Here is a 57,671-nt window from a genome sequence, read left to right as displayed (position 1 = left end):
CTTAGTGTTAGCGGCAGCGGTAACGAATCGTTTTTACAGCCAACATCTCCGCTGTACATTATTGATGGGGTACCGCTGGATGCCGATAAGGCAGCTGAGTTTGGTTTTCAAACCCAGGGCCCCGGGGTTAGTCCGTTGTCCTTGATTCCGGTGGAAGATATCCAGAGTATCCAGATCATGAAAGATGCCCAGGCAACCTCTCTTTATGGTTCAAGAGGCGCCTATGGTGTAATTATTATTACCACCAAACGCGGCAATTCAAAGGTGCCAAGGGTGCGTTATACCACTAACTTTTTTGTTAATGCGCCGCCAAAACTGCGCGAAACATTAGGAGGTAACGATGAGCGCCGCGCAAAAATTCAGCAAATATTATCAAATGCAACAACTGTTGATGAGTTAAGAAAAATAGGATTGACAGGCTTTTTGGCCGATAGTTTGAACGCTTATTGGAATAATTCAACCAACTGGCAGTCTATATTTTACGCAACTACCTATAACCAAAGCCATAACCTGGCTTTAGATGGCGGCGATCAGAAATTCAACTACAAAGCAAACGTTGGCTACTACTCAGAAAAAGGGGTAATAAAAAACACCGGATTTGACAGGTATAACCTAAACATGAACATGGAGTTTAAACCAAACGACAAGTTTAGGTTTTTCGGTTCCTTATTCGGTTCGGTAGGCAGCCAAGCTAAAGGCGATGGCCTGGGGCTGTTGCAACAAGGTGTTGCGTCAAATGGCCAGGCATCAACTTTATTGCCGCCGCCATCATTCTACCTGTCGTCAGATGGTGTTACATCGGCGTTGAAAACACTGAACAGCAACAGCTCAAGAAATATAAGGGCCAACGTAGACGGCCGGTACGAGTTTATTCCCGGGCTTGCTTTATCATCCAGCATCAGTTATGATTATACCTCTGATGCCGAATCGACATTTACGCCGGCTGCGGCCAATTCGCAATTTGCACAGGTATATGATTTTGAGGGCCGAAACTACACCTTGTACAACCGTAACGCCATTACTTATGCTAAAACATTGGGCAGCAACCATAATATATTTGTTAACTTATTTAATGAAATATATAAGCAGGGCGGCCAAAGTGGCATCATCAGGCAAGAGCGCACGCCTAATGATCAGCTCCAGGGGCCGGTAGGTTACGATTCATATTACTCGCGTGGGGGGGGGGTACTTTCCAATTACAAAAATGCCACCATTGCGTCATTTGCCGGTGCGGTGAGTTATGATTTTCAGCGCAAATACGTGGTTGAGCTTTCATACCGGTTAGATGGCACGTCATCAAACGGGTTAGAGAATCCCTACTCCAAAAACCCATCAGTGGGCTTAAAATGGAATTACAGTAAAGAAAACTGGTTTAAAGATCTGCCATGGCTTACTTATGGAGGTATAAGGTTAACCTGGGGCCAAAATATTGTGCCTACAGGCAGCTTGCAAAGTATTTACGGTATCTATAACCTGAATGGCAACTTTAACAACAATCCAACCATTGGTATAAATTATGATTTTGTACCCAATCCTACATTAAAACCAACTACTACCACACAATACAATTTAGGATTTGATATCGGGTTGTTTCAAAGCCGGGTTGATTTAAATTTTGATACCTATTATAAAAAGGTTGATAATTTATTGTTCGACAGGTTTTTATCAAACACCACCGGTTTTAACCGCCGGGTGAGCAATGATGTAGCAATTGCCGATTATGGTTATGAGTTAACGCTTACAGTAAGGCCGGTAATTTCAAAAGACTTTAACTGGAGTATCTCGATGAATGGTGCCATCAACCGCGATATTTTACTAAAGCTCCCTGCCGAGTATAATGGTCAGTACATTAAGTTTGATAACAGCCCTTATTTACAGCACATTGTTTTCAGGGTAGGCCAAAACACGCTGTCGAACTATTTGCACATCAACCAGGGTGTATATGCAACTGATGCCGATGTACCGGTAAACCCCGCAACCGGGAAAAAATATTCGTCGAACGGGGTGCCGTTTAAAGCAGGCGACCCTATTTTTAAAGATGTTAACGGCGATTATATATTGGACGACAGAGATTATGAAATAACCGGCAATTCGCAGCCTTTGGTAACCGGTGGTATATCTACAAACATCATCTACAAAAACTTTGGCCTTAACATTTACGCAACATTTACCGCCAAAAGAACTGTTCTGAATAATGCATTGGCCGATCGTTTGGCCATATCCCGCAATCCTTATGATTTATTGGCTGTTGTGCCATTAAGTAATATGGATATCTGGAGGAAGCCGGGCGACCATACGGTTTACCCAAATCCTTACTCGTTTTCTACCTATAACCAGATACAGCCTTTAAGGCCCGATCAAACATTATGGGCAGAGGATGGATCGTATTTTAAAATAAATAACGTAACGCTGTCGTACTCGTTTGATCGCAAGCTTATCCGCAAAATTGGTTTTAACAACCTAAGGGTATATTTCTCAACCAATAACCTTACTACGTTTTCGAGCTATAAGGGGCCAAACCCCGAGAACGTAACAACGCTGGGGCGGGATATTTCCAGCGGATACCCAGTGCCGCGTACCTATAATATTGGTTTAAACTTAGAACTCAACACAAGTAAATAAAACTTAGAATCATGAAAAAAAGTATTTTATACATTTTAGTAATTACAGGAAGTTTCTGTTTACCTGCCTGTAAAAAGTTTTTAAACATTCAACCTATTGATAAGTTAACGGGTAACAACTTTTACCGCTCAAAAGAGGATGTTGTTGCCAATATATATGATCTTTCGCGGCTGTTTTTTGGGAAGATCAACGAAACTCATTTCATAGGCGCTACCGGCGAATACCGCTCTGGCGAGGTAATGCACGAAGCACAATCAGATCTGGGCCCGGCCCGCGAGTATGTTGAAGTATTGGGCAGAAACGATTTGCTGGGCCTTATCAACGGCAACCCGCCATGGAACTTTTACAATTTTTATAAGATTACCAACTGGACGGGTTATTACCAGGTTGTGCAGGGCGCCAATATCCTGATATCGAAACTGGATGAAGGCATACCCGGAGTATCCGCCGCCGAGAAAAATCAATTTAAAGGCGAAGCGGCTTTTATACGGTCGCTGGCTTATTTCTTTATGGTTCGGCTTTATGGCGATGTGCCTTATTATACCGATGCTTTTCATTCAACTTCGTTACCCCGTGAAAACATGGTTTCGGTTTTAAATAAATGTATTGCCGACCTGAAAACATATAAAGACAACATGCCCTGGACTTATTCGGACCCTGCCCTAAAAGGAGTACGGGCAAGCAGGGGCAGCATCATAGCGCTGATGATGAATATGAATATGTGGAACGCCGGTTTTGATAAGACCAATGCCAATAAGTATTACCAGGAAACTGTTGATCTGGGCCAGGAGCTTATTAAAAGCAACGCATACAGGTTATTGCCAATTGCAGAATGGGCCACGGTTATTAAAGGACGATCGGACGAAAGCCTGTTTGAATTTTATCGCAGCGTTAACTATGGCGATGCAAACTCAAACATAGCACCCATCGGAGATATGTTTTTGCATTATCCCTATAAGCGACCGGAGTATACACACAGGATAAGCTTTGCTTATTTCCGCGGAGAATATATGCAAAAACTATATCCCGGAACTGCAGATAAACGGGCTACCATATGGTTTAATGAAGACATATATGCCGATAATGGAAAATTTATGATGTTAAAATTCGCTCAGAACGCATTTGCAACCGGCGAAGAAGATAGTAACCCCGATAATACTTTTATGATTTTTAGGTACGCCGGCGAAATTTTGCTATGTGCCGAAGCAATGGCCGAACTGGGCCAGGATAATGAAGCTATAGCGCTGGTTAACAAGGTCAGAGACAGGGCCGAAGCTTCGCAATATTCAGGTTCAGGCGGCCAGGACCTGAAGGACTTTATCTTTTTAGAAAGATCACGCGAACTGATGGGCGAAGGTCATCATTATTTCGACCTGGTACGCACCCGCAGGATACTTAGCAGCGAGTGGTCATACAATGTATTAACCTTAGATAAATTTAACAGGGGCGCCTGGACATGGCCTATCAGCAGCGATGCATTAACCAATAATCCTTTCATGACACTAAATGCCTATTGGGTAAACGGTGGTAATTAAAACATAGTTAAAAGAATAATGATAACAATTATGAGAAATATAATTATTGTTTGTGCTGGTTTATTATTGGTACTTACCGGGTGTAAACGGGATGAATACTACAGGGATGGTGGGAAAGCTAATGCAGATTATCCCGGAGACATGCTTCAATATTTACAGGCAAAGGCTGTTCCGTTTGATACCATAGCGCAAATTGTGAAGTTGGCAGGGCTTGAGAATACTTTTCACCAAACTGATTTTACCTTTTTTGCCCCTGATGACGATGTTATAAAAAGAACCATCGGCAATGCAAAAACTTCGGGCTCATTAAACCAGTTTCTGTTTGATGTAGGGCGCGACACCGTAAAAAGGTTAGCAGATATCGATTCGTTAATATGGCGTAAATACCTGCAGCGCTACATGTTTAAAGGTATCAACAGGCTTAAAGATTACCCGCAGATTGACCTGGATCTTCAAAATCAATATCCCGGCGCATTGTATTATTCATACAGTGGCGATGTATGCAACATCGGGGTTATTTACGGCGATGCAAACAAGGTAAGATATATAGGGCCGCGCAGCCTCATCATTAGCTATGTGCTTGATATAAACAATGCCGAAAACGCGGTTTTCCGAACATATATATCGTCATCAGATATTAAACCAAAAAATGGAGTAGTGCACACGTTACAGTATAACGGAGCATACTTTGGATTCGATAGAAACGATTTCTTCACTGATGTTTATAATACAGGGCTTCATTCATCCAACTAAAATATTTGCGTTGATGTTTGATCAATAACTAATTGACATATGAAAAAAATCAGATACATAATAATATTTGCCATGGCAGCCTTAGTTATACAAAGCTGCAAAAAAACTAAGGATACCTTTGAAGCTCCTTATGGTGATGGCAAGCCGCCATTGGGCGTTTCTCTTAGCCGCGATGCGTTACCAAGCCCTACATCAGGTGCGGTAGGGTCCGAAATTACCTTTAAAGCAACCGGGTTGCTGCCTTATAAGGATAAACTGAAATTTATGTTTAATGGCGAGGAAGGGCAAATTACCGAGGTTACTGCGGCAGGCATTAAAGTAAAAGTTCCGCCGTTTGGTAGCAGCGGTATTACTTCTATTGCTATAGATGATCAGCTGGTGTTAGGGCCGCTATTTAAGGTTAACGGACTTATCAATGTCGATCCTTCCTTCCGGGCTACTTTGGGTGCAAACAACTTCGTGAGCCAGATATTCCCATTGGCCGATGGCAGAAACCTGGTAATAGGCCGGTTTACCAATTACGATAACAAGGGTATCATTACGCCGCTTAACCGGATTGTAAGAACATCATCCGATGGCGAGTTTGACCGTACCTTCAGGACTGGTAAAGCAGCTAACGGTGCCTTAGCCAGGGTTATGCAGATAAACTCGAAGTTTATTATTGCGGGCGGCTTTAGCGGCTACAGCCAACGCACAGATAATATTAGCAACATAACCAGTTTGGGAGTTGACGGTAGCGTTGATACAATAGGTATAAAAGTGTACCGCAGGCCTACCCAAAAAGATACCTCAAGGGACACCACCAAGTATTTTCCAAAATTTAATGGCGGTACAAACGAGTTTATAAACAGGGTGTACAACCATCAAAATAAAATACTGGCAACCGGAAACTTCAGGTACTATGTACACCGCACCTATAAAAAGCCTAACCACGATTTTACAAAAGATACGGTTATTGTAGATAGCACCGAGATAAGGCAGGTGCTGCGCTTTAACCTGGATGGCTCATTAGATAAAACGTTTCGTTTTAATATTGCCGCTAATAAAGGCCTGCCGGCAGCAAACGGCCCTATAGATTCATATATGCACACAGATGCCGCACTGGCAGAGAAGCTTGTGGTTTTTGGAAGCTTTACCACGTTTGACCAAACCCCGGCAGGGCGCCTTGTAAGGTTAAATGCCGATGGTGGTATCGATAACACATTTAAGGCGGGTTTAGGGGCCGATAACAGTATCTCATCATTAACCTATAACACTGTTACAAAAAAATACCTCATTACAGGGGTGTTCAGAACTTATAATGGTAAGCCTGTAATAAGTATGGCATTACTAAACCAGGACGGCAGCCTTGATGATTCATTTGCGCCAAAAATATTTGAGGGCGGCTACCCGGCCTTTGCAAGGCAGCTTGATGACGGCTTAATAGTAGTTAGCGGCGGGTTTAAAAAATACAACAAGGTAACACGCAACGGATTTATGGTACTTGACTCCAAAGGCGACCTTGCCGGTAATTATAACACTACCGGTCCGTTTTCGGGTGGCCTGTCAGATATAATTGAAACAAAATCGGCCGATGGAAAGAGGGCGCTATACCTGATAGGCGGGTTCGACAGGTTTGATAACCAGCCGGTAAATAACATTATACGGGTAACCATTGAATAAATTAAAAAAGAAATTATAACTATAAAAAGATGGGGCAGAAGAAAAAATACCAGGGAATAGTGTTTGGAATAATGTGTTCCATACTGGCCATTGCGGTAATATCCTGTAATAAAGATTTTTTAAAGGCGTTGCCTGACAAAAATTATAGCGATACCACCAGCGTATCATACGGCCAACGCAAAGTATTGTATTTGATTGTTGATGGGGCAAGAGGCACATCTGTAAACAGCGCTAATGTGCCAAATATTAAAGCCTTACTGCCAAATTCCATTTACAGCTGGGTAGCATTAAGCGATCCTGATTCAACCAGGGATGTTAGTAACTGGGCCAACATGTTAACCGGGGTAAAAAAAGAAAAGCACCTGGTTTTAAACGATAATTTAACCGGAGCAAATTTGGCAAACTACCCGGTGGTGCTTCAAAGAATAAAGGACGAAAAACCTACCGCCAAAATGGTAGCCTTTTCATCTTCGGCAATTTTTAAAAATAATTTTACCACAGGTACCGCTGTAAGCGAGCTGTTTGATACAGATGAGCAAATTAAAACGGCTGTTGTAAACAATATCAATACCGATACTGCAAGCTTGATTTTGGGGCATTTTAATGATATAGACGAGGCCGGCGCCAAATACGGTTATGATAACTCGGCACCCCAATATAAAGCCGCTATTGAAAAGTTTGATGGCTATGTAGGTGCTATAATGGATGCATTAAAAAAACGGAAGAATTATCAGAACGAGGAGTGGCTGGTAGTTATAGCATCAAGCGGCGGTGGTAAGTTTGCCATACCGGCAAATCAAAACGACAACACGGTTTTTAGCAATACAGCCGCCAATACTTTTACTATCTATTATAGTTCAAGGTACAAGCAACGCGTAATAGGAAAACCATTTACCGGAAACCGTTATTTAGGTAAAACGGTGAGGTTGTACGGCGAATCGGTAAGGGCAGAAATTGATACGGCAGATGTGTTTAATCTTGGCGATACTACCAAATTTACAATTGAGCTTAAGGTTAAAAAAAACGAGGATAAGTTTTTTTGGCCAAGCATATTGGGTAAAAGACACGAGTGGTCAAGCGGGCACCCAAGTGTAGGCTGGGTTATTTACCTGGAAGATGCCTACTGGTATTTTGAAATGAGGGGCACAAAAGATGGCGATTACAGGCAATGCAGGGGAGCTGATTTGCAGAAAGGGAGATGGCATAACCTATCTGTCAAATGCGAGATCCGTGCCGGCAAACGCTTTATCAGAACTTATACCGATGGTAATTTTAATAACGAAATGGAAATTACAGGATCGGGAAGCCTTGATAACAATAACCCATTGAAGTTGGGTTTTTTAAACGGCAACGGGCATGGCACACCAGATGTATATGTAAGCGATATCAGGTTTTTTAAAGTGGATGTACCGGATGCGGTAATTGGTAATTACGCCTGCGAAACGTCTATTTCAGAAGCGCACCCTTATTACAGTTTTCTTGCAGCCTACTGGCCGGGAACCGACGGGCAGGGCGATAAACTGAAAGATGTTGGCCCGCAGGCCCGTGATTTTCAGTTAAAGGGAGATTATAAGTGGGAAGATTTTAACGATCTGATATGCCCTCCGCCGGCCGAAGCACTTGCAGTATTTGTGCCGCAAACAACAGATATACCGGCACAAATAATAAACTGGTTCAGGATTCCTAACAGGCAAAGCTGGGGCCTTGATGGCAGAGTTTGGCTAGATCAGTAAGATTAATACACAATAAATTAATTGATGATGAAAAATTATATATACAGCATACTGCTTGGGATAACCCTTGTAACTGTTTCTTGTAAGCATAATAACCTTGACGACGTAGGTTTACTTAAAAATAATGCCGTAAGTATTTCTGGCGATGGTGTTGTTGTTGCGGCAGTAACAAAGGATAACGAAACGGTAAAAGTCCCGTTTAAAATATCGCTGTCTGCGGCTGCAACTAAAGCGTTCCAGGTAGGTATCACTCTTAATAGTGATACTATTAATCAATTAATAGCCAATGGTACTTTAAAAAATACAGTAGTACTACCTAACGGAGCTATTGATTATCCAAGTGTGATTAATGTATCCTACGGTGCAGAAACCGCAACAGGAGTTGCAACAGTAAGGCTTACAACACTTGAGGCTAATTATGGTAAAGACGTAGCTTTTGCTTTTAAACTTACCGACCCCGGAAAAGGCAATGTGATTAAAGCGTCCAAATCGAATATTATGGTTGTGCTTAATACCAAACAGCTGATAGCCGAAAAAGATATCCATTACCTGTCAATTGTAAATGGCGGCACTATAATGAGCGTTGATTACAAAAAAAATTACACCACCTCTCCTGCCGGCATTACAATACCATTAATTGTCAACCTGTCTGGTCAGGCAGGTACTGCATTTAACGTGCACGTAAAGCTAAATACGGATACCATTAATAAGCTTGTGAGCAGCAAAGTATTACCGGCTAATACCATCAACTTAAGCCCGGCCAATTTTACAATAGATACCTTAATCCGGGTAAACTCCAATTCAAATACGGCCCAAATACGTTTACAGATAGGATGGCCGGTTTTTGATGCCAATATTGTTGCAAACAAAAAATTTGCATTTGCAATAAGTTTAAGTGCACCAACAAGGCATATTTTACACCCAACAAGCAGCAAAATAATTGTTTTGGTAGAGCCTACGGTTAATCTCGACAACAATTCATACATAACAGGTAATGGCACCGGCCTGAAAGCCGAATATTTTTCAAACAACCAGCAACTTGATTTTGACGGCAGGGCGCCATCGCTGGTAAGGATAGACGAAACGATTGATTTTGGAGGCGATTGGTTACCCTCAAACATTGTCAGCAACGATAACTATTCATCAAGATGGACCGGCGAGTTTTTGGCCCCGGTTCGCGGCGAGTATATATTTTATCAAACACGCTGGGATGATGGTGCCAGGTTGTTTATCGATGGCAAAGCTATTATCGACGATTTTACCACCCAATGGGATCTTCCAAGCAGATTTGCCAAGATAACCCTCGAACGCGGAAAGCGATATAAGATAGAAGCAGACCATCGTGAAAATGTTGGCGGTCAACAGGCGAGGCTTGAATATGAAGTACCATCGGCAGGCATCAACGGAAGGCGGATTGTACCCAAAAGCCAATTATTTCCGGCGCAGTAATCATTTATAACGATTAATAAAAAAAGGCAAATGAAAAAGTTATTTAGCATAATATCAGCACTTATACTCATTGTAATGATGTCGGTAGGATGTAAAAAGGATAAACCGGCAGATACTACCGTAATTGACGAACCTGTGCCATTAACAAGTTTTACGGCGGCGAAGGCAGATAGCGTTGATTTTTTGAAATATCAGTTTACCAACACGTCAACCAATTATAAAGAGTTATTGTGGCAGTTTGGCGATGACAGTACTTCTGTCGAAAAGTCGCCAATACACAAATATGCATTTGAGGGCATATACCACGTAGTACTAACATCCAGAAACTCGCAGGGGCTTTCATCGAGCCGGGAAATAATATTGAATGTAGCCGATCCTAATTTTGACAGAACAAAGGTTGGCGAGAGCTATTTTGCCACTATTGGCGGTACTTTAACTGTTTCGCGCGATAACGGCGGCGGCCCCAATGCAAACGAGGGGTCTTTAAAAGTGGTTGACGGTGATCCGAATTCAAAGTTTTTTCAATCGGGTTTTTCCGGCGACCTGGTGATGAAGTATGAGCTTAAAACTCCTGCCCTTGCAGGAGCGTACACTTTGATAAGCGGTAATGATTCGCCCGATCGGGATCCCAAAACATGGATATTACAGGGCTCCGAAGATGGGATAAAGTGGATAAACTTACATTCGCGCACAGGGGAGTTGTTTTCTGGCCGCGCCCAGCGTAAATTATATCATTTCAATAACAATGTACCCTACAAATTTTACAGGTTAAGCATCAAGGCAAATAACGGCAGCCGCGATTTTCAGATGGCCGAATGGACAGTAAATAAAAAGCAACCCTAAGCCACAATGTTTATAGGCACGTTTTTATGGAAGCTGAAATCATAATTGCATTAGGCTGAATAAAGTAAAGGTTGCGGTTGAAAAACGCAGAATGTTTTGAGTGGCAACGCATTAAAAGGATCATTCTGGTTACGGTTTTTAATTTTTCAGGTATCGGCGTTATGGTAAATGCAATTTTGCCACGGGGTAAAATTGCATTTGTCATAACGCCTAAATCCCGTACCTGGCTTTGAAAAACACTTTTGGCTTGCATCAGGCTCCGGCGCTGTTAACAATTTATTTACCCGAAATGAGTTCCTGGAGCCACTTCTATTGCCCAATCATAACCGTTAATTGTTAAGCATTTATAATCGCCCGGGATACACATCTTACTTGGCGCAGCGGTTAATTATTCATTTATACACGATAATAAATTTACAAACACCTACCATCGAATGAGGACCGAAATCAATAAAATAAAAATACTTGGCTTTATAGGATGCCTTTTTGCCTGCATATCGCTCAAAGCACAGGACCGAAAGGCGCCATCTTATCCATTGATTACACATAACACTTATTTTAGCATTTGGTCAAATACCGATAAATTAAACGAGTCATCTACAACACATTGGACGGGTGCAGAGCAGTCACTTTTAGGGCTGATAAGTGTGGATGGAGATATTTTTCGTTTTATGGACGTGGAAAGCCCCAATTATATAACCGTGCTGCCTGCATCAGATGAAAAGACATACCAGGTACAATATACAGAAACTAAGCCCCGGGATGATTGGAATTTACCTGATTATGCAGCTTCGGATTGGAAAACAGGCGTGGCGCCAATTGGCGATGATATTAAAAACGTAAAAACCATTTGGCGCTCAAACGAAATATGGGTAAGAAGGTCGTTCAAGGTTTCTAATCTGGCGGCAATTAATGAACTTTTTTTAAAGATAAACCACGATGATAATATTCAGGTTTTTCTTAACGGGAAAAAGGTATACGCTAAACAAGGCTGGACAAGCAATTTTCAATACATCGCCCTAAATGATAAAAATGTACTTAAAGAAGGCGATAACACTATAGCTATACACTTAATGAATACTGCCGGTGGCAGGTATCTTGATTTTGGATTGGTTGACAGGCAAAAAGATAATACAGCTAAAATACAGGTAGCCAGGCAAAAAAATGTTGATGTAAATGCTACCCAAACCATTTATGATTTTACCTGCGGCAAAATAGACCTGAAATTAACCTTTACCTCGCCACTATTGATGAACGACCTGCAATTGTTTGCCAGGCCTGTATCTTATATTACCTACCAGGTAAAAGCCAATGATGGTAAAATGCACCAGGTTAAGGTTTCATTAAGCGCATCATCTAATATTGCCGTTTTTAACCCGTCCCAGGAAGTAAGCACCCAAAAATATGCTACCAGTAAATTATCGATTTTAAAGGTAGGTACTATTGAACAACCGGTTTTGAAAAAAGCAAGTGACGATATGCGGATTGATTGGGGGTATTTTTATGTTGCTGCCCCCCAAATAAGCAATGCTATTCAATTTATTACGCCAGGAAAAGATGCTGCCGGTGCTTTTATAAAAGGTAATTATCAATCAACGGCTAAACAGGGCAAAATGCTGGCATTAAATACCATTATACCTTTCGGCGCAGTTGGCAATGCCCCGGTCGAAAAATTTCTTGAGTTGGGTTATGATGAGATTTATTCCATTCAATACTTTAAAAATAATTTAAGGCCATGGTGGAACTCTTCGGGAAAAGCAACCATTGAAGGAGAGTTGACTGATGCAGCTTTGCAGTACAAAAAGGTGATGGATAAATGCGATGATCTTAACAAATCAATTTACGCCGATGCTGTAAAATCTGGCGGGGTGGAATATGCACACTTGTGTATGTTAAGCTATCGGCAAAGTATCGCGGCACATGCACTGGTTAAAAGCCCGCAGGGCGACATCTTATGGTTGTCTAAAGAAAACAATAGCGGCGGTTTTATCAATACTGTTGATGTAACGTACCCATCTGCACCGTTATATTTAATTTATAATCCGGAATTGTTACAGGGGATGCTAAACGGCATTTTTTATTTTAGTGAAAGCGGAAAATATCCTCATCCATGGGCTGCGCATGACTTAGGAACTTATCCGTTAGCAAACGGCCAAACTTATGGCGAACCGATGCCAATTGAGGAATCTGGCAATATGCTTATTTTAACAGCCGCAATTGCAAAAGCACAGGGTAATGCAACCTATGCAAAGCTGCATTGGAAAACCCTTAGCACCTGGGTTGATTATTTGGCAAAAGAAGGATTGGATCCGAAAATGCAGTTATGTACCGATGATTTTGCAGGCCATTTGGCCAGAAACGCTAATTTATCGGTAAAAGCCATTGTGAGTATTGCCTGTTATGCACAGCTGGCAGAAACGCTGGGTTATACCGAAACTGCCGGGAAGTACAGGGCCATAGCCGTAAGCATGGTGCCTAAATGGATGGAAATGGCCGACGCCGGCGATCATTATGCATTAACTTTTGATAACAAAAGTACATGGAGCCAAAAATATAATTTGGTTTGGGATAAAGTTTTAAACCTAAACTTGTTCCCGCAAAAGGTATACGATACCGAAATTAATTACTATTTAACCAAGCAAAACAAATACGGTATTCCGTTGGATAGTAGGAAATCGTATACTAAAAATGACTGGATTTTGTGGACTGCAACCTTTGCACCAAACCAGCACGACTTCCAGGCATTGATTCATCCGGTTTATAAACATGCAATTGAAACAGAATCAAGAGTGCCTTTAAACGATTTTTATGACTCAAATACAGGCATACGCGATAATTTTAAAGCCCGCAGTGTAGTTGGTGGTTTTTATATGAAAATGCTGGCTGATAAACTAAAATGATTAACGATAACGCGATATTTAACATATGAAAAGACCTATCAAAATGTTTGCAATTAAAGCAGTAAGCTTGTTATTGTTTTATTCGTTTAGCACGCCATCTATAGGGCAGGTCAAATGGCCGGCTAATCAGCTGCTTCCGTCTTTTCCGGCACCTGCAAAGGTCCAGGATTTTATTACGCTACGCGAAAACTCACCTTACTCGTCGGCCGAAATGTACCTGTTTACCTCATTAAAGGGTATCGTAAACAGGACTAAGCCGCGTATATTTTCCTATGAGGGTGACGCTTTCGCCGAAGGGCCGCATACCTGGCTGCAGTCTTTAGGGTTGAGCTGGTCTGAACCGGCAGACAAATGGGACCTGATTACTAAATACAGGAGCGAAATTTCAGGCGTTATTGTTTATGATCCCGCGCAGGAACATACAATAAACCTGGCCACAGTACTTGCAAAAAGTAAAGGCGCACTGATTGCTTCGCCGTTGTTGCTGGCCAAGTTAACGGCTGCTCCTTATAATTTGCCGGTGTTGCTTGATTTGCAGGGGAAATTTAGCAGCAAGCTGGAAGTTTATCAATCGTTATATGACACCTATTGGCCACATCTTGATCATCGTTTGTTAATAGGACTAAACCCTAATGCGCATAAAGCAGCCCTTCGCGAATATGCGGTAGCATTGGGCTCTGCAGTAATTTGGCTCGATCCTGAGGTAGCAGGTGAAAGTGAATTGCTAAACAAATTTCTGTCATCAATGTCTCCCGGGGCAATCTTTATGGGCTGGTGGCCACAGGAAGGGCCGGGGGTGCAAAGGGCATCAAAGTATGGTATTGCAACTGTTGCAAGTGATTGGTGCGCTAACCTAACGGTACACAGTGGTACTTCCAGAAATGTAAAAATAAAACCAATCCCTCCCCGGCCAGCGCTTAAAAACAAAATTTATGTTGCATTCATATTGAGCGACGGAGACAATTTACAATTTACCGAGCATTTGATGCGCAAGCTTTGGAATAATCCAGACAGGGGTGCTGTTCCAATGGGATGGACAGTGTCGCCTGCTATGCTGGATGCAATGCCCGGTGCACTCAACTATTATTGGCAAAGTTCCACCAGCAATGACAACCTGATTTCGGGGCCATCAGGCTATGGTTACACTTACCCTAATACGTGGACAGACGAAAACTTGTTAAAACAGTTTGTTGCTAAAACGGAGGATTATAACGCCCGTGCCGGTTTAAGGGTAATCACCATTTGGAATACGATTACCGGTGGTATCAACCCTAATGTCGGGAATGTCTATGCCGGTCAGGCAAAATCATTGCTTGGCGTAACTGCCCAGAATACGGGAGGCGGGCTTACTATTTATAACGACAGCCTACCGGGAATGGCGCTTACCTGTAACTACTGTACAAATGAACAGGCCATGAAAGATCATATAGCCAGGGCTTCCGCCGGTTGGGACAAAACCTCGCCACGTTTCATGATCATACAGGCGCAGCCTTGGCAGGGAGTAACGCCAACAAGTTTCAAAAATGTGGCGAATTCACTTAATGAAGATTATGTAGTAGTTCGCCCTGATCACCTTTTTCAGCTTATTCGCGAAGAAAAGGGTATTCCAATTAACGCAAAGTAGAAATTGATTAGCGATGTGCCGCCGTTGAATAAAAATAGGTAATCACATAATCAAAAAAAAGTGTCGTTAATTGGACGGGGTGGTATAAAGGCATTTAAACGCGACCATCGCTGCTCAGTGGAGCTGAATGGCTGGTATAACTTTAATAGCAAACGTTACAAAATGTGGTTACCAAACGCGTCCCATTAATACAATGATCAAATTATTTATTATTGGCTTTCTGCGCGATATGAAGGAAGGCAAATCAGTTGAATTTTTCAATCTTACGGAAAGTTGTGGCGTCTCTCGATGAAAGTTAAATTTTTTCTAATGCCTAATAGGACTGATCCACTATTCTGCTTGATCCGCGATTTGCACGCACCTCGAAAGGATAAGAAAATTAGGGGCAACAAAAAACCTCTTAGATTATCTCTAAGAGGTTTTATTTAAGTGGGAGTTACTGGGTTCGAACCAGTGACCCTCTGCTTGTAAGGCAGATGCTCTGAACCAGCTGAGCTAAACTCCCTTTTTGTTTTGGTTAACCTTTCGGCCAACCCCCTTGCGTTTGGGTCTGCAAATATAGAACCTTTGATCTATTCTTCAAAAAATATTTTACAATTTATTTTAAGAAGCTATAAAATAGGGTGTTGTGTTTTCGGGGTCTGTTAATTCGACTTTGCATCGCTATAAGTTGCCCCCGGTCGGGGGTCCTCGGGGAATATTTCCATCCCGGGATCTTCAACGTATTCGGCATACCATTGTATGGCATCTACCAGGTCGAGTGCGTCGTCGGCAGCTATATTTATGGTTTCAAACGCATATAGTTTACCGTTTGCATAGCCGTATAACTGAATTTCATTGTCATCGGGACTAAAAGTTTCTTCATCAAGGCAAAATACCCTCACCTTCAAACGGGTATCCCGCGAATGAATAATATCCCGGCAAGGATTCTTAGGGTCGGTTGCCAATAAATAAACGTTATGGTCCATAAAAGGGTTAACAATGATTAAGGTTTATGGTTTCTGCAATGTTCATTTATATTAAATGGCATGCGTTATCGTATGGTGTAAAAAGAGATTTATCAGCTTATATGCCAGTGTATTGAGCAAAATGTCTACATATTTAGGGGAAGTATTTCTACAAAGCGTGAAAGTTGTAAAACAAAAAGGGGCAATTTAAGTGTTTTAAGCCCTTTTTATATTTGGCATCGGATTTGAATTCAGTATTGTACCCTTCTCAAAGGGTTGTTTTTCATAGGTAGATGTAGGGCTAAAAAAACTGCGAGAGTTTTTTTAGCCTTTTTTAATTAACCACTTTTTATCCAATTAACACAGCGCATAAATATCCCCGATTGCCGCTGCATTATCTGATTCGATTTATTTACAGCAATTTAACCAATAGTAAAATACTCTAATTCAGAGTAGATTATTATCAACATTTTACAATCCACTGAGTTTCTATAAGCGTATGTCCTCTTATAAAACGGATTGTAAACTTATCGAATCATTTTAAACATTTACTTTTATGAAAACAGAATCACAAGAAAGCATATCAGGAGCAAATATCGCCCGGCGGTCGTTCCTGCGTTATGCGGGCGTGGGTATTGCAGCTGCAGGCTTACTGGCTACCGCTTCATGTACCAAAGACCATCCTATTATCACAACCAACAAAGGAATTGACATTGGCGCTACGGGAGATTTAGCTATCCTGAACTATGCTTACGCGCTTGAACAATTGGAAGCAGCCTTTTACACCCAGGTGGTTTTAACACCGTATTCGGGCATTCCTGCAAACGAACTGGCCTTGCTGACTTCAATACGCGACCATGAAATTTTACATCGCGAGTTTTTTAAAGCAGCCCTTGGCGCAAATGCTATCCCAGCTTTAACGGTTGATTTTAGCAGCATCAATTTTAAAGACAGGGCAGCAACACTTGGCGCTGCAAAAGCTTTTGAAGATACAGGTGTAACCGCTTACGACGGAGCCGGCTACTTAATTGGCGGCGGCGCTTACCTTACACTTGCCGGCAAAATTGTATCTGTAGAGGCAAGGCACGCTGCATTGATAAGCAATTTACTGGTACGCGGCTCATTTGCGGCTTCAGACCAGGTTGATGCCAATGGGCTAAACAAATCGGCATCAATTGCCGAAGTATTGAAAATTGCCAATACTTACCTCAAAACAAAAGTGAGTGCATCAAATTACAATTACGTAGCAGCTTAATCCCACAAACGCCATGAATTTATTCAATATAGTAGAAGAAATAGAAAAAATAGATCCGGATTTTAGTGATAAGGTAAACCCTCGTCGCGCCGCGATCAAAAACATAACCAGCTTTGGTTCAAAAGTAGCTATGGCTGCGGTGCCTTTTGCTTTTGGCACCATGATTAAAAGGGCAGTAGCTCAAACAGCAGTACCATCAGTTGTCGACATTTTGAACTACGCGTTAACGCTGGAATACCTGGAGTCTGGCTTTTATAATGCAGGTGTTGCCGCGCCTGGGTTGATTCCGGCTGCAGACCTGGCTTATATTAAAGACATCCAGGATGATGAAAATAATCACGTAACGTTTTTAACAAATGTCATCAAATCGGTAGGTGGTACTCCAGCAACTGCTCCTGCTGTAGATTTTACGGCCGGTAACGGATCGGGCAATGGCCCGTTTAAGGGCTTGTTTACCGCTGGTAACTATACCTCGCTTTTTCTGAAAGTAGCACTTGCTTTTGAGGATACTGGTGTTCGCGCTTACAAAGGCCAGGCCGAAAATATATTGGGTAATAAATCAAAAGTAACAGCCGATTTGTACAAAACAGTTTTAACCTCTGCATTGTCTATCCATGCTGTTGAAGCACGTCACGCGTCAGCCATACGTTCTCTTTTAGGTGTTACGCCGTGGATTACCAGCACAGCATCAAAGGGGAACGATACCGGGGTTTCGTTGGTTGATGGTAATTATGATGGCGAACAAAATGTTACCCAGGGTGGTGTTGATGTAACTTCATTAAAAAACGCTTCGGGTGGTAGTACCTCTGTAGCGGTTGCAACCGCATCGTTTGATGAGCCATTAAGCATGAGCCAGGTGCTGGCGCTGTTGGTGGGCTCGTTTATTGTAAAATAAAGTTGATAAATAAGGGTGGTAAAAAGCCGGGCAGTTTTCGTACTTGTCCGGCTTTTTTATGCGTGTTTATTTATTGAGGCCTTGTACCCCAAATTTAATCAGTTCATCGGGCTTTATAAAGCCAACTGTACCATAAACGGCCTTGCCTTTTGAGTTGAGTATAATAAGAGTTGGATAGGCACGCAAACCCCAGGCAGCAGCAAGTTGCGGGCCATCACCTTTTTCCATATCAATGGCAACGTTTATAAAGTTACTGTTGAAGAATTCGGCCACCTTACCATTTTTAAAAGTGGTTGCCTTTAACATTTTGCAGGGCCCGCACCAACTGGCGTAGGCATCAACAAAAATATATTTGTTTTTGGCACCGGCCTGTTTAATAGCCTCGCTGAGCGAGTTTTCGATAAAATTTATCTGGCCTCCGGTTTTCACATCCTGTGCATTGGCACGCCCGGCCCCTAAAAAAGCAAGCACGAGTATTGATATGATAAAACGAGGCAGATTGTATACGTGTTTCATAATGTTAACTAATTATAGCGCCAATAAAAATAGCACATATAAACTTTAAAAAGATGTTTATATGTGCTATTAAAAAATGGTTAAAGCCGGTGTTTAATTGGTAGGCTTTCTCTCGCGTTGTTGTTGCTCACGCTGTTGCTGCTGCTGTTGACGTTGTTGAGCAGCCTGTTGCTGGCGTTGTTGTTGCGCCTGCTGTTGCTGCGCCTGCTGTTGTTGTTGGCGCTGTTGAGCAGCCTGTTGCTGGCGTTGCTGCTGCTGGGCCTGTTGTTGCTGCTGGCGCTGTTGCTCTGCCTGTTGCTGACGTTGTTGCTGCTGCGCCTGTTGTTGCTGTTGGCGCTGCTGCTCTGCCTGCTGCTGGCGTTGCTGCTGCTGGGCCTGTTGTTGCTGCTGGCGCTGTTGCTCTGCCTGCTGCTGATGTTGTTGCTGCTGCGCCTGCTGTTGCTGCTGGCGCTGCTGCTCTGCCTGCTGCTGACGTTGTTGCTGCTGGGCCTGCTGTTGCTGCTGGCGCTGTTGCTCTGCCTGCTGCTGACGTTGTTGCTGTTGCGCCTGTTGTTGCTGCTGGCGCTGCTGGCGCTGCTGCTCTGCCTGCTGTTGTTGTTGGCGCTGTTGAACAGCCTGCTGCTGGCCTTGCTGCTGCTGCTCTGCCTGCTGTTGTTTTGCCTGTTGGGCAGCCTGGTTTTGTTGCTCGCCGCGTTGTTGCCTTGCCTGCCCGGCCGCTTGCTGTTGTTTAGCTTGTTGATCTCGCTGAGCGGCCTGGTTTTGTAGCTGATCCCGTTGTTGCTTAGCTTGCTCGGCTTGTTGTTGTTTAGCCTGCTGATCTCGCTGAGTGGCCTGGTTTTGTTGCTGACCGCGTTGTTGCTTAGCTTGCTCAGCTTGTTGTTTAACCCGCTGATCACGTTGTTGAGCGGCCTGGTTTTGTTGTTGACCGCGTTGTTGCCTCGCCTGTTCAGCAGCCTGTTGTTGTTTCACCTGCTGGTCGTTTGGTCTTGTGTTTGGCTGCGCAGGCCTGTTATTGGGTTGTTGCCCCGGCGTTGCAACAGCACGGTTGTTATTTACCCTTACAAACTTATTATCATTGCTTTTGGCTACCTGGGCCAATCTTGCAGCGTTGTTGCGGTTTACCGTAGCATTGCCGCCCGCACGGTTGGCTATACCCTGGTCAGGGTTGGCTTTGCGGTATTCGGCTGCATTTACAACCCTCGCCGGCCTGGCGTCAGGTGCTTTTTTTATCTGCGGCCTGTAAATATTAACGGTATTGTTTACAATCCGGCCGCCACCATTCGGCCGGCTATCGTTACCCACTCTGTATACCGGCACATTGTTATTGTGGGTAACACGTCTTATTTCGGTAACCCTTGGGCCGGTTACATAGGTGCGGTTGTTATATACGTAGGTATTGTTAATAACCGTAGTCTGGTTTATAATATTTACCACCCGGGCGTGAGGGGCATAATAATTGTAAATATTGGGGCTGTTAATATAGTTTTGCGGCGCGCACACCCAATAAGAATCGGGTACGCGGTAGCTGCTGCCAAATGATATACTTATGCTGATACCCGGAGTTAGCGGTGCCCAGCCGTAATAGCCGCCGCCCCTGCGCCAGCTTACCCATGCCGGTGCCCATTCGTGGCCCGGAATCCATTCCCAGCCATAATAATCATCATAGCGCCAGCGCCCGTAGTGAAACGTTGCCCAGCCCCATGGATAATCAGATACCCATGTATTTCCATAATCGGTAACCACCCAGTGCCCGCGTGTTGCATAGGGTCTAAAACCGTCTTCGGCATCAGGTACCCATACGTTGCCATATTGCGGGTCATCAACCCAGGTTCCGTAGGGGTCAAGGTTGTCGTAAAATTCCTGGTCAGATACATAGCCCCCCTCCTGGGCCTTGCTTATATTTGGTGCGGCAAGCATTATCAAAAATGCTATTAAGCTTATACCGCATATTTTATTGATATATTTCATTTTCATCAGGTTTTTGATAGTCAATTTATAATTGATGCACATATGTATGACAATGCAGAATATAAAACGTTTAAATTAAAAATTGTTTTAAGCAGTTTACATTGTTTGGCATAGCCACCAGCAGCAAACAACTTTTTATCAACACTTTGCAAACGCTCTCTTAAAAAATAAATAGTTTTACCTTTTATTATCATTATGCTACAGCTATGAGTACAGTAAACATTCCACGACTTGATCTTAACGATTATATAAACGGCACGGCTGCCGACCGCAAGCAATTTTCGGACAGTATTGGTGCGGCCTTTAATCAAACAGGCTTTGTTACCATTACCAACCATGGCCTGAGCAAGCAATTGATAGATGAGCTTTATACCCAGGTTAAAGCCCTTTTTGCGCTACCCGATGATGTAAAACAAAAATATGAGATACCCGGACTGGCAGGCCAGCGCGGCTATACCGGCAAAGGTAAAGAAACCGCTAAAGGCTTTAAAACTCCCGATTTAAAGGAGTTTTGGCAGATAGGCCAAACCGTAACAGACGGCGACCCCATTAAAGATATTTACCCGGACAACGTAGCGGTTGACGAGCTGCCCTCATTTAACGTTACTACCCTGGAGGTATATAAAAAGCTGGAAGATGCCGGCAAACACCTGCTGCAGGCTATTGCGGTGTATTTAAACCTGCCCGAAAATTATTTTGACGATAAAGTACACAACGGCAACTCGATATTGCGTACCCTGCATTATTTCCCGATAACTGACCCCGATTCTGTTCCTGACGACGCGGTACGCGCCGGGGCTCATGAAGATATTAACCTGATTACGCTTTTAATAGGCGCCAGTGCCGATGGCCTTGAACTGCTTACCCGCGAAGGTGCCTGGTTCCCGGTTAAGGCTCATGGCGAGGATTTGGTGGTAAACGTAGGCGATATGCTGCAGCGCCTAACCAATAACAAATTAAAATCGACCACGCATAGGGTAGTAAACCCGCCGCGCGAACTGATGAAGTATTCCCGGTTTTCGGTACCCTTTTTCCTGCACCCAAAATCGGGTATGGATTTAACCAGCCTGGAATCATGTATTGACGCCGATCACCCCAAACTATATACCGATATCACCGCCGGCGAATACCTGGACGAGCGATTGAGAGAGATTGGTTTGAAGATGTAAAATATCAGGGCCCTTTCCGGCTTGGAGGGGGCTTATAATTAAAAGATGAAAGAGCCTAACCTTCCCATAGAAATCAAAATAAACAAAACCAAGTTGTTATTTGGTATTTTGGGATCACTTGCCTTTGTCTTGGGATCAATATGGATTTATTCTATTGCCGATACTCAAACAGATTGGCCCCCTTTCGTTTTGAAGGTAGTTTCAATAATGGGTTTGCTGTTTTTTGGATTAGCTATAATAATGGGCCTTAAAAAGTTGATTGATAAATACCCAGGGCTAATAATTAACGATCATGGCATCCTTAATGCTTCAGGTTTCGGCAAGCCGCAATTCATCCCATGGGAAAACGTGACCAGCGTTAGGTCGATTGAAACTGAGCACAGCAAACTGATACAAGTGTTCATAAACAATGCCGAAGAAGTGATAAGTAAACAAAGCCGGTGGAAACAAAAGTTGATGCGAATGAGCCAGAGCCGATATGGAACACCCATTTCCATCAACTGCGTAATTCTAAAAATTGATCCAGGTAGCCTGTTGCTGTTATTGATAAAAAGGCAATCTGCAGTAAATGCTTTTACTTCGCCAGCATAGCCTTTCCGCCAATATTCCCTTCAATGCCCTGCCTTCTTTTATACAAAACAAAAACACCGGTTGCCAACAGGCCAATTGCGCCTTCAATAAAAACGGCTTGCCTTGGGCCAAGTTCATTGGCCAGCCAGCCTACCATCAGGCTGCCCACGGGTATCATTCCCTGGTAGGCCATTACATAGTAGCTGATGGCCCTGGCACGCATGGCTGGTATAGCGTGTGTTTGGATATAAGTATTAATGGCCGATGTTTGTGCCATCATCCCCAAGCCGGTAAAACTCATAAATATTAGCGCAAAGGGCAATTTGCCTGCATAGGCCACCATAAGCACGCTTGCGCCAAAAATAAGGCCGGCTACTATAATTATCCTGACCAGGTTTTTATCTGTTTTTAAATTGGCCAGGTAAACAGCGCTGATAACCGACCCAATGCCCGCGGCGCTCTCAAACCAGCTAAACGTTTTAGCATCGCCGTTAAAAATGTCTTTAGCAAAAATAGGCATCAGGGTATTAAACGGTATCACAAACAGGCTGCTTACGGTAAGCATCAATATCAGGCTGCTCAGGTCGCGGTCGCCGGATACGTATTTGAACCCATCCTGCAGCTCCTGCCAGATGCCTTTTTGTGGTTTGCCAATAACAGCAGTGTTCAGTTTCATCATAAACAAACAGGCCAGCACAGGTATGTAGCTTAAAAAGTTGCCGAAGAAACAAACATCTTCGCCAAAGGTGCTTAAAATGATACCTGCCACGGCCGGCCCTGCTATACGGGCAAAGTTGGTCATGGTGGAGTTAAGGGCGATGGCGTTGGGCAGGTCGGCCTTATTGTCAACCATCTCCACCATGATAGACTGGCGGCAAGTAACATCAAAGGCATTAATAACACCCTGCACCAGGCTTAGGCCGATGATAGCCGGGATATTATAAAACTTAAACAATATTAAAAACGCCAGTGCGCCCGCCTGCAACATGGATACTACCTGCGTAATAACCAATATGCGGTAACGGTTATGCCTATCTACAATACTGCCTGCATAAGGCGCCAGGATCAATGAAGGGATAAGGCTTACAAAACTAACTATACCAAGCAATAGTGCCGACCCGGTGAGCCTGTAAACCAGCCAGCTAACAGCTGTTTTTTGCATCCAGGTACCAATGAGGGATACAGATTGACCGTAAAAAAACAGCTTGAAATTACGGTATTTTAAGGAGCGGAAAATGTTCATTTATTCAATTATAAAACAAAGCAAATTCAGGGGAGATCTTAATGTAAGACTATTGAAATTGTTTCTGATGCAAATATCAGCCTTAATGATATATTTGTAAAATAGATTGTTTTAATAGATTTGATAGATAAAAACGATTGATTATGGAAATAAGACAATTGCAGTATTTTGTTAAAGCGGCCGAGACAATGAACTTCACCGAAGCCGCTGCCGCGGTATTTATCACCCAAAGCACGCTATCGCAACAAATAAAGCAGCTGGAAGATGAGTTGGGTATGCTGCTGTTTGACAGGATTGGCCGCCATGTACGCATTACCGAAGCCGGGCACATATTTTTAACTCATGCCCGCAAAATATTAAACGAGGTACAAAACGGCAAGCAGGCCATTACCGAGCTCAATAACGCCGCCACCGGCGAACTTAACCTGGGCGTTTCGTACGCGTTTACATCGTTACTGTTGCCGGCGCTGGCCCCATTCTCCAATAAATATCCCGGTATCAAAATATTTATTACCTACGGCAGCCCCGAAGAGCTGGAAAAAAAGCTGCGGCTGGCCGAGCTGGATATGATCCTGGCGTTCCACAATCAATCCGACGATGAAGACCTGGAGATGCAGGTGCTTTTTAGCAGCAGTATTGTGATGGTGGTTGCCAAAAACAACCCGCTGGCTAAGCTGGAACAAATAAGCCTGGAAGAACTTGCCCGGCAGGAACTGATATTACCCGGCAAAGGCTTTAGCTCGCGCGACTTTATCAACGCCCTGTTTTATAAAAACAAGATAGTACCTAATATCAGGATCGAGCTGAACGATGTGCACTCGCTGTTATCGCTGATACAGGACGGCCACTGGGCAACCGTACTTAACGAAAAAGCTTTAATAGGCTGGCATAAAGTGGCCGCAGTGCCCATTATCGCCAAAGGCATCAAAAGACAATCATACATCCTGTGGCAAAAAGGCGTTTACCGCAAAAAAGCCGCCATCCTGTTTATTGAGCAACTGGTGGAGGTTATGGGGAATGAGGAGTAATTATACATCGATTGATGTTAACCATGTTAAATGTAAATTATTCATTATCAAAAAATTACAAATTAAATTCCTGAAATGTGTTAAGTTATGTTAACCCAATTTAAATGCGGTTGCCCTCATCTTAAGCCCCTGCCTGCCCCCAATTATCAATTATTTTTAGTATAATTGATAAAACAAGCCTAACGCCCCGATGACACAGCTCGCCACGAAGAATCCGCGTTTTACCATAATTTATGGTCTTATATTAACAGCTGTTTTATTCCTGTGCTTTTCGGTAGGGTCAAAAGTTTTTTCAATTTTAGCCGGCCCTGGCCTGTCGTTAGATACCAGGTTTATTATATCACGCTTATTTTTTTGGCTGTGTTTTGTAATTATCCTGGTATACGTTAGCAAAGCCGAGCGGCAACGGCTCCTGTTATGGGACGATGAACCCTATTCGGTCGGTTATTACATACTATCGGTAATTGTAATACTACTAATCATCGTATTTGGATCGGGTATTATAGGCCTCACGCTGAAACGGCTCGACCTGTTAAAATTTAGCCCGACTATTACATTAATGCGAAACATGAGCACCCCGGTAAAGTTGTTGGGCATTATTACCGCGGGCGTTTTAGAAGAATTGATATTCCGGGGCTATATGATACCCCGGTTAAAACTGTTTTTTAAAAGCGGCCACTGGCCGGTAATAATATCGTCGGTAATATTTGCATTAGGGCATTGGGGGTATGGCACTGCAATAAATGTATTGGTGCCCTTATTTATAGGCTTGGTTTTTGGCTATCACTATTACAGATACCGCAATATCAACATTCTTATAATATGCCATTTGCTGATAGATTTGAACGCCATGTTTACGCCCGATCTTATCAAACATTAACATAGGCGCTAAACAATCCTTAGCTCGCCTTAAGAAATTCGTGAAATTCGAAAAAATCCGTGCCAATTCGTGTGACTAAAATCCGCGCCAATAAGTGCGCCTATTTTTTCATCTCTTCCCTTATCGCCCGCAAAAATTCATTTACATGCTGCGATCCTATGATGTATACCATGCCATCTCTATCGGTTAAATGGACCGCATCGTTGCCGGCGGCGTAAAAGCGAATGGTGCCTTTGGTGTGCAGGTTGTATACCGGGTTATTAAACAGGTAGCGGCTGTATGAGCCCTTTTCGGCTTTTACAATGCTGTTAAGGTCAATTTTTACCACACGGGCTGTCCATAAACCGGCCAGCCGGATGCTTTTATTCTCAACGGTTGTGCTGTAATGGAGTAAAAACCCCATGATAATGGAGATGATAATAATGGCGAAACCAACCAGCACCAGCAGGTTGCCGTTATGTTCGCTTTCGTCGGTAAAAAAGTATGCGGCAAAGCAAAACATGGCCAAAACAAGGCGTATGGTAATGGGGATAAACTCCCTGCCCAGGTATTGCTTTTCTACAAATACAGTTTTCTCGTTCATGATAGTTTGTACAATTCGAAGATAGTAACTTTTTTAGTGTTATTGTTTACTTTATACCTTTCATCCAAGCGGTAACCACCCACCCAAATAATGTCGCCATTGCCGTTTACCAACAGGGGGACTTCCTGCTTTTGATGTAGTGATAGTTTCTGGTTAATGAAATAATCGCTCAGCTTTTTACGGCCTTTCATCCCCATCGGGAAAAAATAATCACCCTCGTGCCAGTTACGTATCGTAAGCGGGAAGATAAGCAAGGCAGCATCAACCGATGTAGCCATAGCATTATCCTTTACAATCAGCGGGCTGTCGTCATGCAATAAATTTAGCTTGTATGCGTCAAAATGAACTTCATGATCATTTATGCCGATAATTGCCTCCTCCGGCCCATCGGCTTTCTTTTGCTTTATGATGAGCCGGTCGCGGTCAAGCACCAGCAAATATCCTGCTGATTCAAATACCCGGCCTGAGTGCTTATCCAAAACCGACAGCACATCATCAACGGTAGTTTCGTTAAATCCGTATTGCTGTAATAACTTAAACAGCAGTAAACGGGCGGGGTTTAATTTTTTAACGTCGGCGATCAGTAAAAATGTTTCATCGACGCCTTGTCGTAGGATAGTTTCTTTTAGCTCTGCCACCTGGTTTTCCAATAGCAGCTCCAGATCGCGAAAATGTTTCAGGTTATTTTCAAACGTTTTTTCGAGCGATGGGTTAAGTTCTTTTAACCGGGGTATCACCTCGATCCTGATTTTGTTACGGGCATATTTTGCTGATGCGTTTGAGCTGTCTTCAACAAAATCAAGCTTATCATCGCTTACTGTTTTATTTATTTCATCGCGGGTTAAAAACAACAGCGGGCGTGCCAGCATGCCGTTTTTGGGCAGTATGCCATGCAGGCCGGCAATGCCGGTGCCGCGGGTAAGGTTTAACAATATAGTTTCGATAGTATCGTTTTGGTGATGTGCCAACGCAATGGACTGGTAATCATGCTGCCGGCTTAAGGTATCAAACCATTGGTAGCGCAAATCGCGGGCAGCCATCTGGATAGATATTTTGTTAGCCGTTGCATAGGCCGTGGTATCAAAATTGATGGTATGAAATGGTACCCTTAATTTTAGTGCCAGGTTATTGCAAAACTCCTGGTCGCGCAGGGCTTCATCGCCACGTAACTGGAAATTACAATGGGCTATGCCGAAATTTATGCCGGCGGCCTTTAACAGGTGGCTCATTAAAACAGAATCGGTGCCACCGCTTACAGCAGCCAAAACCTTAGTGCCGGGCGCAAACAAGGCATTTTGTTCAATAAAATTAACAAACCGGGCAACTGGTAGCATTCATCAAAATTATTAATTTAATAACCCCAACAAAAAACTAATTTTGCCCCAGTGAGAAAATACGTTTTAAGCTTTTTGTTATTGATGATGGCGGCTACCGTTATGGGCCAAAAAAAATCAATTGTAAACCTGATACAATCAGAAAGCAGCACATTTGGAAAAATAAATGGCCGGGATGTTATCAGGGTTTATAAAGGGGTTTTTAAACAGGATTATTCCATCTTAAAATCAGATAGCGCCTATTTTTATCCGCAGGACAATGCCTTTGATGCCTTTAATAATGTTAACATAAACCAAGGCGATACCCTGAATATCTTTTCAGATAAGCTGAACTACAACGGCAATACCAAAATGGCTATCCTGACCGACAATGTTAAAATGGTTGACAAGGACGCTACACTTACTACCAATTACCTGACCTATAACACGGCAACCCGCATTGGCACTTATACCAATGGCGGTAAGCTGATTAATAAGGATAATGTACTTACCAGTAAAAACGGTTATTACTTTGCGCTCTCGCGCGATTCGTACTTCAGGTATGATGTGGTTTTAACTACGGTTGATGCCGTTATTAAAACCGATACCATGAAATATAATACGGGCACCCGTACAGCTTTTTTTTACGGGCCAACCAATATTTACGGTAAAAAAGATAAAGATACTTTGTACACCGAAAACGGCTTGTATAATACTGTTACCGAGCAAGCCTTTTTCGGTAAAAAAAACCATTATAAACAGGGCACCAAATCATTAAAAGGCGATAGCTTGTTTTATGATAAGCTAAAAGGATATGGCCGCGCGGTTAAAAACATCACCTTTACCGATAGGGAACAAAAAATAACCATGAAGGGCGATTTGGCTACCTATTTTAAGGCCGATGAACGTACCATTGTTACCCAAAATGCTTACATGGTTTTGGTTACCGAACAAAAGGACACCACCAAAACAGACTCGGTGCCGCCGCCGGCACCTGTTGCCAAAAGCAAAGGCAGGGTGATGAAGGCCCCGCCAAACACCATGAAAATAACCAACATGGAAAACCTGGCCGGCAGTATTAAACCCAATGGCCTGGTTTCAAAAAAGGATTCGGCCCGGTTAGATTCCGCCGTACGCAAAATGGCGGTGCCCAATAAAACAGTTACGCCAGGCCAGATAAAAAACATTGGCAACCTAATAAACACGGCATCCCAAATAAAACCAAACCTCACAAAAAAAGATTCGGTTAAAATAGATTCGGCGATAAAGAAAGCCTCTGCACAGGTCAAAAATATCAACCCGGGCGATGCCCAAAAACAGCTGAACAACCTGGCGCAGGTAGCTGCTGCCATTAAACCAGGCGGTAAAGCCGTAAAGGGCTTACCGTTGCCTAAAGACACCGCAAAAGCTGGTAAGGTGAAGGTAGATTCGGTTTTCATGACTGCCGATACGCTGGAAACAAAAATATTTACCTATAAAGACCTGAAGCTGTACCAGGAAAAACAACGCCTGGCTTATTCCTACGTTCGGGATACATCGGCTGCTGCCCGTAAACAGATCATTGAAAATAAAAAAAATGATAAGAAACTGGTTGCCCGCCGGCTATCCATTCCGCGCGATACTACCTATCGTCACAGCGACTTCTTCGGCCACCCTAAAATAAAGGTCGATTCGGCACAGATAAAAAAAGATAAGCTATCGGCTATCCGCAAGGCGAGGCAGGACAGCGTGCGCAGGGAGGAATTGAAGCGGGATCCGGTATTTGCCCAGCGCGAAATTAATTTGAAAGATACAGCCCGGGTGAGGATGGTTATAGCTCACCACCACGCCAAATTGTTTAAATCGGATTTACAGGGCAAGGCCGATTCGATTTTTTATAGCAATGCCGATTCAACCATTCGTTGTTATGTACAGCCTATGTTTTGGACGCAAGGTTCGCAGCTGTCTGGTGATACCATTTACGTGCAGATGCGAAACAAAAAGATGGATAATATGGAACTGTTCCCTTCGGCATTTGTGGTAAACCTGGAGAAAGACGATTCGTTACATTTTAACCAGATGGGCGGCAAAAAAATGCGTGGTTTCTTTAAAAATGATAAGCTGGACAGGCTATATACGGTGGGCAATGCCGAGAGCATTTACTTTAAGCGGGATAGCGCCACCAACGTGGTTGAGGGCATTGAGCGATCATTAAGCAGCCGGATGGTGATTTCATTCAAAAACAGCAAGCTTACTAATATTCGCCTGCTTACCAAGCCCGAGAACAAGTACCTGCCGCTAAAAAAGGTGGTTGATGATGATAAGATACTGAAAGGTTTTATCTGGAAACCGAAGGACAGGCCGGTATCTAAGGAATCCATCATTCCATCTCGCCGTAAAACAGCGGCGAAGGCGGCCGGAAGCAAGGCAAATACAAAAGGCAAGCCGACTAATGTAAAAGGAGCGGCACCGGTTAAAGGCGCGCCTGCAGATAGCTTAAAAAAGCAATTGACAACGGGGAAGGATAGCTTGCTAAAGACGGATACTTCCGGGGTAAAAGGCATTAATGCAGCTAAGGATTCGGTTAAAATTCCGGCGGTAAATAAACCTGCTGTGCCGCTGAAGACGGGTAAGGATTCGGTTAAAAGTGCTGTTAAGAAGCCGGTAGCAAATTAGTGGGATAACAATATTGTTATGCCGGACGACGAAATTCAAAGCGAAATAACACGCCAGGAAAGCCCTACTAAGTTTTTTAAAACTTTGTAAGGCTGGGATTTTCATACCCATGACATATTTTTTCGGGGTGCGTGTGCCCGTCACCCTGAGCCTGTCGAAGGGCCCTTGCCCGCTGTGATTCGCCAAGCTCACCATGGCAGTCCTTTTTACGATGTCATTCCCTCTTCAGAATTTCACGAAATTTTACCACTCAGCATAATAGTCTTTTATTTTAACCTATACTTTGCCAGTTTCTGCCGCATGTATCCCCTCCTGCGCTTATCTGCCTCGGCCAGTGTTGCGGCATCGGCATAGCGGCCTTGTGTTTTGGCAATACCAATGCGTTGCGAACCGTAAATGCCCGAGTGCCCGCTAAAAAAATAGGCTGTAAAACAAGCCACCGCAAAAAACACTGCATATTGGCTGCCAAAAAGCTCAATCCCCATAAAAGTACAGGCCAGCGGGGTATTGGTTGCACCTGCAAATACCGCAATAAAGCCAAGCGCGGCAAAAAGGCCGACCGGGGCATCCATCAAAACAGATAGTGTGTTGCCCAAAGTTGCCCCAATGTAGAACAATGGCGTTACCTCGCCGCCTTTAAAGCCGCTTGAGAGGGTAACGGTGGTATAAATGGTTTTCCAAAGCCAGCTCCAGGTATCGGCGCCGCCGGCATTAAATGCCGATGGTATGGTAATTGCCCCGGCATGTTCAGCGTCGATACCAAGGCCCAGGTAGTCAGGCTTGCCCAAAAGAGCGGTAAGCCCAATGATAATTAAGCCGCCAAGCACTGGGGTAAGCCAGGGTTCTGGTACAATGGCTGCAAAAAAAGATTTTAACCCGTGTACCAGGTAAGCAAACAGGTAACTGGCCAGGCCGAAAGCTACCGACGCTAAAATGATTTTGCCAAGCAGTAAAAAATCAAAGGCCGTGTAAGCTGCATACCAATGCGGCACGCTTGCAAACACATCAATATGATAAGCTGTATGGTGAACGCCCCAGGTGGCTACGGTAACATCACCGATTATGCTGGCCATCAGGCAGGGCAGCAGGGCATTGTACTGTATGCGCCCAATGGTTAAAACTTCCATTGCAAATATGGCCCCGGTAACAGGGGTGCCAAATACAGCGCCAAAACCCGCAGCTATGCCTGCAATAAGTATAGTGCGGGTATCGGCAGGGTTTAGTTTAAACCATTTGCCAAAGGCCTGCGCTATGCTGCCGCCAATTTGAACCGCCGTGCCCTCGCGCCCGGCCGATCCGCCAAATAAATGGGTAATCACCGTGGTAAGCAATACCACCGGTGCCATCCGTTTGGGTACGCCGCAATCGGGCTGATGGATCTCGTCGATAATCAGGTTGTTCCCCTTTTCTGACGGTTTGCCCGCGAGTTTGTATATAAAATGGATAGCCACCCCGGCAAGGGGCAGTAAATATAAAAGGTAGGTGTGGGCAAACCTGAAGTGCGTAGCCCAGCTAAGCAGCCATAAAAACAGGGCCACCATGCTGCCTATAGCTATGGCAATAGGGATGATGAGCAGTGTCCACCTGAGCAGGTTTTTCACTATCGAAAAAAAATCGGACGTAAAAATGTTATCGTTCATCTTATGGCGACGCTAATTTAGTTTTAAAATTGATGGATTGTAAACGATACAGCAAATCAACACCATAAAAGCGGTGTTGGTGCTTACTGTTTGATATGCTAATAAGTAACAGAAAGGGAATCCCGACCGAGCCGGGCAATGGTATGTTTTTGAAATGGGTTTGATCGGAAATTTTTTCACCTGCAAAAAATTAGCGCGGAATATTACTCCACGGGTTAATTAAAGCAGGCGCCATCAGCTTTTTAGGGCGGTTGAGTAGGAAGACACCATTTCCTTTGAAACAAATATAATCACAAAGCATTTAAAACGGAGGTAGATTTTAGATTAATTTAACTAACTTTGTATATCAAAGTACTTTTTATTTGTTTAATTAATCGCTTGGTGATTTTCTTTTATTTAAAAATAAATTCATGCCCATTATGCAAACCGAACCTCAACTGCGCAAAAAAGTAAAAACCTGGATTATTGTATTTATTATAGGTCTGGTATTAAGCGGGATAACCGCATTTCCAATTGAAACAGAACTGGCTTACCTGGCCAATGTAACTATATCCCCGGATTTTATGCATCATTGGATAGCACAGGTTTACCTGGCAGTAAAAACAACCAATCAAAACTATCCCTACCTGAGTTATGGAACCGATTGGCTGGCATTTGGGCACCTGGTTATAGCCACTGCTTTTATTGGCCCACTGCACAATCCGGTGAAAAATATCTGGATAATTCAGTTTGGAATGATAGCATGTGTTATGGTTTTCCCGCTGGCTTTTATTGCAGGCCCTATACGCGGCATCCCGGTTTACTGGCGGTGCATCGATTGTTGTTTTGGCATTTTTGGATTTATACCGCTATACATCTGCTATCGCGATATCAAAAAGATAGAGGCATTATCCGCCTGAGCGTGGTGTTGCCATTAAGGGTGTCGAGCTTGCAATATTGCGGCTTTCCGGTATATTCGGCCTGGGGCCCGAATTTCTTTTTTGCATCCTGTTTATAATATACTGCACTATTATCCGGCCCATTTTTTGCTTGCCGGCGGTTGACAGGTGACTGTTGTTGCGGTATAATATTTTGTGCGTATGATAGTTGTCGCATACCAGGCTAAAAGGTACTACGATGGTCGAATCCTGCAGGTGCGTGTCTTTTAAAACCTCGTTTACCTGTTTGCGGTAATCATCCAGGCTGCCGGTGCTGCCGTTGTCAATCATTATCGAAGCTACCTCGTTCCTTACCTTTTTTAAAACCCCCAGGCTATCGGTAACTTCTTTAAAACCAAAATCGGGCATGGTTACAAAAACGGGCTCAATATGATCTTTAAGTAAATCGCCAATTATCAAAGAACAATAGTAGGCGTAAAATTTGGCGCCCATTTCTCCTGCAGCGTCACTTGTGCCTGCCAGTATTAAGCAATAATCAAGGTTGTGGTGCAAAATTTCGGCACTTGAATAGGGATTGCCCGGTGCGGCATACAGATTGTCGTAAATATCTTTAGTTTTTGCCTCGGGCTCACCAAACGAAATGATCTCTGTTTTGATGCCTCTCTTTAAAAATTCGTCGCTCAGGATAGAATCCAGCGAGTAGCCGCTTGCCCAGCTATCGCCTATTATTCCAATTCTTAATACATCGTTTTTGTGTCGCTTTTCGGGTATCGAACTATACCTTTTCTCTAAATAATACCGGCGGTTCATGTAATATCCAACAGCTATCGTAAAAAAGATAGCTAATAGCAGCAATAATTTTTTCCGTAGGCTCATATTGGATATTGTTGTCGTTTTTACGTGCAACGGGCAGGAAACGTTGGCTTTTCGCAAAAAAGAATCCGGTAATTTGAAACAATTTTACATATTAAAATTTGTTCACCAGGAAGTTATTTGAAAAATTTTGGTACAGCGAATAAGGATGGCGCTGTTACCCGCCGAAGAGGAAAGCATAAGCCACGTATTGGCCATGATGAGCCAATGAAACGGGCACCGTTATTTCGTTCAATCCGTCACACAAAATTGGGCAGCCGGACGGCGATTTGATGATATTCAGCTGGTCGGACTCAAAAAAAGTACCGAGTTTTTTTAAGATGAATTCCCGTACTTTTATTGATTGATATGCGGGATTGCTATTATCAATCGGCTTAACACCCCAGTATATTTTTTCGAAATTATCGCTGTTATTAACAACTGTTACAATAAAACCGCTGGTAATTACCGATCGGGAATAAAATGTATGTTGGTTAAAAGCAATGGTGCTATTATAGCAAGACTGATCATCAAACCCTTGGAATTCAATTGGCCCTTTTGTAGTGCGGGCTATACTTAAAGTGGAGGCAATATGTTCGACAACAATTTTCGAAGGGGAAAAAACAAGATCGGGATTATGCCTTTGTGCAAATTTATAAACAGACTCTTTAACCGACCACAAAAGCCATACAAAACACTCAATAGGCATACCAGCCAATTGGGGCTGGCTGTGTAATTGAGTTTCGGGGCCGGTAATGAATTTGGTGTAAAACCTTGGTTCGCTTGTTCGCTTAGTGTCGATAGCCTGGAGGTCTACAATATCATTACCGGCACTTATGATCATGTTTGCTGGTTGGTCTTTTCTTCAATTACATCAATACAGCCACCCACATTAACCATTTTATCCGCAGCATCGTAGTCTATCTCGATATTGTATTTGGTTTCTGCATCAATAATGATATCAACAAGATTGGCCGAATTGATTTTCAAGTCCTTAATAAGGTCGGTGTTTTCATCTATTGTGGCCAGGGCTTCTTTATCAAGGGTATATGGCGATAAAACTTTTTTTAGTTCAATTAAAATCTCTTGTCGTGTCATTAGGGTTAAATTTAGAAAATATTAAGCAGGAATTAACGTCGCCGAAGCCAAAATTGGCTTTAGCAACAATATTAATGTCTTTTTTGACTATCGAAACAGGCAAACGGTTTAAATTGATGTAGTTGCCTATTTCGGGATTCGGATCGTCCAGGTTTATATTAGGATGAACAAACCCGTGTTCCATTTGCAATATTGATGCCACAGCTTCGATAGATCCTGCCGCGCTCAGGCAATGGCCAATCATCGATTTAAGCGAATTCATCAGCGGAAAATCATCACCGCCGCGGCCAAGCGCTTTGCACCAGTTTTGAATTTCCTGCATATCGGCATTGGTTGCAGTAAGGTGGCCGCTAATCAGGTCAATATCGTTAGCGCTTATTTTTGAATTAGCTATTGAATCTTCAATGCATTTGATAACGCCCTGCGGGTTAGCCGCCGTCATGGAGCCGCCCATCCGCTGGCCGCCGCTGTTGGTTGAACCGCCTAATACCTCGGCGTAAATTTTTGCCCCCCTGGCCAAAGCAAATTCCAGGTCTTCTAAAACCAAAGCGGCCGAACCAGAGCCCGGCACAAAGCCACCCGCTGTTATACTCATTGGCCTTGATGCCTTTTCGGGCTGATCATTATATTTACGGGATAACACACGCATAGAATCAAACGAGCCAAATACATAGGTGTCAACATATTCGCTGCTGCCAACTAACATTCGTTTGGCGTAGCCATCTTTAATGGTTTCGTAGCCCATTAAAATAGCCTGTGTGCCGGTAGCGCAAGCCGCCGAATTGGTAATTACTTTATTACCAAGACCTAAACGACCCGATACATAGGAGGTAACCCCGCTGTTCATGGCTTGTTCCACCACACGCGAGCCTAATTTTTTGGCTTCTTTGTTGTCAACGCGGGTAATTACGTTTTTCATGGCCTCGGTATCAGATACGCTGTTGCCAAAAATACAGCCGGTTTCCCAACGGGTTTCGTCGGTATCATATTCCAGCCCGGCATCAGCCCAGGCGTCAAGCGCAGCCATAAGGCCATAACCAATATTGGTGCCTTTAAGGCCGTGAAAAACCACTTCAGATATGTAGTTTTTGGTTTTAAGATCTTCCAGTACAAAATCGGGCTTGCCCGCAACATGGCAGCTAAATTTCAACTCCTCATACAACGGCTGAAATTTAATGCCCGACACGCCATTTTGTATGGCATCAAGGAACGTGCTGATACCGATGCCGTTTGGCGATACCACGCCCATACCTGTAACAACAACGCGCCTGCTCATTTTAAGTCAATATGTTTAATAATACCTGCAAATGTGCCCCTGGCAACAATTTCCTTCTCGCTGTTCAGCATCTCGACTACGCATTTCAACTTGCCGAAACGGAAATATTGTTTTTGCGAAATAACCGTAACCTTTTGGCCGGGTAAAACCATTTTATAAAAAGAAACGTCAGTTGAGGTAAGTACCGGGTAAAGCGATGTATCGCTGGTAAAATCATTACCGGGCTCTTTCATAATTAAAAATATACCCAGCACAACCAAACCTATCTGGGCCATAATTTCGGTAATGATAACGCCTGGCGTAACCGGGTTTCCTTCAAAATGATCTTCATAAAAAAAGGCATCCTGTTTCAGCGTAAAATCGCCGGTAACCCCGTTTTCATTTAATGATGTAATGTTATCAATAAAGCGGAAGGTAGATTTGTATGGTAAATGATTAAGTATATGGTTATTCATGTTTCTAAAAATCAATATAGTTACAAACAATGTTCGCCACCGTCAACATGAATCAATGCACCATTTATCCAGAAGGCTTCGTCGGTACAAAGCATATATATTACGTTTGCAACATCTGCAGGCTTTGTTAACCGGCCCATAGGATTGTTTGCCGTGGCCAGGTCAATTAATTTATCGCTGCCCGGTATTCTTTTTAACGATGCCGTTTCGGTAACCCCTGCCTGTATTAAATTAGTTTTTATCCCAAAGTTGCTAAATTCAACTGCCATGTATTTTGCAAGGCTTTCTAACGATGCCTTTGCAATAGATACCGCTGCGTAACTTTCCCAATATTTATGCGCCCCATCGCTGGTAAGGCCTATAATACGCGCATCGGCGTTAAAAAGTCCTGCGCTTAACAATAGTCTTGTCCAGTCGAGCAAACTATTAGCCATGGCATAGCTGGTGGCCTGTATATCATCAGTTGAAAGAACAGTGGTACTGTCGGCGTTTCCCGATTCGGCAGCCAGCGGTTTTAAATTGCCCCGGGCTATTGAATGCAGTAATAACTTAACACAATGTTTATGTACAGCAACTTCGGTAAATTGTTTTAAAAATAAATCGCGCCCGGTTTGTTCAAGCGCGTTTATATTAAACGGCAGTATGGTTATACCGTTTGTTTCAGCAATCTGGCTAAGTTTTATTTTGAGTGGTTTTTCGGTAATGGAGGTTTCACGGTACAAAACCGCTACGTTCATGCCATGCGCGGCAAGCTTTTGCAAAGCCCCAAACCCGAAGCCGCCCGATCCTCCTAAAATTACAGCCCATGAACCAGCAAACTGTTTAGTTTTATCCATGTAAGTTGCTGTTAATTAATTTCATTGTTTATGGTATGAAAGATAGTGTATTATTTCGCTATTAAATTTCCGAAAAAAATTCAAACCCCAAAGTAAGCGAAAGAAAATCGAATTTTAATGGTGCAACCGCTATTAATTGGGCATAGTTAAACCATTGCCGGTAAAAAACATCCTACATCAGGATATCTTGGTTTAGGTTATTTAAAAAAAATAAAACTAAATGAAGCAAAAACGGTTGCGCTTATGCTTTATTGATAATGCGCAAACGCTGTTTGCGGGGCACATAATATTTATTACATTTGGTAAGCTTTATGAAGAATTATATTGAAAAGCGCATTGCTTTCGTTTGTTTTGTGCTGATAATTATAGCTGGCAGTAATACCACCCTGTATGCGCAAAAATTAGAAAAAGCTGCTTTTTATAAAGCAATGGCAAGCGATAATATTGATGAAATTAACCAGGAACTGGCCACATTTGCTGATGCCGGAACCGAAACAAAAAGCGGCTATGAGGGCGCTTTATTAATGAAAAAAGCCAGCCTTGCCGGCAAGCCCAAAGATAAGCTGAGCTTTTTTAAAACAGGCCGCATTAAGCTGGAAACAGCCCTGTTGGCCGAACCTGATAACACCGATCTGCATTTTTTACGTTTGGTTATCCAGGAAAAAGCCCCTAAAATTGTGCATTATCGTGCCGATATTGAAAAGGATAAAAGCATAGTAATTAAAAACTTTAAAACCTTGTCGCCTGTTGTACAGCGGGCAATAGTTGATTATAGTAAAACCTCAAAAGTTTTGCACAACGAAGACCTTAAACCTGCTGAATAATGAGTAAAAAGATATTAGCTATTTACTACACCCAATCGGGACAGATGCGCGATGTCATCGACTCGTTAACACAACCTATTATTGATACGGGTGCATCGGTTGAAAAGGTGGAGATAAAAATGGTGAACAGCTATAATTTCCCATGGACAGGTTCCAGCTTTTTTGCAGTTATGCCCGATTGTGTTTTAGGAGTGCCTGCCCAAATTGAGCCATTTACATTAAAGGAAACCAAATACGATATGGTTATTGTGGGTTATCAGCCCTGGTTTTTGTCGCCCAGTATTCCATCAAACTCAATACTCAACCACCCCGATTTTATTAAAGTTGTACAAGATACGCCTGTTGTAACCATTAGTGCTGCCCGCAATATGTGGCTAAACGCCTTTGTGCGGGTGCGCAAATCTATACAGGATGCCGGTGGAAGGCTGGTTGGCAATATTGCCCTGGTTGACAGGCACCTTAATCCAATAAGCTTTGTTACCATTTTTTACTGGATGCTTACAGGTAAAAAAGAAAGTTACCTGAACATATTCCCCAAGCCAGGTGTTGATGAGCAGGAGATAAAGGAAACTGCCAAATTTGGCCGGGTTATAGCAGCCAGGCTTAACATGGTTGACTATTGGGATAGCCTGCAGTACGAACTAATGCTTGATGGCGCTGTAAACATTAAATACCCGCTGATGTTTATTGAAGGGAAGGCCAAAATTATATTTTCGGTTTGGGCAAAAATTATTTCGAAACGCAAAAATAAAGCAGCATGGCTTGCAGCTTTTAAATATTATCTTTTTTTTGCCCTGTTTATTGTTGCGCCTATAGCGCTAACGGTTGATATGATTTTAATAAGACCATTTTTTGGCGACAGGATACAGGAGAAAAAGAACTTTTACTTACAACTAAATTAAAATATACATGTCTTTTAATCAGGTTTATATAAACGCCACATCTGCTTTTTTACCCAACCAGCCCGTTGCAAACGACGATATGGAGCAGTATTTGGGTTATATTGATAATAAGCCTTCCAAATCAAAAAAAATTGTACTACGTAATAATGCAATTACTACCCGGTATTATGCGCTTGATAAAAATAAAAAAGCAACACATACCAATGCCCAGATGACAGCGTTGGCCGTTAAAGAGCTGTTTAAAAATACCGATGCTAAAATAGAGGATACCGATATCTTATCATGCGGCACTTCATCGCCAGACCAGATGATGCCAAGCCACGGTGTAATGACGCATGGCTGGCTACCCGAGGCTGGTGCAATTGAGGTGGTATCGCCGGCGGGCGTTTGCTGCGCCGGGATGCATGCTTTAAAATATGCTTTTATGGCCATCAAATCTGGCGATGCCAAACAAGCGGTGGCTACCGGATCTGAAAGGTTTTCGGGCCTGCTGGTGTCTGACGTATTTGAAGAGGAGGCGCAGAAATTAAAGGAGCTTACCGAAAATCCATACATAGCTTTCCACAAAGATTTTTTACGCTGGATGTTATCCGATGGCGCTTCGGCCTTTTTGATGACCGATAAACCCAACGAAACCGGCTTAAGCTTAAGAGTGGAGTGGATTGAAGGAGTATCATACGCCAACCAGATGGATGCCTGTATGTATATGGGCGCCGAAAAACAGGCTGATGGCAGCCTGAAAGGCTTTATGGATTTTACCCCAGAAGAGGTGATGAACAAATCCATTTTCAGCGTTAAGCAGGATATTGGTTTGCTGAGCGATAATATCGTTCCGTTGGGTGGCGCCAAAATCAAAGAAATTTTTGAACGACGCGGGCTAACTACCTTAGATATCGACCATTTTTTACCCCATATCTCCAGCGACTTTTTCAGGCCGAAAATTTATGATATGGTGGAGATTTACGGCGGCGGCATCCCGTATGAAAAATGGTTTATGAACCTTTACACGGTAGGTAACGTTGGTGCAGCCTCTGTTTATTTAATGATAAACGAGTTGTTTCACAGCGGTAAACTAAAAGTAGGCGAAAAAATATTGCTTTTGGTGCCCGAAAGTTCAAGATTTTCGTATATGTATGCTATGCTTACTGTTGTTTAACGGGAAAAGCCAGTTTACAATGAAAAAAGAAAACGTACCCCAGGATTTAAGCTCGCTTGGTAAAATTACCAAAGAGGTTTGCTACGCTACCGATAGCGACGGGAAGTATGTAACCCAGTTAAGCGATGGATGGGATGTAAAAATAACCGCGCTTGATGTGGCCTGGCAGGAAATTGATGGCCGCATTGCCAATGCTAAACAAAGGGTTTTAAATAATGAGGCCAGCCCGCTGTTGTTTTTTATGGAATTGCGGCTAATGGACCTTGGTATTTTAGCTGATTATACTGGTTTTTGGAAATGGCAGATAAAGCGCCACCTGAAACCCGGTGTGTTTAAAAAACTATCAGAAAAAGATTTAAAAAAATATGCCGAAGCCTTTAATGTAAAGGTTGAGGAGCTAAAAAGTATGGATGTGCATGAAGATTGATTTTGAACACGGACAAGCTGCACATTGCGAATCGGGGGTTACCAGTAATTTATTAAAAAAGATCTCGAACGGCAAAGTAACCGAGCCGCTGGCTTTTGGTATTGGCGCCGGGCTGTTTTTTGTATACGTACCGCTTATAAAAATAAATAACGGGCCGGCAATTGCCTTCCGCTCTATGCCGGGCTTTATATTTAACCGTACCTGCAAATCGCTGGGGATTCCGGTGATACAGAAAAAATTTGGCTCGAAAGAGAAGGCCGAGGCCGCTTTGATGGAAAGCCTTGAAGCGGGACAGCCGGTTGGCGCGCAGGTAGGGGTTTATTATCTATCCTATTTCCCTAAGGAATACCGTTTTCATTTTAACGCCCACAACCTTATTGTTTTTGGTAAAGAAGGGGATAATTACCTGATTAGCGATCCTATTATGGAACATGCCACCACCTTAACCAGCTACGAGTTGGAGCGTGTACGTTTTGCCAAAGGGGCTTTGGCGCCAAAAGGGCAATTATACTATCCTGCCAATCAAACGGAAATTACCGACGACCAGATCAGGAGTGCTATTAAAAGCGGAATTAAGAAAAACGCTTTCAACATGATCTCCATCCCCGGCCCTTTCGCTGGTGTAAACGGGATAAGGTATACGGGTAATAAAATTAAAGGCTGGCGCGATAAGCTGGGCCTTAAAACTGCAGGATTGTACCTGGCGCAATTGGTGCGTATGCAGGAAGAAATTGGTACGGGTGGCGGCGGGTTCAGGTACATTTATGCCGCGTTTTTACAACAGGCAAATGATTACCTGCCAAACCCGGTATTGTTACAGGCATCAGAAATGTTTACGCAGGCGGGCGACATGTGGCGAACAGCCGCAGTGCAGGCCGCTGGTATTTACAAAGGCCGCATAGGCAGCCAGGAAGATTTTAATGTAATGGGCAACTATTTGTTAGAAATTGCCGAAATAGAAAAGAAAGCTTTTACACTGCTGAAAAATATTAAATGGTAAGCAAAACATCCCTCGCCGTAAATATCGAAAACCTTTGTTTTCATTATCCGGGTAATTCGGGGGTGACTTACGACGGCCTGAATTTGAGGATTGCTGAAGGTGAGCGCTTCGGGTTGTTTGGCCCGAACGGAGCCGGTAAAACCACGCTGATGAACCTCATGACCGGCTTGCTTGTTGCAGATAAAGGTACGGTTGAACTGCTGGGGCATAAAATTGGCACCAAAAGCAAGGCTGTAAATAAGCTGTTTGGCTTTGTGCCGCAGGATTTTTCCTTTTACCAAGAATTAAGTCCGATAGAAAACCTGGAATTTTTTGGGGCATGGTACGGCTTAAACCGTAAACAAATTGCGCAGCGGTCGGCAGAATTGCTGGAGATATTGGGCCTTACGGAAGTGAGCCATAAAGCCGTTGAAAATTTTTCGGGAGGGATGAAGCGCAGGGTTAATTTGGCCATAGGGGTTATTCATAACCCCAGGATATTGTTTTTGGATGAGCCAACTGTTGGTGTGGATGTGCAAACCCGTCACGCCATCATCCATTATTTAAAGCAGCTGAATAAGCAAGGCACTACACTGATATATACCTCGCATCAGCTGGCCGAAGCCGAGGGCTTGTGCGAGCAAATAGCACTTGTTGATAAAGGCGAGATTGTTAGGGAAGGAAAACTGGATAGCTTGCTGGAAGAGTACGGTCACCAGGACCTGGAAGAACTGTTTTTAAACTTAACAGGAAAGGATTACCGGAACTAATGTTTAAGCTTTGGGCCTCGATAGTAAAAGATGTAAGGATATTGCTGCGCGACAAAGTAGGCATATCGCTCATGTTCATTATGCCGGTTATTTTGGTAATTGTGGTTACGCTTATCCAAAACAGCACTTTTCAGCTGATGAACAAAAACAAACTCACGGTAGTGGTTTGTAATCAAGATGCTGGTAAACTGAGCAAACAACTCACAAGCACCATCAACAAAATTGGCATGTTTAAAGTGGTGCGGGCGGCATCAAATTTAAACGAACAGCAAATGGGCGATGCCATGCACAGCGCCGATGCCATGCTGGCCATTACCATTCCGCCCGATTTTTCGGCCAAGATTGAAGCAAAAGCCAAATCATCATCAAATAAAGCGCTAAAAAGCTTTGGCCTGCAGGCTGATTCGGCTAAAGAAGAAAAACTAACGGCCCCTACGCCACTAATATTACATTACAATCCTTCCATCCCCGAGTCTATCCGTTTTTCGGTAAACGGAGCTTTAACCAGCGCTCTGCAAATTGTAGAAAGCCGCGAAACCCTGCGCACACTCTACTTCGCCATAAATGAAAAGGAGATGCCCGAAAAGCTGGAACAGGAAATGCTGAACGGGAAGGCCGAAATAAAGCAGGTGCCGGTATCAAAGGGCGGCAGCATAACCGCGCCAAACGCCACTCAGCACAACGTGCCTGCATGGACTATATTTGCCATGTTTTTTATCATCATGTCGTTAAGTGGCAGCGTGGTGCGGGAAAAGGTGAGCGGCAGTTTTATCCGGTTAAAAACATTGCCCACCAATTTTGCTGTAGGCCTGTTATCCAAGCAGATCACCTATCTGTGCGTTACATTGTTCCAGGCGCTGGTAATTTTTTCGCTGGGATTATGGTTTTTTCCGTATATTAATTTGCCCGCGTTAAACTTACCGGCAGATATTTTTGGTTTGGTATTGGTAACAGTGGCCGTTGGCTATTGCGCTGTAAGCTACGCTATTTGCGTGGGCGTGTTTGCCCATACGCAGGAGCAGGCAAACGGTTTTGGGGCGGTATCCATAGTAATACTATCGGCTATTGGAGGCCTTATGGTGCCTTCATTTGCCATGCCGGGAGCACTAAAAACAATTAGTTCATTATCGCCATTACATTGGTGTATTGAAGCCTATTATGGCTTATTTTTAGAGGGCGCGGGATTAAAGGATGTTGTTATCAGCATTATTCCGTTGGTTGGAATTACATTTGTATTCCAGGCGCTAACGTTTATTGGTTTAAAAAGAAAGAATTTAATATAGAAACAAGATGGAAACTACAGAACTAAAGGAGAAGTTAAAAGTTCAGATCATTCAATTCCTGAATTTAACTGATCTTACCCCGGCAGACATTAAAGACGATGAGCCGTTGTTTGGCGATGGCCTGGGGCTTGATTCCATCGATTCACTGGAACTTATTGTACTTTTGAAACGCGAGTACGGTATCAATATTCAAGACCCTAAGGAAGGCCGCAAGGTGCTTGTGGACGTAAACACCATGGCAGCATATATTGAGCAAAACGGGCAAAAATAAACAGGGATAAAAAATTGGACAGGATTGTAGTAACCGGGATTGGAGTGATCAGCGCTATAGGCCACTCGGTAGCTGAAAATCATGCTGCATTGGTACAGGGCAAAACCGGTATTATAAAAGGCGGTGGTAATTTCCCTTCACGATATTCGGGGCTTTTGCCTTTTGGCGAGGTACTGATAGGCACCGAAGAATTGAAAGAGAAACTTGGCGTAACGGAGCCGGGTGTTACCCGCACCAGCCTGCTTGCCTTGCATGCGTTTAACGAGGCGATTGCCGATGCCCGATTAACCCCCAACCAATTAACCGCTTCGGATACTGCCCTTGTGGGCGCTACAACTGTAGGCGGCATGTGCCTAACCGACGAATTATATGCCAATACCCATGGCGATACCGAACACATTGAATATGTAAAATCATATGATTATGCATCGGTAAACCTACATATTCAAACGCGCTATGGTATAACCGGAGTAGTTAACACCCTGAATACAGCCTGCTCGTCATCAGCAAATGCTATTATGTACGGCTGCAGGCTGATAAAAAACGGGCTGGCCAATCGTGTAATTGTAGGTGGGGCCGATAGCCTGGCCAAATTCACAGTTAATGGTTTTAACGCCCTGCGTATTCTTTCGGATGAAGCTTGTGCCCCCTTCGATCAAAATCGTAAAGGGCTAAATTTAGGCGAAGGCGCAGCTTTTTTAGTATTAGAGAAGGAGGCAGATGCAGCAGGCAAAAAGATTTATGCCGTGGTAAGCGGCTACGGAAATGCCAATGATGCTTATCACCCTTCATCATTATCGCCCGAGGGAGATGGGCCATACCTGGCTATGAAATATGCTTTGGACAATGCCGGCATAAACCCCGCTGCCATTGATTTTATAAACGCCCACGGCACCGGCACCGAAAATAACGACGAGGTAGAAAGCCGTGCGATGCTGCGCTTGTTCGATATCCTGCCCGATTTTGCATCAACCAAAGGCTTTACCGGGCACACCCTTGGCGCGGCCAGCGCCATTGAGGCGGTTTACAGCATCCTGAATATAGACAGGCAGGAGCTATACCCCAATTTGAATTTTAATGTGCCTATAAGTGATATTGGCCTGGAACCGGTACGGCTTAACAGGGCCGCCACTATAACACATGTAATGAGTAACTCGTTTGGTTTTGGCGGGAATTGTACATCATTAATATTTTCAAAAGCTTAATGATGAAGTTGTATATCTACAAAACCACCTGTATTTCTCCGCAACAAACCTTTGGAGAGAACATCGATATCGAGACGCTTCACCCTTCGATTGATAATAAGCTGTATGCTATTGAGCCTGCGTATCCGCAGTTTAAAGGCAATGCATTGCGCCGGATGAGTAAAAGTACCCGCATTGGCTCGGGAGCTGCCCTGCCACTGCTTACTGACGCTGTACAGCCCAGCGGCATAATCATAGGTACCCAGGTAAGCGGAATGGAGGAGAATGGCAAATTCCTGAACCAGATTATTGAGTATAACGAGGATATGCTTACACCCGGAAGCTTTGTGCAGGGTACCCCCAATACCATATCATCGCAAATAGCGCTCATCAGCAATAACAAAAATTATAACCTTACCCATGTTCACCGCGGGCTGGCTTTTGAAAACGCCGTTGTTGATGCAGCCATGCTGCTGAATGAAAACCCGGATAGCCGCTATTTACTTGGTGGCGTTGATGAAATTTCGTTCAACAACTACACCCTTGATACGCTTGCGGGCTGGTTTAAAAAAGAAGATTGCCTGAACGGTGATCTGTATAATTCAACTACGGATGGTAGTTTATCTGGCGAGGCCGCAACTATGTTCATGGTTGGTAATAATAAGCAAAATGCCATGGCGCAACTGACAGCCATAACCACCATACATAGTGCCAATGTTGAGGTAATTAGAACGCGCATTAGAAAGTTTGTTGAAGAAAACCTTGCCGAAGGCGAACAGCCAGATCTGCTGATAACCGGCGAAAATGGCGACAAACGCTCACTCCCTTTTTATACCTCCTGCGATAGTTTGTTTGATAAGTATACCACCATAGCCCGTTTTAAACACATGTGTGGCGAGTATCCAACGGCATCTTCTTTTGCACTTTGGCTGGCCTGCAATTTTGTTAGCAGGGCGTTGACCATGCCGCAGCATATGATAAAAAGAAAAGGCGAAGCAAGCAGCTTTAAAAATATACTGATATACAACACCCATAAAGTTGGGCAACATAGTTGCATGCTGGTGAGTTTGCCTAACTAATCCTTTATAAATAAACCTCCCGTCACCTCCCGCGAGGTTAGCGTAGCGTGACTCGTGGGCTAACCTGGTTTAAGCCTCCGGCTTAGCATCAGCTGAAAGCTGAAACCAGCGGCAGTCACGGGTTAAAAACCCCGCGACAGATAAAACAATTTAAGATAATATAAAAACTCATCTTGCAACGCGGCATTATCCCACGCGTCTTATCTTCTGAATGATTTAATGTATATCAGTCATTATCAGCAGAAATATGCCTTCTCCATTAAAATATTTGACTCATATTTTCTTCTTTCTATCCAATTGGGCACATGCGCAAACACATGCCTTGTTAGATTCGATGACCCACGCCATCGCAAAGCAGGAATACACCGGCATCCACAGCATCTTGATATCTAAAGGCGGCAAGCTGGTTTATGAGCATTATTTTAACGGTTATACTGCCGATTCGCTGCATGATTCCCGGTCGTCATTTAAATCTATAACCAGCCTGCTGATGGGCGTTGCCATTGATAAAGGCTTTGTGAAAAATGCAGATCAAAAGGTTTATGCGTTTTTCCCTGAGTATAAATCATTTGCTAACAATGATACACGGAAACAGCTTATCACCATTAAAAACCTGTTAGAGATGCGGTCTGGCTTTGATTGCAATGAATGGGATGATGACGGGAAGGATTGCGAAACTGAAATGGTTGAAACTAAAGACTGGGTGAAGTTTTCGCTGGATTTGCCTGTGAAAAACGATCCCGGTACAGTTTGGAACTATACATCATGTAACCCAATGATTATTAGTGGTATCATTAGCAACGCAAGCCATATGTCCGTTATGGCGTTTGCAAAAAAATATTTGTTTGATCCATTGGGGATTACCAACTACCACTGGACAATTGACCCTGTCGGCCACGGCGCTACAGCCGGTTCCTTTTTCCTGCTGCCAAAGGATATGATTAAAATTGGGCTGCTGGTAAAAAACAATGGCGTTTGGAAGGGTAAACAGATAGTATCGGCACAATGGCTTAAGGCATCAACCACAGCTACTATTCCAATTCCCGGCTTTTCGTTTGTTAAATTGAGCAGGAATAAAATGGCCATTCCGCAACCTGCATATTATGGCTATTACTGGTACAACGAAAAGGTAAAAGCCTCCGGTTATACAGAAGACGTTGTTTTTGCATCGGGCAATGGCGGGCAGTATATCATGATCATTAAAGATATGGATTTGGTAGTTGTATTTACCCAGGGCAATTACAACAACTGGAAGGCCAAGCGGGCTTTTGATTTGTTAGTGAAGTATATAATTCCGGCATGCAGGTGAGCTACGATCCAATCCGATGACTGTGTCCCCACAGTCATCTTTCCGATATGCCATCGGTTTGCCTTGCCCGAAAGTACTGTTGTTGGAATAGTGGTTTGTGAGGGCACAAACCGCGGGGAGAGTATATAATTCCGGTATGCAGGTGAGGCACGATCTATACACATCTTTTTGGATCTAATCAATTAATAAAACCAAATGTCATTTCGAACGAGGTACGAGGAGAAATCTTATACGCCCTGCATCACAACAAGCCCATCTGAATGCAGGGCGCATAAGATTTCTCCTCACCCCGCTCGCGCAACCCATGCAGGTTCGTTCGAAATGACATTTTCTTTTACCAATATAAGTGTATACACAGCAGGCAAGTAAGAAGGAATTAGTGTTTTCTGTCAGTCAGCCCCACTCCCGGCATATGCCGGGAGCCCCAGCATCTTATCCACTCTTTCAACCCGGTAACCCATCGCCTTTATCTCCCCCAAAAAGTTTGGCAGCATAGTTACCGTAACCGGGCATCTGTCGTGAAATAAAAAGATTGCCCCTGGTTTGATTTGCAGGGTTACTTTTTGCAAAAGCGCGTCAGCATCGGTAGCCATAGTATCGTATGACCGAACATTCCAGCCAATGGGTAAGTACCCTCCTTTAACAATGGCCTTTTTTAAATTAGGATTCATCACCCCATAAGGCGGCCGGAATAGTCTTGTTTTTTTACCAATTACATTATACAAATCGCGGTCCACCTGCTGCATTTCGGCAAGCATTTTCTTTGAAGAGAAAAGATCGAACAAGGCAGCATGTGTATAACTATGGTTGCCGACGATATGGCCTTCGGCATCCAGTTGCCTGATTGTGGCTTCATTGCCTGCAATACGTTCGCCAATGCAAAAAAAAGCAGCTTCGACGTTGGCTTCTTTCAAAATTTGTAAAACCTGTGGAGTTCCTTCTGATACCGGGCCATCGTCAAAAGTTATCGCTATTATTTTATCGGTTGTTTTAGCCGAGCAGTACATCGGCATAAAAAAACCGGAGCTTACAAAATAGCAGCCATAGGCAACAATGAGTGAATACGCAAGTATAATTGCCCCATAGGCCAGCCAGTTTACCCCATATGTTTTGTGAGCCCAGATGGTAAAACCCAACAGGATTAGGAACGCGATATTGGTGTTTCTGAATGTTAGCACGCCGATAGCAACATTAACGAATGACAGTTGTTTTGGTAGTGGTTATAAACCAATATTTTTTTAATTGGGGTAATAGGTTCTGCCCCGGGAATGGTGTTTGTTTTCACAATTTGGGCGGCATGCCATAACGCGAAAGCCGATGATGTGGGATACTCGCCACACAAGTGTTTATACCTGGCAACATTACAGTAGTTAAATAGCGAACCCTCCAGGTAGTCGTAAACTGCATCATTTTGAGCATCCCCGTTATTACCTGCTACCACCAGGCTGATATCATACATGCTGAGGTCTTGTGCTGCCAGGAATGATTCAATTTGCTGTTCAACAGCTGCATAGTTGGCCGGTTTATAAAATGTGGCTACTGCATCCAGCTTAGCCAGATCGTTTCCTGATGCTTCATTGGTTAACAGGAAAAATGCCGAGCCTTCACCTGCAACGGTACCTTTTGAATTGGTATTATAAAGGTCGGTATTGGAGGTAGCGCCTCGTTTATACAGGCCAAACCGGCTTAGTATGCCGTGGCTGATATCGGTTATCTCATCGATGCCGCCTACCAGTACGTTTTTGGCTTCGCCTTCCTGCAATAGCATCTGCGCATCAAGCAGGGAGCTTTCAAACGATGAGCCACCATTTACAAACGTGTTATTGTAATTGTTGCAATGCAGCAGCAAAGCCACCTGTGCGCCAATGGTATTATGGGTTGATTGTATGAACGATGTTGGGGTGAGCAGTTCTTCGCCACGTTCAACCATTTTACTTAAAAACACGCCGGTATCTTCCAGGCAGCCATAGGCCGTGCCGGTAATAATGGCATCGGGGTTGGTTACACCGGCATCCTGCAAACAGGCCATGGCAGATGCTACCCCCATTTTGATAACCCGGCTCATGCGGCGGATGAGTTTTGGGTCGATGATCTCTTTGTAATCGGGCGTAACACAGTTGAGCCGGTTACCTTCATAAATCACTATTTCGTCAAGGAACGGGACCTTTCCGAATGTTTTTTGGGGCGATATGTTTGCTGTTGAACGTATATACATATCAGGCCGGTAGTTTTGAAAATATTAATGACGAACAGTTACCCCCAAAACCAAAGGAGTTGGAAAGTACATGGTTTAAATCTGCGTGTTGCGTAAAACTTCTTTCGGGCGCGAACGGGTGATCTGCAATCTGCGTTTCAAACCGCAGGTTGGGGTAAATAAATCCCTGTTGAGCCGAGAGTGCCGAAAATACAGCCTCGATACCCGCGCTTGCGCCCAGTGTATGCCCGGTGAATGATTTGGTCGAACTCATTTTAGGGAAATGTGGATCAAATAACCGCTTAATCGCCGTCCCTTCGGAGTTATCGTTGTTTTGGGTACCGGTACCGTGCAGATTAATGTAGCCGATATCTTTCGGCTCTAACCCGCTCATTTTTAAAGCACCCCCCATCGCCATAAAAGAGCCTGTGCCATCGGGCGATGAAGCAGTTTGATGGTAGGCATCGTTGGCATTACAGTAGCCGCTTAGCGTACAGTAAGGGGCTTTTTGCAGCCCTGCCGCAACCCGTTCAGATACCAGTGTAATGTACCCGGCACCCTCGCCAAGGTTTAAGCCACGGCGGTTGGCGTCAAAGGGCTGGCAATACTGGTTGTCCAATATCATGAGCGTATTAAAGCCGTTTAGGGTAAAGCGGGTAAGTGCATCGGTGCCGCCGGCGATAACCACATCAAGTATGTTATTTTTGATGAGCCTTGCGCCATACATAATGGCATTGGCCGATGATGAGCAGGCCGTACTGATGGTACTTATATAATTTTTTATCCCCAATTCATCGGCTACCAATTCGGTTACCTTGCCGCATTCGTGGTTAACCACATTACGCAATTTACCTTTTGCCGGGTTGGCCATAAATTCTACAAAAAAATCTTCTGTTTTATCCATACCGCCCACGGTGTTGGCCGATATAAAACCCGTGCGTAGCGAGGCGAAATTTTGGATGCCTGCATCGTTTTTTGCCTCCCTTGCGGCAATTAGGCTTAGCATGGCTGTCCGGCTTATACCGGGCTTAAAGCCCGATAGTTGTGCCAGTTCATCATTGTTCAATTTAACCTCGGCAACCGGGAAGGTGTCTTGATGTATGGTTTGCAGGTATTTAATTTTATCAATACCTGCGCGGCTGTTCTGGAGCGCGTTCAGGCATTCGGCGGTATTGTTGCCAATACCCGAAATTACACCTACACCCGCTACAAAAACAGTTTTGCTCATTACTATATCATTTGCCGGCTATTTAGCCGACAGGTAAATGTTATTTAAATTTTCTGCACTAAACGGCTCCGATGTTGGGCTTGCATTCTTTTCTACCAGGTATAAAACAGCTTTGTAATCTTCCTTCAGCACATCAACCCACCCGCAAATGCAGGCTTGCAATATATTATTATTTAATAAATATGCCACGTACTGCTGTATAAATGCGGCATCAAAAGCCTCAAAAACAAAAAAAGCGTTCTCGCCTTTAAACTTGTTTTTAATGCTGATCTCGCCGATAACGATATTGGGCAAGGTATACACAAACAAGGCGGGGCTGGCAATAGTTTTGGCCTGGTCGTAATATTTAATGTCGGCATCCAGGCTGGAGTTGGAATTTGCTAAAACGATACCAACTTCCTGCTCTTTATATTTTTTACTGATATTGTTATCCTTTAGCAATACTTCCGATGCCAGCAAACCCAATTTGGACAGGTTATCCATTTTATAAAACTTGGGGTACTTAACCTCCAGAAATTGGTAGGCCGAAAGCAGGAATGCCCCGGCATCACCCCCCTGATTTTCAAAAACAGGAATGCCCGTGCTGTAAACAACATTATTGCTGATGATGCAGTGCGATGTAATATGTAGTGCTTCTGTCAATCTTATATCTGTTATTTGCTTTTAGCTTTCCGCCTTATGCTTTCAGCTTTTCCTCAGTACAATTGCCGCGTTACAGCCTCCAAAACCAGATGCTGTTTTTAAGCAAGCGGTCAAAGGTATAGTTTGTATCTCTTTTGCCACGTTAAGTGGTTGGGTAACTCCCAACTCATGAAATCCCCTGGTGGGGATAATGATGTTGTGCTTTAAGGAATGAGTTGCTATTATTGCCTCGATAAGTCCCGAAGCGCCAAGGGTGTGGCCGTAATATCCTTTTAAGCTATTTACGGGGATATCCTGCATGCGGGCGAGGTTTATGGCTTTGGCCTCCATTTCATCATTATAAACGGTAGCGGTGCCGTGTGCCGATATAAAATCGATGGCTTCCGATTCAACTCCTGCGCTTTTCAATGCCGAGTTAATGGCATCAAAAAGTTCTTCGCCGGTTTTTGACGGGCCCGAAATATGGTTGGCATCGTTACTAACCGAGCCGCCCGCCAGTTGAATGTTTTCTGCTTTTTGTTGATTTGATGATAGGATAACCGTGGCGGCGCCCTCGCCTAAATTGATACCATCGCGGTTTAAATCAAAGGGTTTGCAAGGTTGAGCGCTGATAGCCTGAAATGACTGGAAGCCCGAAAGCACAAACCGGGTGATCACATCGCCGCCAACCACAACCGCATTATCATACTGTCCCGACTGGATCATGCGCATCCCGGTAATCATAGCCATTAAGCCCGAGATGCAGGCATGCGAAACTATCAGCGGCTTATTTACAAACCCAAACCTTTCGGCAACTAAATTTGCTGATGTTGGCAGCGCAATGCGATGGCTTAAGCCGGGACTATCGGCATCTGTTTCCAGCATGCTGATATTGCCTTTGGTGGTGGAGATAATAAGCACTGTTTTTGGATCGGTACTATCTACCCCGCTATCTTTTAAGGCGTCGGTGATGGACGCTATCAGCAACTGTTCAAATTTGGTGTATATGCCCGGGGCTGTTAAAAACGCTTGGTCATCTTTAAATAAGGACGCGTAAAAGGGAACCGCCGATTTACCGCCTGCCGGATGCTCTTTAATCCCTGAAATATTTTGGGTAAGCTTATCAAAATTTTCGGCAGAGGTGCTGCCTATGGGCGACAGGATATTATCGGCAACAATAAAAACGGACTTCATTACTTACAAACAGCTCCTCTCATCACTTGTTTTTATTGCCAAAAATTATAGTAATTATACCATTGCCCGGGATACTTTTTCACGTATTTTTCCATCTCGCCCACAAAATCATTGGTCATCTGCTCCATCCCGGCTTCTTTGCCCAAATGTAAATATTCCTTAATTGTGCTGGCGTAAAAATGATAGTGAAACTTAGTTTCTTTCATGGCAAAAACGTAGGCAACCGGAACCCTGAACTTTTGGGCCAGGATAAATGGCCCTAACGGAAATTTGGCGTCCTCGCCCAAAAAGTTTTTGGTGATCGTCTTATTCCCTTCCAGGTACCGGTCGGCATGCATGCACACCAGTTCGTTATTCTGAAAAGCTTCGTTGATTTTGAAAATGTGCGATATATCGTCCTTAATTACAATAATATTAACGCTTAGCTTGCCGGTAACCCGTTCCATAAAGGCCTTTATCTGCTGGTCTTCGCCATCAAACATCACAATGTTAATGCGGGTGTTAATGTGTTTCAGCAAATCGCCGGCAATTTCCCAGCTGCCAATGTGCGCACTTAAAAGCAGGCCGCCTTTGCCCATAGCGGCAATGCTATCCAGATTATGCCGGCCATCAAACTCAAACGTAAACTTATTGCGGATGCCCGACATCACCACTACCTTATCAATAATACTTTGGCCAAAAACATAATAGTTTTGGTAAACCATCCAAAGCGATTTAATGCGGTTGTAGCCCAAACGGCTATGAAAATAGTAGTAAATGCTTTTTGACGATTGGTACGAGAAAACTACGTAATAGAATGACACGAACCGTAACAAAAAATAAGCGGGACTGACCCCGCCATATTTTAAAATAGCCAGAAATACCGAATAGCCCCAGGGCTTCCCTTTTGATTTTCCTTTCCAGGACGACATTTAAACAAGTTCCTTTGGCTGTACTTTAGTTGCAACGTAATCGTAAAAATCCTGGAAGGTAACAATGCCGGTAAAATCTTCGGGCTGCACCTTAAACGCAAAATTGGTTTCAATAACTACCACAAGGTCTATATAGTCAAGACTATCTAAACCAAGTGTATCTTTTAAAACGGCATCGGGTGTAATGGTATCAACATCTACCTCAAATTCTTCAGACAGGAAGGAATTTATTTTTGCAATGATCTCTTCAGTTTGCATAGTGGTTTAAATTAATTAGCTAACATTTTGGACGAATCAGGGCGACATTCCAAGTGTTATGTAATAGGTTGTAAAAGTTTTTAAATATGTTATTTATTTAGTGTTTGCGGATATACCGGTTAACGGATATTTTAAAAGTGACTCACTTACTGGTTTTTATAAAGAACGATTTAGGTTGTTACATTAACAGCTGCTTTGGCTTAACCAACGGCTTAAAAACTTATTTCTGCACTATATCTATCTCAATCCTTGTTAGTCCCTATATTTAGGAAAAAAACATAACGTTTAATTAATAAAATTAATTAAACGATTTTACAAAAATACAAAATAATAAAAACATTTATTCATTTTTTGTGTATTGAACGATATAAATATTAGGGGTAGACTAATAAACTTTAGTCACAATACTGCTTTTAAGGCATTCAAATATTTTTAAACCTAAAAGCCCCGGATTATTCCAGGGCTTACACTTACCGATGATTTTATTTGTCAGGCTTTCTTTAATTCTGTTTCATACAACACCTTTCCTTCATAATTTACAGCCTTTACATTTAAACGGGAAGCATCTGCCGAAAAATACATAAAGCCATGCTCTGACGCCTGGAAACGGCTGTAGGGCTGCTCTTCTTTAACCGCAGTAAGCTCCGATCCTGCTCCTGAAATGAATTGGTGGGTTACGCCATCTAACTTTAAATGTTGCAGGGAATGTTCATGGCCAGATAGATATATATCAACCTTATGATCGTTTAAAGTTTGATACAGGGCCTTTTTTATGGTGATGGTATCGATATTATTAATACGCGGACCAACAGTGCAAAACGGGTGATGTCCTACCACAATCTTCCATTTTACATCTGCCGAAGCTTGGTCCAGCGTTTCGTTTAACCATTTCATCTGCGTTTCTACGTAGTCGGCTTTGTCGGCATGTAAAAACGGATCGGTATCTATCATCACAAACAGGATTTTATCCTTCTTTTTATCCTTTATGCCTGCAGAAATCTCTTTGTCTTTATCCTTATTCAAACTAACTTCTTTTGAATAATAGCGGGCGGGCATATTCCACCGGCGGCTTATTTTGCTGTACCTGATCTGTGCGTCAACATCTGAATGATAATCATGATTGCCAAATACCGGGTACCAGTCGCATTGCAGGGAATGGGCTGTATAGATACTTTCAAACGAGTAATGCCACAACGGATCGTTTTCGCTTACCACGCCTTTGGGATAAAAGTTGTCGCCAACCGATATAACAAAATTATTAGGGTGTTCTGCACCCCATTTACCCATTTGTTTGGCTACTTCCAGCTGGTCGTATTCGCCGTTGCGGCCCCAATCGCCAATGGCCATAAAATGCAATGCAAAGTCGTCTTTAAGAGATGCGCTTGGCGATAGATCATCGCTCTCAAAATAAGTAACTTTAGGTTCGGCATCGACCGCTAAAGGGCCTATTAAAGTTGCGCCAATAGCGCCAATAGCTGTATTGCGTACAAAATCTCTCCTTTTCATATTAATGACTATTGAAGGCTATAAACCAGTACTTTGAACGATCCGGGTATGGCGGTTTTTGTGCCCGGTTCAAAATTGGCCACCGGGAAATAAAGTTTATGGGTACTTAAATCCAAAGCCATGGTTTTGGCCCTGTTTTGGGTTGTAATGGTTTGTGCCGGTATGTAATTATCCGGGGTATCCTGTTTAAACACAGAGGCTGTTCCGTCGCCATTGGAAGCAATCAGCATTTTGGTGGCAGGGTCGAATATAACTGCATCTACACCAGCACCAATTGGCAGGGTTTGGATAACTTTTCCGGTGGGGATATCAACAACGCTTAAACCTTTGTTTTCGCGGCAAACGGAAAACAGCTTTTGCCCCTTTTTATCAATAGCCAACCCGGTAGGGCCACCACACGGGCTAAGTGTATAGTTTTGTGTTACCTTATATGTTTTGGTATCAATAACATTTAAGCTGCTTTTATCCTCCAGGTTGTTGTAGATAAGTCCTTTACCGTCGGCAACGGCAAATTCGGGCGCGCCGCCCATATCAATAAAAGCAATTTGCTTCATCGTTTCGGGGTCAACAACGCAGGCACTGCTACTATGGCCATTAAAAGTGAAGATTTTTTTTGATGCCGGGTCGAAGAGAATGGCGTCAGCACCCTTATGGTCAAGTGGCACGCGGTTTATAATCGCCAATGTTTTTAAATCAAATACAATTACCTGGTCGGCCTTGCCATCACTTATAAAGCCCCGGTTTAACTGATTGTCGACAGCAATACCATGCACGCCCTGCATTCCCGCTATGGTGCCTTTAACTGTTTCGGTTTTTAAATCAACAACATTTACTGCGGTTCCGTGCGATACGTATAAGGTGTTATTTGGCTGGTCGATGAAAGCATAATCGTAACCGCCATCACCGGGTAAAGCGATTGTTTTTTCGGCCACATAATTTTGTTGCTGGGCAAGTGCGCAAAAAGGCAAAGCGGCAAAAAATATCAATAGTATGCTGAGATTTTTCATGATGTTGAATTTAAATTTTGATAAAAAAATAAGAATCTGACTTGTGGCCAAATTCTTATTTTTTTTGATTAGTACTATTTTAGTGTTTGTTGCCTTTGCCATCAGAGGTATAGGCTCCGATATCAGCATTGTAAGTAGGATTACCTTTGCCAATTGCAGGCGAGCCGCTTTTTAGGTGAAAATCGTTGTTATTTGCAGCGCCGTTTGGCAGCAGGAACGATTTATCAAAACTGGTAAATAACGGATCGGCAGTTGCTGTACTGGTAGAGATAATATCTGTTGTTTGTGCTTTACCAGCAGCACCGGCCGGGTAAAATCCGTCTCTTAGTTTAACGGTGATATTTGGGGTAGCGGTTTTATCAACATAAGTATCGGCGGTAGCATAAAATAAATTGTTGCCATATTTTACGTTTGCTACGTCGGCATCTAAAAATATTTCTAACCCATGGTAGCAGTTAACAATAATGTTGTTATAAATACGCCCCTGGGCACTTACACCTGCAGAAACACCACGACCGGGCTCTGCCGCACCTCGTCTCCAACCGCATGATACCAGCGTGTTATTATAAACGTCGACACTGGTTTTTGCGGTAGTTACAACAGCTGCGGTTTCCAGTTTTATACCTGTACCTGCCTGGCTAAATACTACGTTATATGCTACCACGCCATTAGCTCCTGTTTTAACATTAATACCCTCGCCATCATTGCTACCGCCGGATTGGATGGTGTTACGCAATATGGTTATTTGTGCACCACCGAATAAGCCAAGGCCATCATCCTGTCCGTTTTCAACCCAACTGTCCTCAATGTCAACCTTAATAGGCTTGCTTACCACAAGCGTTCTGCGTGCGCTGCCTGTTTTATCCGGGCCACCGGTGTTAAATATTTTTGTCCACTGAATAGTTACCGCTTGCGCGCTATCGCAAGCAAAGCCGCCCCATGTGCCGCCCAGGTGAGTATCCGAATCAAAAGTTACCGGACTTGCCTGTGTGCCCATTGATTGTAACACACCTTGTATTTTAAATTGCGAATTGTTTTTAACAATGATGTTAGCACCCGGCTGAGCCAAAAGGGTATCGCCAATTTTTACATACACATCATGGTTCATGGTATAGGTTTTTCCCGCTAATAGTGTGCCTTTTTCAAAGCCGCCAATAGTATCAGCGTTAATTGGATGCGACGGCGGAATTACCGGTTTAACAACGTTGGTTGTTTCTTTTTTAGAGCATGCCGACATGGAAGCCACTAATGCAATGGCAGCTATCCAGAAAGAAATTTGTTTGGTTTTCATGTTTCGATAAATTTTGTTTGTTGTTAATAATTGTAGCGCAGGCCCGCCAAATAAGAGGCCTTTGTTACCTGGTTCCCGTTCTGAAAGTTGTGCAGTACA

53 protein-coding genes, 1 tRNA gene and 1 riboswitch (2 of these 55 cut by a window edge) are annotated in these 57,671 nt (G+C 43.4%); of the genes, 28 read left to right on the top strand and 26 right to left on the bottom strand.

Features of this window, described 5'->3' with window-relative positions:
* From FSB76_RS12670 to FSB76_RS12630, 9 genes are all read left to right on the top strand, one after another.
* Positions 1–2,622, top strand: partial view of a SusC/RagA family TonB-linked outer membrane protein gene (locus FSB76_RS12670; protein ID WP_147053928.1) — the 3' portion only. The gene continues 525 nt to the left of window position 1, outside the view; only the last 2,622 of its 3,147 coding nucleotides appear in the window; the start codon falls outside the window, past its left edge; it ends in the stop codon at positions 2,620–2,622.
* Between the two features lie 11 nt (positions 2,623–2,633).
* On the top strand, positions 2,634–4,157 hold the full coding sequence (locus tag FSB76_RS12665; RefSeq protein WP_147053927.1) for a RagB/SusD family nutrient uptake outer membrane protein: 1,524 nt from the start codon (positions 2,634–2,636) through the stop codon (positions 4,155–4,157).
* Between the two features lie 30 nt (positions 4,158–4,187).
* Complete coding sequence (locus FSB76_RS12660) at positions 4,188–4,910, top strand: hypothetical protein (protein ID WP_147053926.1); 723 nt, start codon at positions 4,188–4,190, stop codon at positions 4,908–4,910.
* A gap of 39 nt (positions 4,911–4,949) precedes the next feature.
* A complete protein-coding gene (locus FSB76_RS12655) occupies positions 4,950–6,572 on the top strand; it encodes a DUF5008 domain-containing protein (RefSeq protein ID WP_147053925.1) in 1,623 nt (540 codons plus the stop codon).
* A gap of 29 nt (positions 6,573–6,601) precedes the next feature.
* On the top strand, positions 6,602–8,305 hold the full coding sequence (locus FSB76_RS12650; protein ID WP_147053924.1) for an alkaline phosphatase family protein: 1,704 nt from the start codon (positions 6,602–6,604) through the stop codon (positions 8,303–8,305).
* Positions 8,306–8,329: 24 nt separating this feature from the next.
* Positions 8,330–9,754, top strand: coding sequence for a PA14 domain-containing protein (locus FSB76_RS12645; RefSeq protein ID WP_147053923.1), 1,425 nt, complete (start codon positions 8,330–8,332; stop codon positions 9,752–9,754).
* Positions 9,755–9,784: 30 nt separating this feature from the next.
* A complete protein-coding gene (locus FSB76_RS12640) occupies positions 9,785–10,597 on the top strand; it encodes a PKD domain-containing protein (RefSeq protein ID WP_147053922.1) in 813 nt (270 codons plus the stop codon).
* A 434-nt stretch (positions 10,598–11,031) separates the two neighbouring features.
* Positions 11,032–13,497, top strand: coding sequence for a glutaminase family protein (locus tag FSB76_RS12635; protein ID WP_147053921.1), 2,466 nt, complete (start codon positions 11,032–11,034; stop codon positions 13,495–13,497).
* A gap of 25 nt (positions 13,498–13,522) precedes the next feature.
* A complete protein-coding gene (locus tag FSB76_RS12630; RefSeq protein WP_147053920.1) occupies positions 13,523–15,121 on the top strand; it encodes a GxGYxYP domain-containing protein in 1,599 nt (532 codons plus the stop codon).
* A gap of 430 nt (positions 15,122–15,551) precedes the next feature.
* On the opposite strand, the gene FSB76_RS12625 is transcribed toward FSB76_RS12630, so the two are convergent.
* A tRNA-Val gene (locus tag FSB76_RS12625) sits at positions 15,552–15,626 on the bottom strand.
* Positions 15,627–15,765: 139 nt separating this feature from the next.
* Positions 15,766–16,089 (bottom strand): hypothetical protein, encoded by a 324-nt coding sequence (locus FSB76_RS12620; RefSeq protein WP_147053919.1) that lies wholly within the window; start codon positions 16,087–16,089, stop codon positions 15,766–15,768.
* A gap of 535 nt (positions 16,090–16,624) precedes the next feature.
* On the opposite strand from FSB76_RS12620, the gene FSB76_RS12615 reads away from it, so the two are divergent.
* Together FSB76_RS12615 and FSB76_RS12610 are read left to right on the top strand one after the other, a co-directional pair.
* Positions 16,625–17,323, top strand: coding sequence for a ferritin-like domain-containing protein (locus tag FSB76_RS12615; protein WP_147053918.1), 699 nt, complete (start codon positions 16,625–16,627; stop codon positions 17,321–17,323).
* 13 nt (positions 17,324–17,336) lie between these two features.
* Complete coding sequence (locus FSB76_RS12610) at positions 17,337–18,218, top strand: ferritin-like domain-containing protein (RefSeq protein ID WP_147053917.1); 882 nt, start codon at positions 17,337–17,339, stop codon at positions 18,216–18,218.
* Between the two features lie 66 nt (positions 18,219–18,284).
* On the opposite strand, the gene FSB76_RS12605 is transcribed toward FSB76_RS12610, so the two are convergent.
* From FSB76_RS12605 to FSB76_RS32120, 3 genes are all read right to left on the bottom strand, one after another.
* Complete coding sequence (locus FSB76_RS12605) at positions 18,285–18,734, bottom strand: thioredoxin family protein (RefSeq protein WP_147053916.1); 450 nt, start codon at positions 18,732–18,734, stop codon at positions 18,285–18,287.
* Positions 18,735–18,827: 93 nt separating this feature from the next.
* A complete protein-coding gene (locus tag FSB76_RS32125) occupies positions 18,828–20,702 on the bottom strand; it encodes a DUF6600 domain-containing protein (RefSeq protein WP_158642893.1) in 1,875 nt (624 codons plus the stop codon).
* A gap of 20 nt (positions 20,703–20,722) precedes the next feature.
* The gene (locus FSB76_RS32120; RefSeq protein WP_158642892.1) at positions 20,723–20,896 is read right to left on the bottom strand and encodes a hypothetical protein; all 174 of its coding nucleotides are present in this window, start codon (positions 20,894–20,896) and stop codon (positions 20,723–20,725) included.
* A 12-nt stretch (positions 20,897–20,908) separates the two neighbouring features.
* On the opposite strand from FSB76_RS32120, the gene FSB76_RS12590 reads away from it, so the two are divergent.
* Both FSB76_RS12590 and FSB76_RS12585 read left to right on the top strand, forming a co-directional pair.
* On the top strand, positions 20,909–21,871 hold the full coding sequence (locus FSB76_RS12590; protein ID WP_147053914.1) for an isopenicillin N synthase family dioxygenase: 963 nt from the start codon (positions 20,909–20,911) through the stop codon (positions 21,869–21,871).
* Between the two features lie 93 nt (positions 21,872–21,964).
* On the top strand, positions 21,965–22,462 hold the full coding sequence (locus tag FSB76_RS12585; protein ID WP_147053913.1) for an STM3941 family protein: 498 nt from the start codon (positions 21,965–21,967) through the stop codon (positions 22,460–22,462).
* Here the strand turns inward: FSB76_RS12585 and FSB76_RS12580 are convergent.
* Positions 22,446–23,684 (bottom strand): MFS transporter, encoded by a 1,239-nt coding sequence (locus FSB76_RS12580; RefSeq protein WP_192910148.1) that lies wholly within the window; start codon positions 23,682–23,684, stop codon positions 22,446–22,448. The genes FSB76_RS12585 and FSB76_RS12580 overlap by 17 nt on opposite strands.
* Before the next feature lie 143 nt (positions 23,685–23,827).
* Here FSB76_RS12580 and FSB76_RS12575 point away from each other — a divergent pair, with 143 nt between their 5' ends.
* A complete protein-coding gene (locus FSB76_RS12575) occupies positions 23,828–24,712 on the top strand; it encodes a LysR substrate-binding domain-containing protein (protein ID WP_147053912.1) in 885 nt (294 codons plus the stop codon).
* Positions 24,713–24,902: 190 nt separating this feature from the next.
* On the top strand, positions 24,903–25,592 hold the full coding sequence (locus tag FSB76_RS12570) for a CPBP family intramembrane glutamic endopeptidase (RefSeq protein WP_147053911.1): 690 nt from the start codon (positions 24,903–24,905) through the stop codon (positions 25,590–25,592).
* Between the two features lie 100 nt (positions 25,593–25,692).
* Here the strand turns inward: FSB76_RS12570 and FSB76_RS12565 are convergent, their stop codons facing one another.
* Positions 25,693–26,175, bottom strand: a complete 483-nt coding sequence (locus FSB76_RS12565; RefSeq protein WP_090651482.1) for a hypothetical protein — start codon at positions 26,173–26,175, stop codon at positions 25,693–25,695.
* Positions 26,172–27,509 (bottom strand): tRNA lysidine(34) synthetase TilS, encoded by a 1,338-nt coding sequence (gene tilS, locus FSB76_RS12560; RefSeq protein WP_147053910.1) that lies wholly within the window; start codon positions 27,507–27,509, stop codon positions 26,172–26,174. Before tilS ends, FSB76_RS12565 begins: the two co-directional genes overlap by 4 nt.
* Before the next feature lie 51 nt (positions 27,510–27,560).
* On the opposite strand from tilS, the gene FSB76_RS12555 reads away from it, so the two are divergent.
* Positions 27,561–30,143: an OstA-like protein gene (locus tag FSB76_RS12555; protein WP_225976494.1), complete on the top strand. Its 2,583-nt coding sequence runs from the start codon at positions 27,561–27,563 to the stop codon at positions 30,141–30,143.
* A gap of 266 nt (positions 30,144–30,409) precedes the next feature.
* Here the strand turns inward: FSB76_RS12555 and FSB76_RS12550 are convergent, their stop codons facing one another.
* Positions 30,410–31,783 carry a voltage-gated chloride channel family protein gene (locus tag FSB76_RS12550; protein ID WP_147053909.1) on the bottom strand — a complete coding sequence of 458 codons (1,374 nt, stop codon included), beginning with the start codon at positions 31,781–31,783 and terminating at the stop codon, positions 30,410–30,412.
* Positions 31,784–32,001: 218 nt separating this feature from the next.
* Positions 32,002–32,066, bottom strand: a riboswitch (Fluoride riboswitch).
* Positions 32,067–32,202: 136 nt separating this feature from the next.
* Between FSB76_RS12550 and FSB76_RS12545 the strand changes: the two genes are divergently transcribed.
* Positions 32,203–32,682 carry a hypothetical protein gene (locus FSB76_RS12545; RefSeq protein WP_147060962.1) on the top strand — a complete coding sequence of 160 codons (480 nt, stop codon included), beginning with the start codon at positions 32,203–32,205 and terminating at the stop codon, positions 32,680–32,682.
* Here FSB76_RS12545 and FSB76_RS12540 read toward each other — a convergent pair.
* The 6 genes from FSB76_RS12540 to FSB76_RS12515 form a co-directional block, all read right to left on the bottom strand.
* Positions 32,671–33,537 (bottom strand): SGNH/GDSL hydrolase family protein, encoded by an 867-nt coding sequence (locus FSB76_RS12540; RefSeq protein ID WP_147053908.1) that lies wholly within the window; start codon positions 33,535–33,537, stop codon positions 32,671–32,673. The genes FSB76_RS12545 and FSB76_RS12540 overlap by 12 nt on opposite strands.
* A gap of 154 nt (positions 33,538–33,691) precedes the next feature.
* Positions 33,692–34,357 (bottom strand): 4'-phosphopantetheinyl transferase family protein, encoded by a 666-nt coding sequence (locus FSB76_RS12535; protein ID WP_147053907.1) that lies wholly within the window; start codon positions 34,355–34,357, stop codon positions 33,692–33,694.
* Positions 34,354–34,611: an acyl carrier protein gene (locus FSB76_RS12530; protein ID WP_147053906.1), complete on the bottom strand. Its 258-nt coding sequence runs from the start codon at positions 34,609–34,611 to the stop codon at positions 34,354–34,356. The genes FSB76_RS12535 and FSB76_RS12530 overlap by 4 nt, the downstream gene beginning before the upstream one ends.
* Positions 34,586–35,887: a beta-ketoacyl-[acyl-carrier-protein] synthase family protein gene (locus tag FSB76_RS12525; RefSeq protein WP_147053905.1), complete on the bottom strand. Its 1,302-nt coding sequence runs from the start codon at positions 35,885–35,887 to the stop codon at positions 34,586–34,588. Before FSB76_RS12525 ends, FSB76_RS12530 begins: the two co-directional genes overlap by 26 nt.
* A complete protein-coding gene (locus tag FSB76_RS12520; RefSeq protein ID WP_147053904.1) occupies positions 35,884–36,342 on the bottom strand; it encodes a 3-hydroxyacyl-ACP dehydratase FabZ family protein in 459 nt (152 codons plus the stop codon). The genes FSB76_RS12525 and FSB76_RS12520 overlap by 4 nt, the downstream gene beginning before the upstream one ends.
* Positions 36,343–36,362: 20 nt before the next feature.
* Positions 36,363–37,178, bottom strand: a complete 816-nt coding sequence (locus FSB76_RS12515; RefSeq protein WP_147053903.1) for an SDR family oxidoreductase — start codon at positions 37,176–37,178, stop codon at positions 36,363–36,365.
* Positions 37,179–37,489: 311 nt separating this feature from the next.
* Here FSB76_RS12515 and FSB76_RS12510 point away from each other — a divergent pair, with 311 nt between their 5' ends.
* The 11 genes from FSB76_RS12510 (at position 37,490) to FSB76_RS12460 (ending at position 47,362) form a co-directional block, all read left to right on the top strand.
* On the top strand, positions 37,490–38,002 hold the full coding sequence (locus FSB76_RS12510) for a hypothetical protein (protein ID WP_147053902.1): 513 nt from the start codon (positions 37,490–37,492) through the stop codon (positions 38,000–38,002).
* Positions 38,002–38,904, top strand: coding sequence for a hypothetical protein (locus FSB76_RS12505; RefSeq protein WP_147053901.1), 903 nt, complete (start codon positions 38,002–38,004; stop codon positions 38,902–38,904). Before FSB76_RS12510 ends, FSB76_RS12505 begins: the two co-directional genes overlap by 1 nt.
* A gap of 7 nt (positions 38,905–38,911) precedes the next feature.
* Positions 38,912–40,060 (top strand): beta-ketoacyl-ACP synthase III, encoded by a 1,149-nt coding sequence (locus FSB76_RS12500; protein WP_147053900.1) that lies wholly within the window; start codon positions 38,912–38,914, stop codon positions 40,058–40,060.
* 19 nt (positions 40,061–40,079) lie between these two features.
* Positions 40,080–40,487 carry a hypothetical protein gene (locus FSB76_RS12495; protein WP_147053899.1) on the top strand — a complete coding sequence of 136 codons (408 nt, stop codon included), beginning with the start codon at positions 40,080–40,082 and terminating at the stop codon, positions 40,485–40,487.
* On the top strand, positions 40,477–41,487 hold the full coding sequence (locus FSB76_RS12490; RefSeq protein WP_147053898.1) for a BtrH N-terminal domain-containing protein: 1,011 nt from the start codon (positions 40,477–40,479) through the stop codon (positions 41,485–41,487). The genes FSB76_RS12495 and FSB76_RS12490 overlap by 11 nt, the downstream gene beginning before the upstream one ends.
* Positions 41,481–42,236 carry an ABC transporter ATP-binding protein gene (locus FSB76_RS12485; RefSeq protein WP_147053897.1) on the top strand — a complete coding sequence of 252 codons (756 nt, stop codon included), beginning with the start codon at positions 41,481–41,483 and terminating at the stop codon, positions 42,234–42,236. The genes FSB76_RS12490 and FSB76_RS12485 overlap by 7 nt, the downstream gene beginning before the upstream one ends.
* Positions 42,236–43,519 carry an ABC transporter permease gene (locus FSB76_RS12480; RefSeq protein ID WP_147053896.1) on the top strand — a complete coding sequence of 428 codons (1,284 nt, stop codon included), beginning with the start codon at positions 42,236–42,238 and terminating at the stop codon, positions 43,517–43,519. The genes FSB76_RS12485 and FSB76_RS12480 overlap by 1 nt, the downstream gene beginning before the upstream one ends.
* Positions 43,520–43,526: 7 nt before the next feature.
* Positions 43,527–43,790, top strand: coding sequence for a phosphopantetheine-binding protein (locus FSB76_RS12475; RefSeq protein WP_147053895.1), 264 nt, complete (start codon positions 43,527–43,529; stop codon positions 43,788–43,790).
* A gap of 14 nt (positions 43,791–43,804) precedes the next feature.
* Positions 43,805–44,995, top strand: coding sequence for a beta-ketoacyl-[acyl-carrier-protein] synthase family protein (locus FSB76_RS12470; protein WP_147053894.1), 1,191 nt, complete (start codon positions 43,805–43,807; stop codon positions 44,993–44,995).
* The gene (locus tag FSB76_RS12465) at positions 44,995–46,053 is read left to right on the top strand and encodes a beta-ketoacyl-[acyl-carrier-protein] synthase family protein (protein WP_147053893.1); all 1,059 of its coding nucleotides are present in this window, start codon (positions 44,995–44,997) and stop codon (positions 46,051–46,053) included. The genes FSB76_RS12470 and FSB76_RS12465 overlap by 1 nt, the downstream gene beginning before the upstream one ends.
* Positions 46,054–46,321: 268 nt before the next feature.
* Positions 46,322–47,362 (top strand): serine hydrolase domain-containing protein, encoded by a 1,041-nt coding sequence (locus FSB76_RS12460; RefSeq protein ID WP_158642891.1) that lies wholly within the window; start codon positions 46,322–46,324, stop codon positions 47,360–47,362.
* A gap of 389 nt (positions 47,363–47,751) precedes the next feature.
* Here FSB76_RS12460 and FSB76_RS12455 read toward each other — a convergent pair whose 3' ends face one another.
* From FSB76_RS12455 to FSB76_RS12405, 11 genes are all read right to left on the bottom strand, one after another.
* Positions 47,752–48,540, bottom strand: coding sequence for a polysaccharide deacetylase family protein (locus FSB76_RS12455; protein WP_147053891.1), 789 nt, complete (start codon positions 48,538–48,540; stop codon positions 47,752–47,754).
* The gene (locus FSB76_RS12450) at positions 48,534–49,577 is read right to left on the bottom strand and encodes a beta-ketoacyl synthase chain length factor (RefSeq protein WP_147053890.1); all 1,044 of its coding nucleotides are present in this window, start codon (positions 49,575–49,577) and stop codon (positions 48,534–48,536) included. Before FSB76_RS12450 ends, FSB76_RS12455 begins: the two co-directional genes overlap by 7 nt.
* 1 nt (position 49,578) lies before the next feature.
* Positions 49,579–50,784, bottom strand: a complete 1,206-nt coding sequence (locus FSB76_RS12445; protein ID WP_147053889.1) for a beta-ketoacyl-[acyl-carrier-protein] synthase family protein — start codon at positions 50,782–50,784, stop codon at positions 49,579–49,581.
* 18 nt (positions 50,785–50,802) lie between these two features.
* Positions 50,803–51,426, bottom strand: coding sequence for a beta-ketoacyl synthase N-terminal-like domain-containing protein (locus FSB76_RS12440; RefSeq protein ID WP_147053888.1), 624 nt, complete (start codon positions 51,424–51,426; stop codon positions 50,803–50,805).
* 42 nt (positions 51,427–51,468) lie between these two features.
* A complete protein-coding gene (locus FSB76_RS12435; protein WP_147053887.1) occupies positions 51,469–52,599 on the bottom strand; it encodes a beta-ketoacyl synthase N-terminal-like domain-containing protein in 1,131 nt (376 codons plus the stop codon).
* Between the two features lie 32 nt (positions 52,600–52,631).
* A complete protein-coding gene (locus FSB76_RS12430) occupies positions 52,632–53,510 on the bottom strand; it encodes an LpxL/LpxP family acyltransferase (RefSeq protein ID WP_147053886.1) in 879 nt (292 codons plus the stop codon).
* Positions 53,511–53,768, bottom strand: a complete 258-nt coding sequence (locus tag FSB76_RS12425; RefSeq protein ID WP_147053885.1) for an acyl carrier protein — start codon at positions 53,766–53,768, stop codon at positions 53,511–53,513.
* Positions 53,769–54,257: 489 nt separating this feature from the next.
* The gene (locus FSB76_RS12420; protein WP_147053884.1) at positions 54,258–55,274 is read right to left on the bottom strand and encodes a metallophosphoesterase; all 1,017 of its coding nucleotides are present in this window, start codon (positions 55,272–55,274) and stop codon (positions 54,258–54,260) included.
* Between the two features lie 8 nt (positions 55,275–55,282).
* Complete coding sequence (locus tag FSB76_RS12415; protein ID WP_147053883.1) at positions 55,283–56,281, bottom strand: YncE family protein; 999 nt, start codon at positions 56,279–56,281, stop codon at positions 55,283–55,285.
* 79 nt (positions 56,282–56,360) lie between these two features.
* The gene (locus FSB76_RS12410) at positions 56,361–57,572 is read right to left on the bottom strand and encodes a right-handed parallel beta-helix repeat-containing protein (RefSeq protein ID WP_147053882.1); all 1,212 of its coding nucleotides are present in this window, start codon (positions 57,570–57,572) and stop codon (positions 56,361–56,363) included.
* A gap of 23 nt (positions 57,573–57,595) precedes the next feature.
* Positions 57,596–57,671 carry the final stretch of a TonB-dependent receptor gene (locus FSB76_RS12405; RefSeq protein ID WP_147053881.1) on the bottom strand. 2,660 nt of this gene lie beyond the right edge of the window, so the window shows 76 of its 2,736 coding nt (coding positions 2,661–2,736); its start codon lies beyond the right edge, outside the window; the stop codon is at positions 57,596–57,598.

This window comes from Mucilaginibacter ginsenosidivorax, from assembly GCF_007971525.1.
GTDB lineage: Bacteria > Bacteroidota > Bacteroidia > Sphingobacteriales > Sphingobacteriaceae > Mucilaginibacter > Mucilaginibacter ginsenosidivorax.
Note: the sequence above shows the minus strand (reverse complement) of the source record. Positions and strands in the feature narration are given on the sequence as shown.

What these genes read in the sequence shown, in the direction of transcription:
- FSB76_RS12505 (WP_147053901.1), top strand. Translation starts at nt 38,002, where the DNA reads ATGAGTAAAAAGATATTAGCTATTTACTACACCCAATCGGGACAGATG.
- FSB76_RS12575 (WP_147053912.1), top strand. Translation starts at nt 23,828, where the DNA reads ATGGAAATAAGACAATTGCAGTATTTTGTTAAAGCGGCCGAGACAATG.
- FSB76_RS12425 (WP_147053885.1), bottom strand. Translation starts at nt 53,768, where the DNA reads ATGCAAACTGAAGAGATCATTGCAAAAATAAATTCCTTCCTGTCTGAA.
- FSB76_RS12510 (WP_147053902.1), top strand. Translation starts at nt 37,490, where the DNA reads ATGAAGAATTATATTGAAAAGCGCATTGCTTTCGTTTGTTTTGTGCTG.
- FSB76_RS12480 (WP_147053896.1), top strand. Translation starts at nt 42,236, where the DNA reads ATGTTTAAGCTTTGGGCCTCGATAGTAAAAGATGTAAGGATATTGCTG.
- FSB76_RS12445 (WP_147053889.1), bottom strand. Translation starts at nt 50,784, where the DNA reads ATGAGCAAAACTGTTTTTGTAGCGGGTGTAGGTGTAATTTCGGGTATT.
- FSB76_RS12435 (WP_147053887.1), bottom strand. Translation starts at nt 52,599, where the DNA reads ATGAAGTCCGTTTTTATTGTTGCCGATAATATCCTGTCGCCCATAGGC.
- FSB76_RS12665 (WP_147053927.1), top strand. Translation starts at nt 2,634, where the DNA reads ATGAAAAAAAGTATTTTATACATTTTAGTAATTACAGGAAGTTTCTGT.
- FSB76_RS12645 (WP_147053923.1), top strand. Translation starts at nt 8,330, where the DNA reads ATGATGAAAAATTATATATACAGCATACTGCTTGGGATAACCCTTGTA.
- FSB76_RS32125 (WP_158642893.1), bottom strand. Translation starts at nt 20,702, where the DNA reads ATGAAATATATCAATAAAATATGCGGTATAAGCTTAATAGCATTTTTG.
- FSB76_RS12500 (WP_147053900.1), top strand. Translation starts at nt 38,912, where the DNA reads ATGTCTTTTAATCAGGTTTATATAAACGCCACATCTGCTTTTTTACCC.
- FSB76_RS12420 (WP_147053884.1), bottom strand. Translation starts at nt 55,274, where the DNA reads ATGAAAAGGAGAGATTTTGTACGCAATACAGCTATTGGCGCTATTGGC.
- FSB76_RS12640 (WP_147053922.1), top strand. Translation starts at nt 9,785, where the DNA reads ATGAAAAAGTTATTTAGCATAATATCAGCACTTATACTCATTGTAATG.
- FSB76_RS12590 (WP_147053914.1), top strand. Translation starts at nt 20,909, where the DNA reads ATGAGTACAGTAAACATTCCACGACTTGATCTTAACGATTATATAAAC.
- FSB76_RS12485 (WP_147053897.1), top strand. Translation starts at nt 41,481, where the DNA reads ATGGTAAGCAAAACATCCCTCGCCGTAAATATCGAAAACCTTTGTTTT.
- FSB76_RS12605 (WP_147053916.1), bottom strand. Translation starts at nt 18,734, where the DNA reads ATGAAACACGTATACAATCTGCCTCGTTTTATCATATCAATACTCGTG.
- FSB76_RS12430 (WP_147053886.1), bottom strand. Translation starts at nt 53,510, where the DNA reads ATGTCGTCCTGGAAAGGAAAATCAAAAGGGAAGCCCTGGGGCTATTCG.
- FSB76_RS12620 (WP_147053919.1), bottom strand. Translation starts at nt 16,089, where the DNA reads ATGGACCATAACGTTTATTTATTGGCAACCGACCCTAAGAATCCTTGC.
- FSB76_RS12465 (WP_147053893.1), top strand. Translation starts at nt 44,995, where the DNA reads ATGATGAAGTTGTATATCTACAAAACCACCTGTATTTCTCCGCAACAA.
- FSB76_RS12515 (WP_147053903.1), bottom strand. Translation starts at nt 37,178, where the DNA reads ATGGATAAAACTAAACAGTTTGCTGGTTCATGGGCTGTAATTTTAGGA.
- FSB76_RS12475 (WP_147053895.1), top strand. Translation starts at nt 43,527, where the DNA reads ATGGAAACTACAGAACTAAAGGAGAAGTTAAAAGTTCAGATCATTCAA.
- FSB76_RS12630 (WP_147053920.1), top strand. Translation starts at nt 13,523, where the DNA reads ATGAAAAGACCTATCAAAATGTTTGCAATTAAAGCAGTAAGCTTGTTA.
- FSB76_RS12635 (WP_147053921.1), top strand. Translation starts at nt 11,032, where the DNA reads ATGAGGACCGAAATCAATAAAATAAAAATACTTGGCTTTATAGGATGC.
- FSB76_RS12530 (WP_147053906.1), bottom strand. Translation starts at nt 34,611, where the DNA reads ATGACACGACAAGAGATTTTAATTGAACTAAAAAAAGTTTTATCGCCA.
- FSB76_RS12545 (WP_147060962.1), top strand. Translation starts at nt 32,203, where the DNA reads ATGCAAACCGAACCTCAACTGCGCAAAAAAGTAAAAACCTGGATTATT.
- FSB76_RS12540 (WP_147053908.1), bottom strand. Translation starts at nt 33,537, where the DNA reads ATGAGCCTACGGAAAAAATTATTGCTGCTATTAGCTATCTTTTTTACG.
- FSB76_RS12615 (WP_147053918.1), top strand. Translation starts at nt 16,625, where the DNA reads ATGAAAACAGAATCACAAGAAAGCATATCAGGAGCAAATATCGCCCGG.
- tilS (WP_147053910.1), bottom strand. Translation starts at nt 27,509, where the DNA reads ATGCTACCAGTTGCCCGGTTTGTTAATTTTATTGAACAAAATGCCTTG.
- FSB76_RS12495 (WP_147053899.1), top strand. Translation starts at nt 40,080, where the DNA reads ATGAAAAAAGAAAACGTACCCCAGGATTTAAGCTCGCTTGGTAAAATT.
- FSB76_RS12610 (WP_147053917.1), top strand. Translation starts at nt 17,337, where the DNA reads ATGAATTTATTCAATATAGTAGAAGAAATAGAAAAAATAGATCCGGAT.
- FSB76_RS12525 (WP_147053905.1), bottom strand. Translation starts at nt 35,887, where the DNA reads ATGAGCAGGCGCGTTGTTGTTACAGGTATGGGCGTGGTATCGCCAAAC.
- FSB76_RS12550 (WP_147053909.1), bottom strand. Translation starts at nt 31,783, where the DNA reads ATGAACGATAACATTTTTACGTCCGATTTTTTTTCGATAGTGAAAAAC.
- FSB76_RS12650 (WP_147053924.1), top strand. Translation starts at nt 6,602, where the DNA reads ATGGGGCAGAAGAAAAAATACCAGGGAATAGTGTTTGGAATAATGTGT.
- FSB76_RS12450 (WP_147053890.1), bottom strand. Translation starts at nt 49,577, where the DNA reads ATGTATATACGTTCAACAGCAAACATATCGCCCCAAAAAACATTCGGA.
- FSB76_RS12565 (WP_090651482.1), bottom strand. Translation starts at nt 26,175, where the DNA reads ATGAACGAGAAAACTGTATTTGTAGAAAAGCAATACCTGGGCAGGGAG.
- FSB76_RS12520 (WP_147053904.1), bottom strand. Translation starts at nt 36,342, where the DNA reads ATGAATAACCATATACTTAATCATTTACCATACAAATCTACCTTCCGC.
- FSB76_RS12655 (WP_147053925.1), top strand. Translation starts at nt 4,950, where the DNA reads ATGAAAAAAATCAGATACATAATAATATTTGCCATGGCAGCCTTAGTT.
- FSB76_RS12490 (WP_147053898.1), top strand. Translation starts at nt 40,477, where the DNA reads ATGAAGATTGATTTTGAACACGGACAAGCTGCACATTGCGAATCGGGG.
- FSB76_RS12410 (WP_147053882.1), bottom strand. Translation starts at nt 57,572, where the DNA reads ATGAAAACCAAACAAATTTCTTTCTGGATAGCTGCCATTGCATTAGTG.
- FSB76_RS12580 (WP_192910148.1), bottom strand. Translation starts at nt 23,684, where the DNA reads ATGAACATTTTCCGCTCCTTAAAATACCGTAATTTCAAGCTGTTTTTT.
- FSB76_RS12415 (WP_147053883.1), bottom strand. Translation starts at nt 56,281, where the DNA reads ATGAAAAATCTCAGCATACTATTGATATTTTTTGCCGCTTTGCCTTTT.
- FSB76_RS12570 (WP_147053911.1), top strand. Translation starts at nt 24,903, where the DNA reads ATGACACAGCTCGCCACGAAGAATCCGCGTTTTACCATAATTTATGGT.
- FSB76_RS12660 (WP_147053926.1), top strand. Translation starts at nt 4,188, where the DNA reads ATGAGAAATATAATTATTGTTTGTGCTGGTTTATTATTGGTACTTACC.
- FSB76_RS12535 (WP_147053907.1), bottom strand. Translation starts at nt 34,357, where the DNA reads ATGATCATAAGTGCCGGTAATGATATTGTAGACCTCCAGGCTATCGAC.
- FSB76_RS32120 (WP_158642892.1), bottom strand. Translation starts at nt 20,896, where the DNA reads ATGATAATAAAAGGTAAAACTATTTATTTTTTAAGAGAGCGTTTGCAA.